The organism is Polaromonas sp. P1_F9, from assembly GCF_056405615.1.
The window spans coordinates 283123-340793 of record NZ_JBFUBT010000004.1 but is presented as its reverse complement, the minus strand read 5'-3'; the positions used below and the strand labels follow the sequence as shown (position 1 = coordinate 340793).

Genomic DNA, 57671 nt, shown 5'->3' with positions numbered 1-57671 from the left:
AATATGCCGCTGATGCCGGCTATGCGGCCGTTGAGCAGGACAAACATGGCCGCCGCCAGGCCGATCAGGCCACCGCCTGCCAGAGCCGTCCATGGCGTGAATGCATTCCAGTCGATGTGCATGGGTAGCTCTTTCTGCCAAACTTTCGGGCGACAGGTAATTCAAGACAGGGGTCCGCAGACCGCTGTCACCATTGTCCCGCAGAGCATTCAGGGTCGAAAGCTTGCGCAGGCATCGTGGCGGGGGCCCGGCATCGTGACGCCCCGCGCCTTGGCGCGTTCGGTCATCTGCTTGAGGTGTTCGTCGCGGATCTGGCGGCACTCCTCAGCCGATTTGGCGTTCAGCATCTGTTGCCGATGGGTATCGCGCTCAGCGCGGTCCATCATCATCCAGCCGGGAGTGAAGTCGCGGCCGATACTGGGGCCCATGCCGGCGCGAGGGCCGGGCCGCCGACGCGGCCTGTGCTGCGGGCGGTGCTGCCTGCTGCGCCACAGCGGTGCCAGCGGCCAGAAAAACCAGGCCAAAGGTGAGTAGGCGGGTCGGATTCATGCAGTTTCTCCTGTGGTAAGGGGCAAACCAACAATAAACCCCCGCGAGGTTCTGCAGTTTGCGCTAGATCAAATCGCCGCTGGGTCGAACCTGACTCACTAGTGCAGTAAGCTCCTCGGACTGGACCATGGGGTTCGTCAATCCGGAAAAATTTGAGAAAAAGTTTCGCCTGTGGCGCCGCTCAAATTCGCAGCCTTCAATGTTTACGACTTTAATTGCTCGGAATATCAGAATCACACCCATGACAACTCCCAAGCTGCTGATCGAGTCCGTGGACGGCATCATGACCGTGTCCCTGAACCGCCCCGACAAGCTCAATGCCATTGACAACGAGCTTGCGCGCGCACTTCTTGCTGCTATAGAGCTGGCCTCGCGCGACGATGCCGTCCGGGTGCTCCTTCTGCGCGGCAATGGCCGGGCATTCTGTGCGGGGAGGGACGTCAGTGTGCCACCCACTGAAGAGGACCTGGTCTTGGTGCAAGCCGTGTCCAAAGCGCTGGTGTCCCTGCCCAAGCCGGTGCTTGCTTCGGTTCATGGCTGGACTGTCGGCGCCGGCTTGGAGTGGATGCTCAATGCGGACATTGTGATCGCGGGGGAAAGCACCCGCTTCAAGTTGCCGGAGTCCTCCCTCGGGGTTTTTGTGACGGGTGGATTGACCGCCACCTTATCTGCCTATGCAGGCGTTGCGCGCGCCAAGGCGCTGATGCTCCTGGGCGAAGAGTTCTCACCCACGCAGGCGATGGCTTGGGGACTTGTCTGGAAAGTGGTCTCCGACCAGGAACTCGAATCAGCTTCCCGGCAAATCGGCGCCAGGCTGGCGTCGCTACAGCCGGCGGTGGCAGCCAGCTTCAAACGGGTTGTCAACGACATCGGCCTTCGCCATTTCGATGAGGCCATCGCGCTTGAAAACGATGCGCAGCGAACCTTGGGCGGTCGTGGGGTTCAACACTAGCAGGCTGAAAAACCGTGCTCGGCGACGTCAGTTTTCGACGGATTTCAAGAACCCGCTCTACTTGCAACTTCCTTGCCCGGCCGATCGGAAACACCACACCCGGCGGACTGCCGGCGGGCTGACCTTCCATCCTTGCCGCTTCCTCTACCGGCGCTCTTTCAGCGCCGTGTGAAGGTAGTCGTAGAACATCTTTGCCGGTGCGCGCAGCGTCGTGCCACGCAAGGTGGTGAGGCCCAGTACACGCGACACCGCCGGCGCGACGAGCGCAACGCCGACGATTGACGGATGCCGTTTCGGCAAGGCCAGGCGCGGTACGGCCGCAAGCCCGAGCCCTGCTTCGACCATGCCGAGCAGCGTCGCGATGTGGCTCACTTCGAGACGGTATGAAGGGTTGATGCCCGCCTTGGCCAGCGCGTCGTCCAGCAGTTGCCGATTCCCGCTGGTACGCGATACCGCGATCAGTCGCTCGGTTTCCAGGTTCTTCCAGGACAGCGTCTTGCGCCCGGCAAGTGCATGGCGGCGTGGCATGGCCACCACGAAGGGGTCGGTGTGGATCGGCTCGAAGTCCACGCCGGGCACCTGGTTGCCCATGAAGCTGATGCCGAAGTCCGACTCGCCCGACACCACGCTGGCCATCACCGCGCCGGCGGCTTCGTCAATCACACGGACGCGGATCAGCGGGTAGCGCTCAGAGAAAGAGCTCACGACCGTGGGCAGGAAATGGATGGCCGCGGAAGGCACGCAAGCCACCGTGACCCGGCCGGTCCGGCTGCCGGCGATGTCGGTGATGCCGAGCATGGCCGACTCGAGGTCGTCCAGCGCGGCGCGTGCGCGGTCCAGAAAAACCTGACCGAGGGGCGTCAGTTCGACCTCTCGTGTGGTGCGGTTGAAAAGCCGCGCGCCCAGGATGGTCTCAAGCTTGTCGATGCGCCGGCTTAAAGCGGGTGGCGAAAGATGGATGTGGTCGGCTGCTGCGCGAAAGCTCCCGCGCTCGGCCACCGCCACGAAGGCTTCGAGCTGCTGTAAATCGAAATTGATGCGTGCCATGCACCAATACTAGCAAAAGTTGCACTTCACGGATTCACTGCATTCGCCGAAGATCCAGTAACCAGAACATCCACAGGAGACAAACCATGCTGCCGAAACACCACGTCCGGACTTTGTTGATGCTGAGCTTGCTGCCGCTGGCAGCCGGCTTCTCCAAGGCGGCGACCACTCCAGCGACGCCCAAAAACTGGCCCGAAAAAGCGATCACCATCGTGGTGCCGACCTCCGCCGGCGGCGCCAATGACGCGATGGCGCGCGTCCTGGCCCAAGGACTCAGCGCACGGCTTGGCAAACCAGTCATCGTGGACAACCGGGCCGGGGCGAACGGCGCGATTGCCAGTGAGTTCGTGGCCCGTGCCGCACCGGACGGCTACACCTTGATGTTCGGCTACATCGCTACCCACGGCATCAACCCGGCCTTGCAAAAGCTGCGCTACGACCCGGTCGCCGATTTTGAGCCCATCGGCATGGTGGCGGCATCTCCGACGGTGCTGGTCGTCAGCCCGGAAGTGCCGGCCAAGACCGCCAAAGAACTGGTGCAGCTCATCAAGGCCAAACCCGACAGCTTCAGCTTCGCGACGGCGGGGAACGGCACCGCACCGCATATCGCAGGCGAGCTGTTCAAGCTGTCCGCAGGGGTGGACGTGATCGGAATTCCCCACAAAGGCTCAGCGCCCGCCGTGATGAGCACCATCTCCGGCATCACGCAATACATGTTTCCCAGCCTGTTCACCGCATACCCGCAAATCAAGGGCGGCAAGCTCAAGGCGCTCGGCATCGCCGGCGACAAGCGATCTCCCGTCTTGCCCGACGTTCCGACGCTGGCCGAGCAGGGAATTCCCAACGTCAGCATGTCGCAGTGGTACGCGATGTTCGCCCCCGCTAAAACCCCCAAGGTGGTGGTTGACCGGCTGAACCAGGAGATCAATCGCGTGCTGGCCGAAAAAACCGTACAGAAATTCATTGAAGACCAGGGGGCCGAGGTTGAAACCAGCACGCCTGCGCAACTCAAAACCCTGGTGCAAAAGGAGGTCACGCGCTGGAAGGGCGTTGTGGCGACCGCAAAAATCAAGCTCGACTGAGCCGCGCAAGTTTTACTGAAAGGAGGGTACGCGCATGAACTTGCAAGACTGGACAGGCCGCAGCGAAACAGTGGAAGACACCGCCACCGCCACGCCGTACGCAGCGCTGTCGGCCACGCTCGACCGCGCCGACACCTCGCGCCCCGCGCCCGGCACGCCGTTGCCCTACCTCTGGCACTGGCTGTATTTCCTGCCGATCCACGCGCAATCGGAGATCGGCCCGGATGGCCATGCGCGGCGCGGCGGCTTCCTGCCGCCCGTTCCGCTGCCGCGCCGCATGTGGGCCGGCAGCGATTTCGAGTTCCACGATCCGCTGTGTGTCGGCGACGCGCTCTCGCGCACCTCAACCATCGTTGATGTGACGGAAAAGAGCGGCCGCACCGGCAGCCTGGTTTTCGTGAAGGTGCGCCATGAACTTCGCCGCAACGGTTCTACAGGCGTGGCGCTGACCGAGCACCACAACATCGTCTATCGCGCGGCGCCGACGCCGGCCGACGTGGCTCCGCCGCCGCAGGCAGCGCCCGCCGAATTCGCGTGGGTGCGCCGCATCGTTGCCGACGACGTGCTGCTGTTCCGCTACTCGGCCCTCACGTTCAACGGGCACCGCATTCACTACGACCGCAAGTACGTCACGGAGGTCGAGGGTTACCCGGGCCTTATCGTGCACGGCCCCTTGATCGCCACGCTGCTCATGGACTTGTTGCGCCGGCACATGCCTGAGGCCATGGTGCGCAAATTTGAGTTCAAGGCGGTCCGGCCCACGTTCGACGTCAATCCGTTCTCGATCCACGGGCAGCCTTCGGCCGACGGCAAGAGCGTGCGGCTGTGGGGGCGTGACCACGAAGGCTGGCTCACGATGGACGCCACCGCCACGCTGGGCTGAGGAGACGCCATGCAACCACTCAAGGGAATCACCGTCGTCACGCTCGAACACGCCATCGCGGCGCCTTTCGCCACACGGCAGCTGGCCGACATGGGCGCGCGGGTCATCAAGGTTGAGCGCCCCGGTGTGGGCGATTTCGCGCGGGCCTACGACAGTCGCGTACGGGGCCTTGCATCGCATTTCGTCTGGACCAACCGATCCAAGGAAAGCCTGACGCTGGACGTCAAGCACGAGGAGGCGCAGAAGATCCTCATGCGCCTGATCATTGAAGAGGCCGACGTTGTGGTGCAAAACCTCGCGCCGGGTGCTGCAGCACGGCTCGGCTTGTCGTACGAAGCCTTGTCCAAACGCAAGCCCGGCATTATCGTGTGCGACATCTCCGGGTATGGCGACGACGGCCCTTACCGCGACAAAAAAGCCTATGACCTGCTGATCCAGAGCGAGGCCGGTTTCGTCTCGGTGACCGGCACACCCGACACGCCGTCCAAGGCCGGCCCGTCCATCGCCGACATCGCCGCCGGCATGTATGCCTACACCAACATCCTGGGCGCCCTCATGCACCGCCAGCAGACCGGCGAAGGCCAGCGCATCGACATCTCCATGCTTGAGTCGCTGTCGGAGTGGATGAGTTACCCGCTCTATTACGCCTTTGAAGGCGCGGCGCCGCCCCAGCGCACGGGTGCCAGCCACGCGACGATTTACCCCTATGGCCCGTTTCTGGCCGGTGACGGCAAAACTGTGATGATGGGGCTGCAGAACGAACGCGAGTGGAAGCTGTTTTGCGAAAAAGTGCTGCTGCAGCCCGCGCTCGCCAGCGACCCGCGTTTCGCCGGCAACGCACAGCGCAGCGCCGCCCGGGGCGAACTCTCGTCACTCATCGTTGAAACCTTCAGCACCCTGACCGCCGCGCAAGTCGTCGAGCGGCTGGAAGTCGCGGGTATCGCTAACGCGCAAGTCAACACCATGAGCGAGCTGTGGAAACATCCGCAACTCCAAGCCCGCGCGCGCTGGCGTGAAATCGATACACCGGCGGGCACCGTGCCCGCCATGTTGCCGCCCGGTTCCTGGCAACATGGCGCCCCGCGCATGGACGCCGTGCCCGCGCTCGGCCAACACACCGATGCGATCCTGAGCCACTTTGGCTACGGCGCCGAACAGATTGCCCAGTTGCGCGCGGTAGGTGCGGTATGAGCATGCCCCCCGCCGAGCCGCTGAGCTACCTGTTCGTGCCGGGCCACCGGCCCGAGCGATTCGCGAAGGCGCTGGCCTCTGGTGCGGACCGCGTCATCATCGACCTGGAAGACGCAGTCTCGCCCTCTGACAAGGCTGCCGCGCGCGAAGCCATCGCAGCGTGGATGCCCTCCGCCAACGAGGAGATTCGCGGCAAGCTGCTGATCCGTATCAATGACGCGAGCACGGGCTGGCACAAGGACGATCTGCAGCTCCTGCGGCAGGTGCGGGCGGTCTGCGTCATGCTTCCGAAATGCGAAAGCAGACGGCAGGTGGCTGACGTTCTTGGTTCGCTCGACGCGGGTACCACCGTGTTGCCGCTGGTCGAAACCGCGCGTGGCCTGCTGGCCGCCTTCGACCTTGCCACTGCACCGGGCATCGCACGCCTGGCCTTCGGTTCGCTCGACTACATGGCCGACCTTGACATTCCCGCCGACAGCCCGGCGTTGCAGCACGCCGCGATCCAGCTTGCCATTGCCTCACGTGCCGCCGGTTTACCCTCGCCCGTGGCTGGCGTCACGCCAGACATTGATGCGGACCAGGTTGGCGCCGACATGGCGCAGGCACGCTGCCTTGGCTTTGGCGCCAAGATGTGCATTCATCCCGCGCAGGTCGCCGCGGTGCATTGTGCGCTGCGGCCTGACGCCGAAGTGCTGGCCTGGGCACAACGCATCCTGAGCGCCTCGCGCGCCGCCGGCGGCGGCGCCATCAAGCTCGACGGGAAGATGGTCGATCGCCCGGTTGTCCTCAAAGCCGAGCGCATCGTGGCCCTGGCTGCACGCACCCCTGATTTTTCACAAGATACATAACCCAACGGAGAAGCTATGTCCGCAACCATCATCGACTCAAAAATTTTCGGCGACATGTTCAGCGATGCCGCCATGCGGCATGTCTGGTCGGACGAGAATCGCACCGCCAAATACCTGGACATCGAGCGCGCGCTCGCCAAGGTTCAGGGCGCCCTCGGCATCATTCCCAACGAGGCGGCTGAAGAGATCGTGAAGAACTGCGAGCCCAGCCAGATCGACTGGGTCAAGCTCAAGGCCAAGACCGAGCAGATCGGCTACCCGATCATCGCCGTGGTCAACCAGATCAACGCGCATTGCAAGGATGGCCTGGGCGAATACTGCCACTGGGGCGCCACCACGCAGGACATCACCGACACGGCCGCCGTGCTGCAGATACGCGAGGGCCTCGCACTGGTCGAGGCCGACCTCGCGGACATCTCGGCCTCGCTCGCCAAACTGGCGCGCGACCACCGCGACACGCCGATCATCGGCCGCAGCAACCTGCAGCAGGCGACGCCCATCACCTTCGGCTACAAGATGGCCAGCATCCTCGCAGGTATCGAGCGCCACCGCGAGCGCCTCACGCAGCTCAAGCCGCGTGTGCTGGTCGGTGAATTCGGCGGCGCGTCGGGCACGCTGTCCTCGCTTGAAAAAGGCGCAATGGAAACCCAGGCTGGCCTCATGAAGGAACTCGGCCTCGGGCAGCCCCTGATTTCCTGGCACACCGTGCGCGACAACTTCGCCGAAGTTGGCGCCTTCCTCGGCATCGTCGGTGGCTCGCTCGGCAAGATCGCGATGGATGTGAAGCTGCTGATGCAGACCGAAGTCGCCGAAGTGTTTGAGCCTTTCGCGCCCGGCCGGGGCTCCTCGTCAACCATGCCGCAAAAGCGCAACCCCATCTCCTGCCTCTACATCCACGCCAACATCTCCGTGGTGCGCCAGCTGGCCGCATCGCTGATGGACGCGATGGTCGCCGACCATGAACGCTCCACCGGCCCGTGGGAAATCGAATGGGTGGCGATGCCCGAGATTTTCTGCCTGATCTCGGGCGCGCTCAAGCAGACGAAGTTCATCCTCGCGGGCCTCGAAGTCGATGCCGCGCAGATGCGCCGCAACATCGACATGACCCACGGCCTCGTGATGTCGGAGGCCGTGATGATGGGCCTGGGCCCTTACATCGGTCGCGAATACGCGCATGACCTGGTCTACGACATCTGCCGTGACGCCCTCCGGCAAAAGCGGCCGCTGATCGATTTGCTGGCGGAGCACCCGAAGATCAAGAAGCACGTGACACGCGAACAGCTGGCCTCGTTCTGCGATCCGATGAATAACCTGGGCCAGGCAGGCGTGATGGTCGACCGCGTGCTGGCATCGGTCAAGGCGCCGGACTCGCAGCCCACAAGAGTGTCATAAGAAGAGGGCGGCTCAAGCTTCGTACCAAAGTTTTGTGTATGCGGTTGAAGGGTGCCGTCTCAACGTCTTAACGGAAGCTCCAGCGTCACGCAGGTTCCATGTGTGCCACTGGAAATGCGGACCTGGCCCGCCAGTTTTTGTGCGCGCATTCGCATCGCGGCCAGGCCGCGTTGGGTCTTACCGGGTGCGGGAACGGCGTGCGTGTCGAAGCCGCAGCCGTCATCTGTGACGGACAGTTCCACGGTGCTGGCGGTGTCACGTGCGCGAACGGTGATGGTTTTGGCCGCGCCATGGCGCACTGCATTGTTGATGGCCTCCTGGAGCGTGCGCAGGATGGAAAGGCCTGTCTCGGGTGTCAGGTAGTCCATCTCCGGCAACGGCCCCACTTGCCACTGCAAACCAACCCCGATGGCGTTGAGCCGCGGCTCCAGCCGATAACGCAAGTTGGCCAACAGGGGTAGCAGGTCGCTTTCCTCAAGGTCCAGCGAATCGATGATGAGCCGCATGTCTTCCAGGGAGTCCTCAATCACGCGCGCGACTTCCTCTCGCGGCACCTCGTCGCGGCGGGTCATCCGCAGCGCGGTGATCAGCTGGCTGCCCATGCCGTCGTGCAGGTCGTGCAGCAGCCGGGTACGCTCGGCGGCGATCACGGCCTGGCGCTCCTCGGCCTTGCGGCGGTCGAATTCCGCGCGCATTTCTTCCAGGGCCTGCCCGTGCGCTGTGCTGACGCCGGCGACCGCAAGGTTGATCTCTTCTTCGGCGCTGGCCCTGTGCAGCGCCAGGCCCTCGAGCGTGCGCGCGACCAGGGTGGCCAGCACCAGTAGTGCGGCCACTGGGGCCATGAAGAAGCTGTCGAAGGCGTTCAGGTCGGCGGGAATGGCCAGGTCCTGCAGCACCGCGGCCCACCAGAGGATCAGCGTCACGGCCAGGAACACTTCGTTGCGCCGGCGTGTGCGCCAAGCCCTGTGAACCTGGGCCAGCACCACGGCGATGGTCAGGGCGAAATACGGCCAGTGCAGCACGGCCGCGACGTTGGGCCGCATGTCGCCCTTCAGGTAGGCGGCGACGCCCGCTGCGAAAGACAGCGCGATGACCCCGTAGAGCACTTTGAGGTAGCGCTTCCAGGGCGGGCTGGTCCAGTGGCTGTACTCCAGCAGCAGCATGATCATGAGCGTGTTGGACACCAGGGTGCTGGCCAGCGCGAACAGCAGGGATTCGGGGCCGGGCGGCCCGGCTTCAGGCGCGAGCATCACCAGTGCCCGCGGCATCCAGCTCAGGCACAGCAGCACGAACAGCAGGTGGATGTAGCGGCGCGTCTTGAACCACAGCGGGATGGCGCCGAACAGGCAGATCGGCACCGCGAACATCAGCATTGTGGGGGCGATGCTTTGCAGGAAACGGCGCACCTGGAAGGCCGGCCCTACGGCCGCAGTGGTTCCCAGGCTCATGCGCGAAAGTCCGCCGCGGGTGTCGGCGCTGCCGCTGACGCGCACCTGCAGCAGGTTGCCCGAGGGCTTGAGTACGTGGCCTCCGAGGGGCACCCACAGCGCGCGGTTGCGGGTAAATCCGTTACCCGTGCCAAGGTCCAGCCGTTCGCCGTTGAGCCAGAACTCGCCCAGGTCAGCCACACGCGGCACGACGAGCACAAGTTCATGCTCCGGGCCGGTAGCGCCGGCGGCCTTCAGAGGGGCGTCGAGCGCGATCGAATACCAGGCGACGCCGTCAAAACCAGGGCGGCTGCGGCGCCAGTTGTCGGGCAGCGTGACGGGCGAAGCCTTGCTGAAATCGACTTCGGCGGGGCGCCCTGCGTCTTCAGTGATGACCACCGCCCGTTCCAGGGTGGCCGCCGTGGCGCTCCAGGACGGCGCCGCCAGCATCAGCGTGGCGCAGGCGCATAGCGCGGCCCATATGCCCTGCAATCGCATTCAGATCAGTCCCCGGGCACGCGCCTGGTTCACGGCTTCGACGCGCGAGTGCACGGCCAGCTTGCCGTAAATGCTCTTGATATGGGCGGCTACGGTAGACGGCGCGACGTCGAGGTGCCGCGCTGTTTCGGGCACCGAAAGGCCTTGCGAGATGGCCGTCAGCACGTCTTTTTCGCGAGGGGTCAGCGGCTCCATCAGCCAGCGCTGTGCCTCTGTCCGTGGTGCGGCGAAGTTGCGCAGGAGATAGCGCGCCACCTGCGGCGAAAGCGGGGCTGCGCCTTCGCTCACGGCGCGGATCGCACGGCCGAATTCCGCGGTCGGCGTGTCTTTGAGCAGGTAGCCGTGGGCGCCCGCCTGCAGGGCGCGCACTACGTGGGCCTCGTCACCGAAGATGGTCACCACCAGGATGCTGGTGTGGCGCGAGCGGCGGGCCAGGTCGGCGATTAGTTCGGTGCCGTCGCCGTCGGGCAGGCCCAAATCAATCAGCGCAACGTCCGGCTGGGCAAATGAAAAGCTGCGCCGTGCCTCAGCGCAGGAACCCACCGCCTCCAGCAGCCTGAGGCCAACATCTTCACGCACCATGCGCGCGAATTCCTCGCGAATTGGTGTGTCGTCTTCCACCAGGGTCACGGTCAGGATGGACATGGATGCGCTTGATTCTTTCAGTTGTTGTTGGGGCTGACGCCGCCGTGAATCTTAGCGGGTGCGCCTATTTGACCGCAAAAAAATTCGGACCGTCTCCCCGAATCAGGGGAGGCAATTGCCTTCCCGGCCCGACACCATACGCGGCATGCAAACCACTACCCGATCCACGACAGGCGCTTCGCTGCCGCTGCGTCAGGGCTTTTACGCCTCTCCCTGGCCCGTGCGCCGCGCCGCGGCGCTGTTGTGCGGAGCCGCGTGCCTGGCCGGGCTGGAGCCTGCAGCGGCGGCCAGCCCTCCCGATGCCGGCAATGTGTTGCAGCAACTCAGGCCTGCGGCTCCCGTGCCTCGCGAAGATGCGCCGGCTGTGCTGCCTGCAGCACCGGCCGCGGCATCCCCGATGCCACAGGCATCACCGGAGGATGCTGCAATCCAGGTGCGGGTGGCGCAGATAAAAATTTCGGGGGCCACCGCTTTTTCTGAAGCAGACCTGCTCACGGTGGTGCAGGACGCCATCGGCCGTGAGCTTGACTTCGCCGGTCTCGAGGAACTGGCGGTGCGCCTGAGCCGCTTTTATCGCCAGCACGGCTATACGGTGGCGCGCGCCTACCTGCCCCAGCAGGACATCCAGGATGGTGTGGTGAAAATCGCCGTCGTGGAGGGCCGTTATGGCGCCATCACCGTGAAGCCTCAGGGCGAGTTGCCCGCGCCGCTGCCACTGGCCGCGCTGGTGCCGGGCGAGCTGGTGAACGACGCAGCACTGGAGCGTTCGCTGCTGCTGGCAGCCGACGTGCCCGGCATCGCGGTGCGCTCGACCCTGCAGCCCGGCGCGTCGGTGGGCACCAGCGAACTGGTGGTGGACGTTGAGCGGGGGCCGGCTGTCACGGGCTTGCTGGAGGCCGACAATTTCGGCAGCCGCGCCACCGGCCGCGAACGGGTAGGCGCCAGCCTGTACTTCAACAACCCGGCCGGCCTGGGCGACCTGGTGTCCCTGCGCGCATTGACCGCCGGGAGCGATATGAACTACGCACGCCTGGGGTGGCAGTTACCGGTGGGCGGTAACGGCACGCGCGCGGGCGCTGCCGTCTCGGTGATGAGGTACCGCCTGGGCGGGGAGTTTGCAAACCTGGACGCACACGGCGACGCCTCCATAGCCACCCTGTTTGCCGCCCACCCGGTGCTGCGCTCACGCCTGCACAACCTGTACGCACAAGTCAGTGCCGAGCACAAGCGCCTGCGCGACCGCATCGACCTCGTCGGTTCGGCCGATGACAAGCATCTGAACCTGCTCAATCTTGGCCTTTCCGGTGACGCACGCGACGGCTGGGGTGGCGGTGGCGCCTGGGGGTTTTCGGCCACTTATACGCGCGGCCAACTGGCCATTAACAGTGCCGACGCATTGGCCATCGACGAGGCTACCGTGCGCAGCGCCGGCAGCTTCGGCAAGCTGGGTCTGCTGGCCATGCGCCGGCAAAGCGTCGGCAAGGCCAACTTGCTGGTCTCCTATACCGGCCAGTGGCCCAGCAAGAACCTGGACTCGTCCGAAAAGCTGCCGCTTGGCGGCGCTGGCGCCGTGCGCGCCTACCCGCAGGGCGAAGCGCCGTCAGACCGCGCCAGCCTGCTGACGCTGGAACTGCAATACCCGCTGGGCGCCGGCTGGCAGCTGGTCGGCTTTTACGACGCGGCCGTTGGCTACGGCAATGAGCAGCCGTTGTCCGGCGTTGGCGCGTCAAACCGGCGAAGCCTGTCGGGTGCCGGTCTGGGCCTGAACTGGGCGCATGCCGACGGCTGGAGCGCACGCTTCTTTTACGCACGCAAGCTGCACGGCGGCCCGGCCACCGCCGAGCCGGATCGCAGCAGCCGGCTGTGGCTGCAGGTGTCCAGGAGTTTTTGAGTGGCCAACGCACCGCCTATTTCGCGCTACATATTTGATAGCTGCTTGCGCACGTCCTGAAAGGGCTGCAGCCCGATTTGATTCACAACCGAAGGAAAAACCGCCATGAACCACACCTACCGCGTCATCTGGAACGAAGCCGGTGCCTGCTTTGAAGCCGTGGCCGAAACAGCCAGCGGCAAGGGCAAACGCAGCCTGGGCAAGCGTGAACGCAAGCTCCGCGCGTTGGCCCTTGCCGCCGGCTTGGCAGCGGCGCAGGCGCTGGCCGCTCCCACGGGTGGCCAGGTCAGCGCGGGCCAGGGTGGCGTCACGCAAAGCGGCAACACCACCACCATCACCCAGACCACACCCAAACTTGCCATCAACTGGCAGAGCTTCGGCGTTGCCGGCAACGAGAGCGTCAATTTCGTGCAGCCCGGATCGAATGCCGTTGCACTCAATCGCGTGCTGGGCACTGAGGCCAGCCAGATCCTGGGCCGGCTCAATGCCAACGGCCAGGTCTTCCTGCTCAACCCCAACGGCGTGTTGTTCGGCCAGAGCGCGCAGGTCAGCGTGGGCGGGCTGGTGGCCTCGACGCTGGGCATGAGCGATACCGACTTCATGGCCGGGCGTTATGTGTTGCGCGCCAGTGGCAGTGGCGCCAGCGTGCGCAACGAAGGCACGATACGTGCCGCCGACGGCGGCAGCATCGCGCTGATTGGCGGCCAGGTCAGCAACACCGGCACGCTGGTGGCCAACCTGGGTACGGTGGCCCTGGCCGCCGGCAAGCAGGTCACGCTCGACTTCGCAGGAGACGGCCTCCTGAAACTCGCGGTCGACGAAGGCGCTGTCAACGCACTGGCGCACAACGGCGGACTGATACAGGCAGACGGTGGCACCGCGCTGCTCACCGCCAAAGCCGCCGACGCGCTGGCCGGCACCGTGGTCAACAACACCGGCGTCATCCAGGCGCGCACGCTGGAAAACCGCGGCGGTGTCATCAAGCTGCTGGGCGGCTTCAACGGCGGCACGGTGCAGGTGGGCGGCACGCTGGACGCTTCCGCGCCCACCGGCGGCGACGGCGGCTTTGTCGACACCTCGGGCGCGCATGTCAAAGTGGCTGAAGGCACACGCGTCAGCACGCGCGCCGCGCAGGGCAAAACCGGCACCTGGTTGATCGACCCGGCGGACTTCACCATCGCCGCCAGCGGCGGCGACATCAGCGGCGCCACGCTCTCCGCCAACCTGGCCAACAGCGACGTCACCATCCTGTCCAGCAGCGGCAGCAACGCGGCGGGCAACGGCGACATCCACGTCAACGACAACGTGAGCTGGGCCGCCAACACGCTGACGCTGACCGCTGCGCGCGACATCAACATCCGCGCCGTGATGGACGCCACCGGCACTTCGGCCCTGGTCATGAACACCGGCACCGCCAACGGCACCGATGCGGGCGTCGCGGGCGGCAAGGTGAAGGTGCCGGTGGACCCGGTGACAGGCTTCGCCGGCCGCGTGAATTTCGATCGGGCGGGCACGGGCTTCCTGACGATCAACGGCGAGGGCTACATCGTCATCAACACCCTTGGCACCGAAGGCTCGACTACGGGCCTGCAGTCCATCAACCTAAACGGCGGCCTGCGTTATGCGCTGGGGTCCGACATCGACGCCAGCGCGACCGCGGGCTGGAACGGCAACAAGGGTGCCTCGCCGCTGACGGGGCTGGGCGGCGTGATGGACGGTCTGGGCCACGCCATCAGCAACCTGAAGCTCTGGGTGCCGACGAGCATGACGGGCTTGTTCTCGGTGATCGGCGGAACGGTCAGGAACCTGGACCTCGTCAACGTGACGGGCAATGCTTTTACGGGTGCAGGCGCACTGGCCAGCGACGCCAACAATGCCACGCTGCACAACCTGCGTGCCTCAGGCACGCTGGCAGGTCCCGGGTCGAGCGTCGGTGGACTGGTGGGCTACATGAATGGCGGAACCTTGCAGGATGCGCACGCCCAGGTGGCCATCAACATGACCAGCAGCGGTGACATGGTGATTGGCGGCCTGGTGGGCGAGGCCATCAACGGGGCCACGCTGCGTGACGTGTCGGCCTCCGGCGCGGTCAACGGGGGCAACAACTACGACTATGTGGGCGGGCTGGTGGGCCGCCTCAGCGGCGGCGCCACCGTGCAGAATGCGCGGGCTTCGGGCGCGGTCACGGGCCGCGCCCACGTGGGCGGGCTGCTGGGCGCGAACGGCAACGCCGACGCGCTCACCGCGGGCACCACCCTGACCAACGTCAGCGCCAGCGGCACCGTCAACGGCATCGGCAGGCTCGGCGGCCAGGGCGTGAACGGAGCGGCCCGCAACGTGGGTGGCCTCGTGGGCTGGAATTTCGGCAACATCTCCCAGGCGAGCGCGACCGGAGCGGTGGTGGCCGACGGCGGCGCGACCACCACCTATACCGGGGTTGGCGGCCTCGTCGGCCAGAACTACTCGGGGGACATCACCAATTCGTATGCCACCGGCTCCGTCACGGCCACGGGACTCACCGGCGTCACGCAGTACGTCGGCGGGCTGGTCGGGCACAGTACTGGCGCGCTGTCGAATGTCTATGCGACCGGCAACGTGAGCGCCACCGGGGACTACACGGGCGGCCTGGTGGGACGCAACACCGGTGCGGTGACGGACGCGCGCTCCGACGCCGTGACCGTGCAGGGACCCGGCAATTACACCGGCGGACTGATCGGCGACCACAGCGGCGGCGCCATCCAGAACGCCCGCGCCACCGCGAACGTCACCAGCCAGCGGCAGTACAGCGGGGGGCTGATCGGCAGATCGACGGGAGCCGACCTCAGAAACGTCACCGCCACCGGCTCCGTCACCAACACAGGCAACGCCGTGGGCAATGCCGGCGCGAACGTCGGCGGCCTGGTGGGGCGGGTCGCCGGCGGGACGATCGACCAGGGGGAAGCGACGGGTGACGTGAGCGGCTATTCATTTGTTGGCGGCCTGGTCGGCAACTTCGAAGGGACCTCGCTGACGCGGTCGAGTTCGACCGGCGCGGTCGCGGGCGACAGCCTCGTCTCCGGCGCGAACGTCGGCGGCCTGGCGGGGTACGCCGGCGGCACGGTCTCCGACGTCCGGGCCACCGGCAACGTCACGGGCCGCAGGTCGGTCGGGGGCCTGATCGGCAACGCCGACGCACAGCTTTCCAACGCGGTGGCGACCGGCAACGTGCAAGGCCTCACGAACGTCGGCGGACTGCTCGGGCAAACCATGGGCGTCATCAGCAACGTGCACGCCGAAGGCTCCGTGCGGGCGACCGACACGGGCAACAGCGATGTCGGCGGCCTGATCGGATCGGCTGAGGCGACGCTCAGCAATGCCTACGCCACCGGCCGGGTGGAGGGTGCCGGCAGCCGGGTGGGCGGCCTGATCGGGCATAGCGTCAACACCGGGGGTGTTCCCACCTCGAACGTCTATGCCACGGGAGAGGTGGTCGGTGCCGGCGGCGTGGGCGGCCTGATCGGGGTCACCGGCGCTGCCAGCGTGATTCGCGGCGCCTACGCGTCGGGGGCCGTCACCGGCACCGGCACCGCGGTGGGCGGCCTGATCGGGAGCAACAGCGGCGCGCTCAGCGACGCCTATGCGAGCGGCAGCGTGAGCGGTGGCAGCCAGGTCGGCGGCTTGATCGGCGATGTGGTGGCCGGCACGGTGGACAAGACCTACGCCACCGGCGCCGTCAGCGGCACCAGCGCCCTGGGCGGGCTGGCCGGCTCGGCCTCCGGCACGGTCACCAACAGCTACTGGGACACCGCCACGAGCGGGCAGGCCGCCAGCGCTGCCGGTACCGGCCGCACGACCGCGCAGATGCGCCAGCAGGCCACCTTTGCCGGATGGGACGTGGGTGCCACAGGCGGCGCGTCCACCGTTTGGCGCATCTACGAAGGCATGACCAGCCCGCTGCTGCGCAACTTTTTGGTGGCGCAAAACGTGGCCAATGTGAACACGGTTTACAACGCGGCGACGCAGGCCGGCAGCGTGGTGGCTCCCTCGGGCACGCGCACCGGCACCGCCGCCAGCGGCCGCAACGTCGGCAGCTACACCGCGTTTTCCGACCAGCAGGGGTTGGACATCGTCGGCGGCCTGCTAACTATCACCCCGGCGGCCCTTACCGTGAGCGGCGTGACGGCGAGCGACAAGGTCTACGACGGCAACACTATCGCCGCGTTGAATACCGGGGCGGCAACGTTGTCTGGCGTGCTGGGCAGCGATAACGTTGCCGTCAATTTGAGCAGCGCTTCCGGCAACTTTGCCGATAAAAATGTAGGCAATGCCAAAGCAGTAACAGTAAGCGGCGTGGGCTTGTTGTCTGGCACTGATGCGGGCAACTACAGCGTGAGCAGCCCGACTGCGGTGGTCGCCACCATCACGCCCAAGGTCCTGACGGTCAGCGGCCTTACTGCGGACAACAAGGTGTACGACGGCAATACCACCGCTACGCTGAACACCGGTGTGGCAGCGTTAGCAGGTGTGATCTCCGGTGACACTGTGAACCTGGGCCTGAGCGGAGTGACGGGCAGCTTCGCAGATAAAAATGTCGGCAATGCCAAGGCGGTGAACCTGAGCGGGAGCGGCCTGTTGTCTGGCGCCGATGCCGGTAACTACAGCGTCAGCAACCCGGCTGGGCTGGTGGCTGACATTACGCCGAAAGCGCTTACCGTCAGCGGCATCACGGCTAGCGATAAGGTCTACGACGGCAACACGACCGCTACCGTTAATAGCGGCGGCGCCATATATACAGGCTTGGTCACTGGCGATGTACTCAGCGTCAGTGCTACCGGGACTTTCGCCGACAAGAATGTAGCCAACGGCAAAACCGTCACGCTAGTTAGCAGTTATGGCGGTGCCGATGTTGGCAATTATGCGATCACTGGCCAGGCCATGACAACCGCCAGCATTACGCCAAAAGCACTTACCGTCAGCGGCATCACGGCCAGCGATAAGGTTTATGACGGTACCGCTGTCGCTACCGTCAACACGGCGGGCGCAAATTACGCGGGATTGGTGAGCGGCGATGTATTCGCAGTCAATGCCACCGGCAGCTTCGGCGACAAAAACGTAGCCAACGGAAAAGCCGTGACGCTGGCCAGTAGCTACAGCGGCGCCGACGTTGGCAACTACAGCATCACCGGCCAGAGCACGGCGACGGCCGGCATTACGCCTAAAGCACTGACAGTCAGCGGCATTGCAGCAAGCGACAAGGTCTATGACGGCAACACTGCTGCTACGGTTAACACCGGCAGCGCAAGCTACGCGGGATTGGTGGGCGGCGACGCCTTGACAGTCAGCGCCACCGGCAGCTTCGGCGACAAAAACGTGGCCAATGGCAAAACCGTGACGCTGGCCAGCAGTTACGGCGGCGCCGATGTCGGCAACTACAGCATCACGGACCAGGCCACCACCGCCGCCAACATCACACCCAAGGCCTTGACGGTCAGTGGCATCACGGTTGCCGACAAGGTCTACGACGGAAACACGACCGCCACCGTCAATACGACCGGCGCAAATTACGTGGGATTAGTGGGCGGCGATGTACTCAGCGTTAGTGCTACCGGGACTTTCGCCGACAAGAATGTAGCCAACGGCAAAACCGTCACGCTCGCTAGCAGCTACAGCGGCGCCGATGTTGGCAACTACAGCATCACAGGCCAAGCCACGACGACCGCCAGCATTACGCCAAAAGCACTTGCCGTCAGCGGCATTACAGCGGGCGACAAGGTCTATGACGGCAACAACGCCGCTATCGTCAACGCCAGCGGCGCGAACTACGCGGGATTGGTGAGCGGGGATTCCTTGACAGTCAGTGCCACCGGCAGCTTCGGCGACAAAAACGTAGCCAACGGTAAAACCGTCACGCTGGCCAGCAGCTACAGCGGGGTCGACGTTGGCAACTACGCCATCACCGGCCAAAGCACGACCACGGCCAGCATTACGCCCAAAGCGCTTACCGTCAGTGGCATTACAGCAAGCGACAAGGTTTATGACGGCACCGCTGTAGCCACACTCAACACCACGGGTGCGAGCTACGCCGGCCTGATTGGCGGTGATGATGTCACGGTTGCTGCCACCGGCGCCTTTGCAAACAAACATGTAGGTAATGGAAAAACCGTGGCGCTTAGCAGCAGCTATAGCGGCGCCGATACGGGCAACTACGCTATTACTAACCAGACCGCGGCCAGCGCCAGCATTACGCCCGCTGCGCTGAACGTGACTGCGCAGGCCGACAACCGCGTCTACGACGGCACTACCGCGTCGGCAGCAGCGCCTGTCATCACCGGCGCGCTGTACGACACAGTTGCCAGCGCGGCCACGCAGACCTTTGACAACAAAAATGCCGGAAGCGGCAAGACACTGACTGCCGCCGGACTGGTGATGAACGACGGTAATGGCGGCAACAACTACAGCGTCAGCTATGCCGCGAACAACAGCGGTGTCATTACGCCAGCGTCTCTGTCGGTCGTGGCGGACAGCCAGGCCAAACAGGTCTATACGCCAGACCCTTTGCTGACATACAGCACCGGACCGTTTGCCACCGGCGACAGCGCGGCCTCTGTACTGAGCGGTGCGTTGCAGCGCGTGGCGGGCGAGCAGCCCGGCAATTACGCGATCAACCAGGGTTTGCTGGCGGCCAATGGCAACTACACGATCAACTACACGCCCGGCAGCTTGTTGATCACGGCCGGACTACTGCCTGGTCAGGCTGCAGGGTCGACCGGCGGCACACCCTACCAGCAGGCAAAAGCGCAAACGCCGCTGCCAGCGCCTGAGTTCAGGCAGCTGTCTGCGTGTACCCCGCTGGCGGGTCGCGGCAACTGTGGCGGTGAACTGCCGCTAACGATTGTGGATGAGGGCATGCGCATGCCGGCGCTCGCTCAAAGCACCAACTGAAGGACTTTATTCATGCAACCCAGCTGACGGATGATTGGCCTCACGCGTTTTCCGAACTTGATGTAGAGCTCAACCGCTCGAATCCTGTCTTGGAACGAATACGTGAACTACCTCCTGATAGTCCAAATTTTGTCTGCATCCCCTCTTGGGCAGGTTATGGGGAATCAAAACAAACCTTAAGCGCAGCATTCCAGGTGCTGGAATTCAAGGCCGGCCCCCGCTAGGTGCAAGTCATGGCCCACTGCCGGCGGGCGGCGGCCTGAAGGAAGTCGATCACAGCCCGTACGCGCGCCGCGTTACGCAGGTTGGGCAAGGACACTGCGAACATCGTGTGGGTAACACCGGAAGCGTAAGGCGACAAGACCTCCTTCAAAAGGCCCTTGGCCACGTCCCCCGCAGCCAATGGAACCGACAACATGCCGATGCCCGCCCCGGCCACCAGGGCGTGATGCACCAAGGCCGTGGTATTCGTTGCGAGCTGTGACCTGACAGTGACTTCGACCGACCGTCCGGCCTTGCGGAACGCCCATGTCACAGCGGGCCCCTGCGCAGTATGGGTTACCGTCTGATGCCTGCCAAGCTCCTCCGGGTTGGCGGGTTCTCCATGTTGGCGCAAATATTCAGGCGAGGCGTACAGGCGGCGTTCAAAGGAGCCAAGGGCACGGGCGACCACAGCCTCGCTATTGCCTACTGTGGTGCGCAGGGCCACATCGATCCCGTCCGTCACGAGATCGGCAACCCGGTCATCGGCCACCACCTCGATGCGCAACTCTGGGTATCGCGCGCGCAGCGCGCCCAGCTGCGGCACAACCAGTTCCTCGCAAATCTCCTGGCTTGAGGCCAGTCGCAGCGCGCCTGCCACGCGATTTCGCTGTTTCGACACCGCGGCAGAGATGTCCTCCATCCGCGCCAGCAGTTCACGTGCTTCCTGCGCCAACTCAAGGCCTTCGGCGGTTGCTGACAGCCCATGCGTGGACCGGCGCAACAAAGTGACCCCATACCCCGTTTCGAGCCGGTTGACTCCCCGGGTAACGACTGAGACTGCCACATCCAACTCTCGAGCGGCCGCAGAGAACGAATTGAGGTCGAGTGAGCGAACCAGCCACCGCAAGTCCGCAGGGTCCGGCAGGAAGTGTTTCATCGGGGTTGCCTTTGCGTTTCGAGCAAAACCGATTATGCGGGATGGTGGTTTCCGGTTGTAGTGGCTCGCCCTAAAGTGGCGGCACCAACCCAAAAAAAGGAAACAACCATGCCCATTCTCAATGTCAAGATCTCGGCGAACCGTACGCCAGAACTCTCGCAACTCGTCACCGACACGCTGCTGGACCTTTCCAGCCGCTTGCTCGGAAAGCGACGTGACCTCACCGCAGTGGTGATCGACTATGTCGATCCGCGCGACTGGTTTGTCGCCGGAAAATCGCTGGCCGACCTGAAGATGACCAGCTTCTACTTCGACATCAAGGTGGTGGACGAAACCAACACCAAGGCCGAAAAGGCCCGGTTTGTCGCCGAATCATTTGAAGCGTTCAGGCGCATCCTGGGAGACCTGCACCCAGAAAGCTACGTGTACGTGCAAGATGTCCGCGGCAGCGCGTACGGCTATGGCGGGCGCACCCAGGAATACCGCCATCAACATCCAGACCAATGAGAGGCAGAGCCATGGAACTAGCAAACACTATCGTCGCCGCGGCCATGCGCCGGGCCGGACTTGACTCCTGGATTCCGGAAGGGGAAGGGAAGTGGTCACTTCCGATCCAGTTCCTGCCAGACGGCTCGGGCTGGGTCGAGTTGATGCGGCTCAAGCCGGGCACACGGCTGGGTTTACACCGGCACACTGGCGAGGTTCACGCCCTGACCTTGGTTGGCGAGCGTCGCCTGAACGACGGTCGCATGGTGGGCGTCGGGGACTACATTCACGAGCCTGCCGGCAATGTGGACTGGTGGGAAGCTGTAGGGGACGAGGATCTGCTGGTGCACGTCGTCGTCAAGGGCAGTGTCGAATACCTCGGAGCGCACCACAGCGTACTGCAGCAAATAACCGCCGCCGACCGGATCTCGGACTACCACCGGCATTGCGCGGCAGTCGGTGTGCAGCCTCGCGCACTGGATTAGCTGGGCGATTCACGAACTGCCTGTGGTCATGCCTTGCTTTAAATCGTCTGCACGTACCCGGCATTCGGTGGATTCAACTCACTCAGCGATGCGGAAGGAAACACCTTGCCTCCTGTTCGTGTTCTCGCGTGCCGACATCATTTTGGCGCAACAGGAATGCCGGGGCGGTTGCGGCCAGGCCCCCGCAATGGAGCCTTGCCGGCAGAGAGGAAAATCCGGTCAACCCTGGCGCCTGATTTCATTCTCGATGACACTCAGCCGCATATCGAACTCGGGCATCACCCAGCGTCGCAGCGCTTCCCCGGGGCCTTGCCAGCGCTCATTGCCCTGCGCGCCTGGCGTATTGCCAATGCGCACCCAAGCCCAGCTGAGCAGTGCCAGCGCCACAGCGCGCAAGTAATCGCCTGCGATCCGATAGGGCAACTGGGGCGCCGTGCCCGCGGCCTCGATCAATGAAGCGGTCGTCGTTTCCATGCGGGCGAAATAGCTCAACACGGCCTTATTGATCGCGCGGCTGTCGTCCAGATCCTCTCTCAGCGTCTGAAGCATCATCCGCAGCGCGGCGCCACCGTCCGGTATCACCTTGCGGATCAGCAGGTCGATGGCCTGGATCTCGTTGGTGCCCTCGTAGATCATGCTCACGCGTGAATCGCGCACGGTCTGTTCGATCCCCCATTCGCGAATGTAGCCATGGCCGCCGAAAACCTGCAGGCATTCGCTGGCGCCGTGGAAAGCCTGGTCGGTGAAGGCGGCCTTCAGCACGGGCGTGAGCAGGCCGCACCATTGCTGCGCCTTCTCACGACGGGTCGGGTTGGGGTGGTGCCTGGCGATGTCGAGTTCGAGCCCAGTCTGGTATGCCAGCAGGCGGCCACCGTCGATCCAGGCCCGTTGCGTGTCCAGCAGGCGGCGCATCGCCGGATGGCCGATGATGAAGTCGGCCGGTTCGGTACTGGTGCGTGGCCCCGGCACGCGCATCTGCCTGCGCTCGCGCGCATAGGCATCGGCTTGTTGCCATGCGGCGTCGAGCAGGCCGATACCCTGCAGCGCCACGTGCAGCCGTGCCGCGTTCATCATCACGAACATAGCGTTCAGGCCCTGGCCCGGCTGGCCGATCAGCCAGGCTGTCGCATCATCGAAGCGCATGGCACAGGTGGGACTGCCGTGCAGGCCCATCTTTTCTTCGATGCGATCGCAGTAGACATGGTTGCGGCTGCCGTCCACCAGTAGCTTGGGGGCGAGAAACAGCGACAGGCCTTTGGGGCCGGCAGGTGCATCCGGCAGGCGCGCGAGGACGAGATGCAGGATGTTGCCGGTGAGATCGTGATCACCACCGGAAATGAAGAGCTTGCTGCCGTTGACACGGTAGCTGCCGTCCGGCTTCGGCGTTGCGCGGGTGCGCACCAGACCGAGATCACTGCCGGCATGCGCTTCGGTAAGGCACATCGTGGCCAGCCATTCGCCAGAGACAAGTTTCTCCAGGTAAGTCGCCTTCAATTCATCGCTGCCATGATGGGCCAGGCACTCACAGGCTCCGTGCAGCAGGCCGGGCGCCATGGTCCAGCCATGGTTGGCGGCGCTGAGCCATTCGTATAGCGCACCTTCCAGCACCCAGGGCAAGCCCTGCCCGCCGTGTTCGGGAGCACATGAAAGCGCGGGCCAGCCCGCCTGCCAGAACGCCTGGTAGGCCTGTGCGAAACCTGGAGGCGTCACGACCGCGCCGGCATCGAAGCGGCACCCCGGGTTGTCGCCCGCCGCATTCAGCGGCGCCACAACCTCCGCGACGAACCTGGCCGCTTCTTCGAGGATCTGCCGCTGCAGGTCACAGTCGGCATCGGCGAAGCGCTCGAGTGGCCGTAACTGGCTGCTCGCGTCCAGCACGTCGAAAAGGATGAATTGCGTGTCTTGCACGACGGGTTGATACGTCATACGCCCTTCCTGTTGGCTGCCATGGAGTTGCAAAATTGATTATTCATAATAACCAATTTTGCGCAAGAAAGTCCTGGCAATGCCGCGAGCAGGCTGTTACGGTCGATGTGCCAAACCGCGAGAGGGATACGGTTGTACTGCGCTCCGTGCGCATCCAGTTCAGCGCTTGTGCCTTCGTACCCTTCAGGCTGCGCAATCAAACGTTGGGCTTCCTGCTTTGTCCGGGTGCGAAACGTTGACTTCGGCAATCACACCACGCCTTGGTCACATGGAACTGCGTGCCTTGCTGGGTGGGTGGCCGATCACACGCTTGAACGCCCGGCTGAACGAGGCCTCGGAGTCGAAGCCCAGCTTGTCGGCGGCCGTGGTGACACGCATGCCGTCCTGCGCGATCCAGCTGCGGGCCTGGAACATGCGAATGCGGGCCACGTACCTGGCCGGGCTCTCGCCCACCGAATCCTTGAATGCCTGGGCAAACCGTGATCGCGATGCACCCATGATGTTCGCCATCTCCGGCACGCTCCAGTCCTGCTCCGGCGTCGCGTGAATGGCGGCAAGCACCTTGCCCACGCCGGGCGAGCGCAGCGCTGCGATCCAGCCCGTCGAGTTGCTGCAAGCGCATTCCACCCAGGCACGGATGATGCTCGCGGCGAGCACATCGGCCATGCGGGCCAGGATGCCGCAGGCGCCGATGCGGTTGAGCGAGGCTTCGCGCTCCATCGCATCGAGCAGCATGGGTACACCCGGGTCGCGTTGGGCCAGGTCGCCGGCGCGTATCACCTCCGGCATCATGGCCAGCAAGGGGTGCAGCGGGTCGAGGTTGAAGGTCATGCTGCCGCAGAACATGACGTGGGAGGGTGCTTGCGCCACAGAAGCTCCATCCCGCAACAAATAGATGTCGTCTGCGACCCGCTCGCGATCGAAAGCCGCGAGGTCCACCGGCGGCACTTCTGGTGAGCTGGCCACGGTGTGGGCCGTGCTGCGGGGCAGCAGCACTGCGTCACCGGCCTTCAGTTCGATCCACCCGGACTGTTGCGTATGCATCCAGCAATCTCCGCTGGCAACGAAATGAAAACGTGCGGCAGCTTGCGCGGCAAAGGAAATCGCCCACGGCGCATGCATCAGGCAGCGGCCGTACTCGACGCCGTCCAGGCGCAGGCCCAGCAGGACTTTGGTGAGGGGGTCGGGGCCTGCGGCAGGAAGACCCCCGCCTTCGTGAGGAGGCTGAATGACAGGCGTGAAAGTTCTGGAGGAATCGTCAAGCATTTCGGCTCTTTCGCCATGGAAAGGTGTCGATGCTAGGCCTAAGCTGGCAACCCTGTCCTCAACAAGGCTTCACATCTCATGTCCTCAACTTCCTGTTCTGCCTGTCTCGATCCGCTGGCCGCTGGTGTAACGCCTGTCAATGATCCGCCCGGTGAGGCCGCCGCGCTCTGGGCGGCGGTCGCTTCACTGTCCCTGGGCGTGTTTGGCCTGGTCACGGCCGAATTCCTGCCGGCCAGCCTGCTGACCGCCATGGCGGCCGATCTCCACGTCACGGCAGGCGCTGCAGGCCAGGCCGTCACGGCCACCGCGCTGGTCGGTGCGGTGGCCGCGCCGAGCATCCCCTTGCTGACGGCGCGCTTCGATCGCAAGCGGGTGCTCTTGACGCTCACAGTCCTTCTGTTCGTATCCAACCTGTTGGCGGCGACGGCTGCCTCGCTCGCGGTGCTATTGGTCGCGCGCGTGGTGCTCGGTATTGCGCTCGGTGGATTCTGGTCCATGGCGGCGGCACTGGCCATGCGCCTGGTGCCGGAGCGGCTTTTCCCGCGCGCGATGTCGCTCGTGTTGACGGGCGTGTCCATTGCCACCGTCTGCGCTGCGCCCGTTGGCGCATGGATGGGAAATGTGTGGGGATGGCGTAGCGCTTTTGTCGCGGCAGGTGCTGTCGGTTTGCTGGCTTTCGCTGTGCAGCTGGTCGCGTTGCCGGCACTGCCGCCGCGTGACAAAGCCAGCTTGAAAGGCCTGCGCGATCTGCTCACGCGGGGACCGGTACGAATTGCGCTGCTGGCTGTGTTGCTTGTGATATCCGGCCACTTCGCGGGCTTCACCTACATCCGGCCCGTGCTTGAAGACGTGACCAAGCTGTCGGTGTCGGCGATTTCCGCTGTGCTGCTGGGCTACGGCATCGGCGGTTTCTTCGGGAACTTTGCAGGGGGGTGGCTGGCGGGGCGCGGTGAGCGATACGCGATCGTCGCAGGCAGCGGGATGATCGCCTTGCTTGCGGCTGCGCTGCTCATTGGCGGCAGCTCCACCGTGGTCACCGCTGTGGCGGTGACGCTGTGGGGGTTCGCATTCGGCGCATTTCCGGTCGGCTTCCAGACCTGGATCGTGCGCGCCGCACCCGACCAGGCGGAGGCCGCGGGCGGCTTGCTGGTGGCAGCGTTCCAGATCGCCATCGCCACGGGCGCCATCGCGGGCGGCCTCATCGTTGACTGGACTGGAGCGCTCGGCGCCCCTGCATTTGCCATGGTGGCTGTAGCCCTGGGCGGCCTGCTGGCATGGCAGCACGGCCCAGGCCCCGCAGCGACCGATGCGCGGAGGCAGTCATGACAAAGTCAAGACCAGACCCCAGCATCAATCGGCGCATTACCTTGGCGGCGCACCCGCGCGGCCTGCCCGTTGCGTCTGACTTCAATCTTGTGACCGAGCCTGTGCCGCACGTGGGCGAAAGCCAGGTGCTCTTGCAAACGCAGTTCCTTTCGCTGGACCCGTACATGCGCAACCTGATGGACAAAGTCGGCCCGGGGTACGCGCCTCCTGTTCCGCTAGGCGGTACCATGCCGGGCGGCACAGTCAGCCGCATCGTCGACTCCAGGCATCCCAAATATCGCGTTGGTGATCTCGTGTTAGCCAACGCTGGCTGGCAGGACTACGCTCTGAGCGATGGGAGTGACCTGCAGGTCATTGGTGACATGTTCCGGCCGTCTCTTGCGCTTGGCGCGCTCGGAATGCCGGGCTTCACAGCCCACGTCGGATTGCTGGACATCGGCCAGCCAAAAGCTGGTGAAACTGTTGTGGTTGCAGCGGCGACCGGTGCGGTGGGCGCCATGGTCGGCCAGATCGCGAAACTCAAGGGCGCCCGCGTGGTAGGCATCGCCGGCGGTGCTGAAAAGTGCCGCCAGGCCGTCGACGATCTGGGCCTTGATGCCTGCGTCGACAGGCACGGGCCATTGTTTAGGGAACAGCTTGCTGCCGCATGCCCGGCGGGCATTGACGTGTACTTTGAAAACGTCGGAGGCGACGTATTGGCGGCGGTCCTTCCGCTGCTCAATCCTGGCGCCCGTATGCCTGTGTGCGGCTTTGTCGCACATTACAACGACTCGGCAGGTTTGCCCGGCACCAATCAGCTACCGCAGTTCCTGGCCGCCATTTTGCAGAAGCGGGTGCGGGTGCAGGGGTTCATCATTCTTGACCACTATGGCGCGCGCTTTGACGTGTTCCGCAGTGAAATGGACGAATGGGTCAACAGTGGACAGGTCAAGGCGTTGGAGCACGTTGTGGATGGTCTTCTGCAAGCTCCCGCCGCCCTGTCAGACCTGTTGCAGGGCCGGCACTCCGGCAAGGTCGTCGTACGTCTGGAGGTGTAGCTGGCATAGGTACGGCGTCCGATGCTTGGCTTGGGCTCTTGCAAGGGGGACTTTATTCATGGCAATCAGCGCCGGGTTGCAATGAATAAAGTCCGCCGATCGAAGCTGCGTATCCCCTTGGAAACCTTGCGATATCTGGGCATTTTTACGACTCCAGTGCTTCGAGTTGCGCCAGCACGCGCCGTGTGGCGGAAAGGGCTCGGCGTGCGCGATCGGTGGCGCCGACGGCGAGTGCCAGCGTGTGCGTTGGCACTTCGAGGCTGAGCGGGATGTTGCGCGGCGCGGCGCGCAGGAGACCGAGGAGGTCCACTTCGCCATCGCCAGGAAACAGGCGCTCAGAGCGGGCTTCGGCGAGGATCGCGTCCATCGTCTGTGGAATGGCTGCGGGCACGTCACAAAACTGCATGAAGCGCATGCGCGACGGCGGAATTTCGGCAATATCCTTGGTGCAGCTGTGTGAGCGACTCAAATGGAAGGGGTCGATCAGCACACCGGCGTTGCTGCGGCCGGTGCGCTCAACGATGCGCGCAGCCTGGGTCAAATCCTTCGCGTCGGTCCAGGGCATGAATTCCAGGGCGGCCGCCAGTCCGTAGCTGTCGGCGAGGTCGCAGAATGCGGCGAAGGTATCGGTGAGCCGGGCCTCGTCTGGATCGTTTCCGGCCACAAGCAACTCGCTCGCACCGAGCCGGGCGGCGGTGGCAATCGCGGCTTCGTAGCCGCCGACCAGGGTATCGGGCTTGATGCGAAAGATTTCGACATCAAGCACCTTGATGCCGGTGTCCGCCAGGCGATGTTCGACTTCGCGCAGCATCTGCGTGTCTCCCACAATGTCGTACTGCGGCTCGGTCGGCGTTGCCGGCAGCAAGCGGATGCCGACATGGCTGAAGCCGGCATCAAAGGCGCACGTCACCATTTCAGGCGGTGTCAGTTCCAGCACGGTCAAGGCGGCGAGTGAAACGGGTCGGGTCATATTCCTGGCTCCGGGCTCACGCCGATGAGGGCAACTGAGACCCCTTTTTCATCATCCAGAGTTCCTGGGTGTCCAGCGCGAGACGTTCTATCACTCCGTCGCTCTCGAGTCTTTCCAGCGCCTCCAGTGTTGTAGCTTCCGGAGGGACGGGCTCTTCCCAATTGATCCAGAAAGAGTGGATTCCCCTGGCCGTATCGACCGAGTGCGGGGCACTCTCGAGCTTTCTGCGGATACAGAGGACGGCGAAATCGACCAGTTGTTTGTTCATCAAGCAAGCTTGTTTTGTGGAGATGCCGCTGCGTGTCATTGAGCGTGCGCGTGCGAGGCACTACTGCATGCCGCAATGTCTTCGAAGCGCCTGTTCTGCAGTTTCTTCGCAATGGATGACTTCATTATTGTCCCCGCCAGCTCGAAACCAGTCATTTTCTTTGGAAACTAACTATTCGCAATAGTGGCATTCCATTCTTTGGAAAGTTTCCGCGGTTTTCAAAGTGGCGGGACGTATCTGCACCAGAGCATGGATATTTTTGTCCTGCCGGTTTCACAGGCACAGACAGATGTCGAGAGCCTTCGACCGGTACGCTTTTTCCGGTATGCAATGCCTTCGCTCAACTGAAAAAAGAGCAGTGCAAATTAGTCCCCCTCACGTTCAGAGGTGAAAAAAATAGTCATACAAATCAATGTGTTAAATGATTTTTGAGGTTGGCATGCCGCTTGCAAAAACAGTGCGGGAAAAATTCCGCCCGCGGCCCTCGTGGCTTGGCGACGTTTCTGCAAGTGCGTGCGGTTTGACTATGAGAGGCTAAAAATGGCTGAAAGTGTTCAAAAATGGCTGGAGCGTAATCGTCCGCCCCGGGTGAAGATCACCTACGAGGTGGAGACTGGCGGCGCCATCGAAAAGCAGGAGCTCCCCTTCATTGTTGGAGTGTTCGCCGACCTGGCCGGCGATCGCGATCCCGACGTGGAATTCCCGCCGTACAAGCAACGGCAAATGGTGCCTATTGACCGGGACCTCTTCAACGACGTCATGAAGACGCAGTTGCCGCGTGTGGCTCTGGGCCACGTTCCGCGTATCCCGTCACCACCCGGTGCAATGCAGATCGGAGCCGTCGAATCGGCCAATCTGTCCGGCGACATTACTTTCAGTTCGCTGGATGCGTTCGACCCGATCGCCGTCGTGCGCGCCATTCCTGACCTCAACAAGCTCTATCGGGTACGCAGCAATATCCGCATGCTGCAGTCGCGGGCGGAGTCGAGCGACCGGCTCAACGACCAGCTGAATCTGTTGATCACCAAAACGCCGGACGGCCAGGCCATGCGCGCACAACTTCAGGTGCTGGCCGGGCCGGACTACCGCAACAGTGTCGTCAAAGCAGACGTGGACAAGGCGCCTGGCGAACTCAAAAAGGCCACATCTTCTTTGTACGACCTGGCCATGGTGATGGGCAAGGCCGATCAGGCGCCCAAGCTCAAGGCTGCCACCGACTGGGGATATGAGACCGTCAACGGCGTGGGCGCGGACGGCAAGCCAGTGGTTGACCCCGATGCAACCCTGGCGCCGCTGCGCAGGCTGCTGGGGGTGTTTGCGACCCCCGACACGCCGGAGAACCTGCAGACAGTGTCGGCCCAGCTGCAGCAACTTACGCAGTGGGATGCCGGCCTGTCCTCCAAAATCCAGCTGGAACGGAATGCGATTGCCAGCAATCTCGGCGCCGACCCCACTGCGACCGCGACGCAGACCAAGCTCGCTGCAGACGCCACAGCGCTATTGGCAGCGCTCGCACCCAAAGACGGCCAGATCGATGCCGACGCGAAAAGGGCTGCTCTGGCTGTGCTCGGCATGCAGCAGACCGATGACAGCGATTCGATTGCGATGCCGGCCGACGCCGCACAAGTGCGCACAGTGGCCGAACAGAAGCATGACGCGGTCAATCGCAGGGTGGCCAACAATATGCTGCTGGTTCTCAGCGGCGCTACCGACACGCCTGACCCGAAAGCAAAGCCGGTGCCTCCGACAAAAAAACAAGCCAGGCAGAACATTGATACGGTCTTCGCTCTCATGGATGCGGCTGGCCTGAAAACCGACGAGGACAGGCAGAAATTCCTCGGCCCGATCGGTTTCTTTGCGACGGATGTGCTGGCGCGGCTCGATGCTCCAGGTTCCACCTATGCGCCGGTGGCTGCGATAACTGCGATTGACTCGCACATTTCCGACATCGACGGCTGGTTGAGCAGGCAATTGAGCGTGATCATGCATGCGCCGAAGTTCCAGGAGGTCGAAGCGACCTGGCGCGGCTTGCACTATTTCGTGTCAAACACCGAAACCGGCAAGATGCTCAAGCTCAGTGTCTTCAACGCCACCAGGGACGAGCTGCTGGACGATATGGAGAAGGCGGTCGACAAGGACCAAAGCAAACTCTTCAAAATGATCTACGAAGACCAGTACGGCACCTTCGGTGGTTTGCCCTACAGTCTTCTGATCGGCGGCTACGAGGTGGGGCGCAGCGCCAAGGATATCGAATTCCTGCGCAAGATCGCGGAAGTTGCGGCCTCCGCCCATGCGCCATACATCACCGCGGCCTCGGCGTCGCTGTTCGGGCTCGACAGCTTTCGCGACCTCGCCAAGCCCCGTGACCTGGAAAAAATCTTTGAAAGCATTGAGCTGGCCGGCTGGCAGGAGTTCCGCGAAAGCGAGGACTCCCGCTATGTGACGCTGGTGATGCCGCATGTGCTGCTGCGCCTGCCTTACGGCAAGAACAGCTGGCCGGTTGACGGCATGGATTTCGAGGAGACCGTCGGGCCTTCCAGCAGTTCACCCGATAGCGGCAGCTTCCTCTGGGGCAATGCGGCCTACATGCTGGCGCAGCGCGTGACCAACGCGTTCTCCAGGTACAACTGGACGGCAGCGATACGCGGGGTCGAAGGTGGTGGACTGGTTGAGGACCTGCCGACCTACAGCTACCGCACCGATTCCGGGGCCGAGGAGCTGTTTTGCCCGACTGAAGTGTCCATCACCGACCGGCGCGAAAAGGAGCTCAACGATCTGGGCTTCATCTCGCTATGCCATTGCAAGGGCAAGGGACAAGCTGCTTTCTTTGGCGGGCAGACCAGCAACCAGCCGAAGAAGTATTTTTCCGACAGCGCCAATGCCAACGCACAGATTTCCGCGCTGCTGCCCTACATGCTCGCGGCCTCGCGCTTCGCGCATTACATCAAGGTCATCATGCGCGCCAAGATAGGCAGCTTCCTGACGCGCGGCAATGTAGAGGCCTACCTCAACACCTGGATATCGAACTACGTGTTGCTCGATGAGAACGCCTCTCAGGATGCCAAGGCGAGTTTTCCCCTGAGCCAGGCGAACGTGATCGTGAAGGACGTGCCGGGCGCCGTGGGTTCCTACAACGCGGTGGTCTTCCTCAGGCCGCACTTCCAGCTTGAGGAATTGACGACTTCGATCCGCCTTGTGGCGAATCTGCCGAAGTGACGCATTCACTTCCCACCCAACATAGACCAACGAAAGACAAGCCATGGATCTGATACTGCTACAACCCGGCGACACTTCTGTGTTCCCCACAACAAGCAATGACTGGGCCACGGGCGGCAGCCTGATTTCGACCGGTGCCGACTGGACCGCCAACGAGGAGCTCAAGCTCGGCCAATGCATCGAACTGGTGTCAGTGCACCAGGGTATGAAGCAGCAGGTGACGACGGACGTCAGCAATTCGGCACGCACCTCTGGCAGGCCGGTGATCACGGAGTTCACCTGCGTCAAATATGTCGACAAGACTTCGGTCAAGCTCTACGACTTCTGTTTGCGCGCGAAATCGCTGGGCGACAAAGCCAAACCCTCGTACATCTACATCCTGCGCAACTCGGGCGACAAGGTCGGCAACATCATTACCTTCATGCTGCGCGACGCGCTCATCAGCGAAATTCAATTCCAGTCACATCCTGACGACATGCCGACCGAGCAGTTCAAGCTCAACTTCACAGAGATCGTCTGGACCTACGCAGTGCAGACACCGGACATGCAGGTCAAGGGGAACGTCACTGCCGGCTGGAGCCTGGCGCAGAACAGGCCTTTGACGGCGTTCACTTGAGCCTCGTTGCGGCCCTGCGGGGGACGTGACTTTCGTTGTTTTTTGAGATGGCGTGCCGTTATTGCGGCGCGCCGGCCCAAGGGGATAAACATGCAGTTCTTGCTTGAGCGCCTGGAGTTTGCAGGTGCGGTGCCGGCGCAAAGCGGCCAGAGCTTCAATCTGCGCGATGCCGTGCGGCTGCAGATTCAGCGTCTGGTCAGCTCGCACGTGTGGGCTGGTTCGACCGGTCTGGAGCTCATGCGCGTCGGCCTGCCTTCCCTGACCGGCGCCGGTTATGCCCAGAAAGATGACATACAGCGCTATTCGCTGGGCATCCGCGACATGATCGTGCGTCACGAACCCCGGCTGACGGGCGTACGTGTGACTGTTGAAGAAACGCGCAGTTCCGTCATGCCTTTCCAGGTAGTCGTCACCGGCAAGCTCGCCGACCAGCCGCTGACAGAGACCTTCAGCTTCGGGTTGCCGCGCCGCTAGGCGCTTCCAGGCCATGCAAGTCTACGGAACTCAACTCAAGGACTACTACCGGCGTGAACTGGCAGGGCTGCGCAACGACGCTGCCTCATTTGCGCAGGCCTATCCGACAGAGGCGCAGGCACTCAAACTCGATCGCACCGGCTCGCACGATCCTCACGTGGAAATGCTGCTGCAGTCCTTTGCTTTTCTGACCGGCCGTGTGCAATATGAGTCCGAAGTCAGCAAGGCGCTGATCCCGAACGTACTCCTCGGTTATCTTTATCCGCACCTGGCGGCACCCGTGCCGTCCATGTTGATTGCTCAGGTCCGCGTCAAGCCGGACGACGCGGCCGGCGCGGTTCTGGAGCGTGGGCGGCAGGCCAGTGTGACGGCCGAGGACGCCCGGGGCCGGAAAAGCGTCTGCCGCTTTACGACAACCTGCGACTTGCCTTTGGTGCCGCTGGGCGTTGTCGAGATTGACATGCTGCAGGCGGGAGATTTTCCGGTCGGGTTGAGTGACGAACGTTGCCTGTCGGTGCTGCGTGTGCGGGTGCGCAGCCTGGGTATCGACCCGGTGAAGGCGCTCAAGAAAACCCGGTTGCGCTTTTACATCGACACCAGCCAAAAAGACGCCTGGTATTTGCAGGAGATGCTGGGCCTGCACCTGCACGCCGTTGACATCTCACAGATTGGTGGTGAACCACTGCCCGGCGCAAGCCAGAGCGCCGTGCACTGGCTCGGGTTTGAGGACGAAGAGGCCGCTCTTCCGGTCCGAAGCAACATGCATCCCGGACACCGGCTTCTTCAGGAATATTTCTCCTTTCCGGAAAAATTCATGTTTTTCGAAACCGGCGAGTTTGACCTCGCTCCGTTTGAGAATGGTTTTGACCTGTTGTTCCAGTTTGACGTGGCTTCCCATAAGGATCGCCAGCTCTCGTCACGTTCGCTCAAGCTCAACTGCGTCCCGATGGTGAACCTCTATCGTCAGCGCATGGAGCCCCTGGCGCTTGACCACACGCAGTACGAATATCAGCTAACCGCAGACGTGCAGAACCGCCAAAACTGCGAAATTTACAGCATTGAGGAGCTGGTTTCCATTAGCGCCGACGGCAGCCAACGCAAGCTGGCGCCGTACTTCGAACTTGGAAACGCGCAGACGCGTGGCACCGATGACTATTTCTATGTCATGCGGCGCGAAGAAAACCAGCTTGGCGGTATTGCCGGTACCGAGGTGTTCATATCTTTTCTGGACGTCCGGCAGCAGATGGCACTGCCGCCGGCAGAAGTTGTTGGCGGGCGGGTGCTTTGCACCAATCGCAAGCTGGCAGAACAGCTGCTGGTCAAGCAACCCCTGCAGCTCGAAGGGGCGGGGCCGATCACGGTACTCGAAGTGATAAGCCGGCCTTCGCGTCACATCACCCCGGCACTGATTGGGCGACGTCCCTGGTCGCTGGTGTCCCAGCTCGGCATGAGCCACTTGTCGATGGCAGAGGGGCCGCAGGCGCTCGCTGCATTCAAAAGCATGCTGCGCGACCACATCGACCCTCTGCAGACGCAGGCTTTCCGCAGCATTGAAGGAATTCAGGCGCTGCAATGTCGGCCCGGCATGCGCTACACGATACGCGATGGAGTGCGGGGCTATGTGCAATGCCTCTATATCACCCTCACGCTGAATCGAAAACAGTTCGAGTCGACCAGCATGCTGCTATTTGCGTCGGTGCTGCGCTATTTTCTTGCGCTCTACTCGACAGTCAACAACATGGTCTGCGTAAGCCTGGAAACCACTGACGAGAAAGGAGTACTCAAAAGATGGCCGCCAATGGTTGGGGCCCAGATCGTTCTTTGAGCCGCCGGCTCGAGCAGCGTTTTGGGGAGTTCAATTTCCTGCAGATGATCCGTCTGTGGCTGCGCCAGCCGGATGATCGTGCCGGCGAGTCAGGCCAGACCGTGCGTTTCGAGGCTGACCTTGATGCGGGCTTTCCCGCGCGCGCGGCGAGCGCCGTGCGCGTGCAGGCCATTGCATCCGGGTCGTCTGCGGTTCCGGCGTTGATCGAAGCTGAAGGCGATCTGCATGACCGGCCCCAAATGCTGGCGATCACCACCCCGGACTTCTGTGTTGGCAGTGCGCTCGGTCCCTTGCCCGAACCTTTTCTCGAGTGGATGCGCGAGCTGGATCGTGCAGGAAAATCCGCGACACGCGCATTTCTCGACATTTTCAATAACCGGCTAAATCTGCTGCGTTATGAAACCCGAGCCGGCTTTGAGCCTGGGCTGAACAACGAGCTGCCAGAGCGCAGCCAGCTCGCCGAATACCTTGGCGCGCTGATGGGGGTGGACAACGCCGAGCAGGCCGGGCAAATCCCGATGCCCCAGCGCCAGTGGCTCGGCATCGGGGACTTGCTGGCGAACGGCCGGCGGTCGGCAGCCGGGCTGGTTCAGGTGCTCTCGGTGCAGCTTGGGTTTCCTGTGAGGTTGCAGCCGCTGGTAGGCGCATGGCGTGCAATCGATCCGGACGATCAGCACCGTTTGGGCCGCAGTGGCCACCGGCTTGGCGTTGACATGCTGCTTGGTCGCAGCACTTGGGATCAGCAGTCGCGCATCCGGCTGACCGCGGGCCCTGTCTCTTATTCCCAACTGGAGGCACTGCTGCCACCGCTGAAAAAAGACACAGAGCCAAAGCGTTCGCTGCGTCAATGGCAACGCCTGCAGCGCCAGGTCGATATCGGCAGTGAAGCGGCTGCCGTGCGCAACTCGTATGAGGAACTGCAAGGCTTGCTACGGCTGATGCTTGACCGTCGCCACGATGCCGAGATCGAACTTTCGGTGCTTGCAGCAGAGGTGCCGCTGGCGCGGCTGGTATCGACTCAGGCCTCCGGCTTCTCCGGTATGCGCCTGGGCTTTAACGCATGGCTGAAGTCGCGGCCGACGGATAGCGCCGCTGGCATTTCGGGTGTTTGCGTTGCGCGCTTTCTGGTGCCTGCCTATGAGTCGGGAGCCATGACATGAACGACCGCGTCACTGGTATGACGACCGCGCTGGCCCTGCTGTCGCCGGCGCCTGTCGTCTACTTGCATGTCGCGCTGTTCCTGGAGACGGGCGTCATCCTGGGTGACGGTAGCTTTCGGCTGGTCAGCTTTAAAGGGCAGGAAAGCATTTCTGACCATTTTGAGTACGAACTGGAGTTGCACGGAAACTCGGACCCCGAGAGTGGCCTTGAGCTGGCCTTTGATGACCTGCTCGGGCGGCCGGTCACTGTGGGGGTTCACTACCCGGTATTGGACGGCCAGCAGCAGCCGACGCGCGAAGAAGCCAACGAGTGGTTTGACCAGGCCGTACACGGCCAGGACGAAGGCGTGCGGTTGTCCCTGTTCAATGGCATCGTCGCATCCTTCTCAATGGAGCAGCCAGGCGTCTATCGCGCGACCATGCGGCCGGCCCTTTGGAAGCTTACGCTTACGAACAACTACTGCATCCATCGCCAGCTGAATGTGCGTGATGCAATTGCGGGCGTCCTGCGCAAGCACAACATTGATTTTTCGGTCGCGGCGCTGGTTGGCTCAGGCAATCTGGCAGTCGCGAGGCAGCAGGACTGGCTGCAGGCCGGTGAAACCGACTACGAGTTCGTGCGGCGGCTCATGTCGAAAGCGCATATTTATTATTTCTACGTGACCACCGGCACAAGCCACACAGTGGTGTTCGCCAACCGGCCTGTTTACCCGGAAGCCCTGCCTGATGGCAAGCCGCTACGCTACTGCGGCACCCAGGAAGATACTCTCGGCCTGGTGCAGCCCGACATGATCGGTGACTACCGGTTTCAGCAGAGCCTGGCCAGCAGCGCGGTGACCTCGGTGTTCACGCGCGAGGAGGCGGCCTGGGAGTCGGACGCAGTGGCCGGGTTCCAGAGCTTTCATGCACAGACCAAGCCGGCGCCTGGCGCCTTGCCATTCAACCAATACCAGATATACCAGTACGGCTGCAGCGACATTGAGGTCGATCACTATGCCCATGCAACGCAGGACACCCTGGATACGGGTAGCCGGCAATTCAGCGGTTCGAGCTATTGCCCCTACCTGCATTGCGGCCACCGATTCTCGGTGACGCAGGAAGTTCGGTCAGGGCAATGGCCGTTGCAGGTCAGACCTCAGCTGGAGGGAAGGAGCTTTGTCGCGACGCAGGTTCAGCATGAGGCAACGCTCGACGGCAGCTACAGCAACAAGTTCCAGGCGACAGACGCCCAGGGACTGGTCACGCCATTCTCCATCCAGGAAACCCAGCAAGGCAGCGTGCTCGCCAGTGTCGTTTCGGGTGGGAACCAGGGTGTCGCGCCGGTGGGTTGGCGCTATATGCAGAAGGACAACTTTGACCCGGAGACCAGCCGCATTGTCGACAGCGAGGGCATTTCTCCGGTGCTTGAGGCGCAGGGTGTCTATGTGCGGTTCTCGACAGGCCAGGATATCTTTTCACCGGATGGTGCCGACCCGGCGGAGCCGGTCTGGGTCAAACTGGCGGCGCACATGCAGACCGTGCCGGAGATCGGTACGACCGTCATCATTACGCGCGCGCAGGATCAATCCGAGCTGCCTGAAATCCAGAGCATCATCCAGGCTAATGGCACCAAGGTCATCATGCCGTCAGGCTGGACGGCCAATACCAACGTTGGCAGCAGCTATTCGACGGCCTACGGCGACGGCAAGAGCATCCGTTTCGGTTTGCACTCCGATGCCGACCTGGACAACGCGGTTGCCATCGTTAGCCAGCAATACGACAGTGGAAAGTTCCGCGAATCGTCGTATTCGCAGGGTGCCAGCTATGGCTATTCGACCTCCGAAGACGGCGCGAACGGTCTGTTGAGCCAGTCAGACTCCTTCGGTTCGACCTACAGCACGCATAAGGGAGCGGAAAGCTGGAGCAGCACCGAGTTTGGTACGACCACCAACCACTCGCTTGTGACCGGCGACGCCACCAACACCAGTACAAATCAGGGCACGATCAGTAACACGACGTCGCAAAACGTCGTGTTCAATACAACCACCACCGCGAGCCAAACCAGCGAGTCGTTCACGGTCAGCAGCGTCAACCTCGACGTAACCGGCCAGCACATCTCGACCTCGGCGGTCGGCATGGCTGTCAGCGCAAGCGCGACCGGGGTGCGGCTGTCGGGCTCGATGGAGGGAATGAGCAGCAGCAGCAGCATGGTTGGTCTCAGCGACAGTGACTCGGTTGTTGGCATGAGCATGCAGACCAGCGCGACGGGTTCGAGCAGCAACGTTGCGGTGACGCTTGCTTCGGATCATGTCTCGATGACGCTGGTCGATACGGGCACCAATCTGGTTGGCGTCAGCAGCAGCACATCTCTGACCGGTGCCAGTACGGCGATGAACCTGGTTGGCGCTCACAACGAGGTCAGCCTGACCGGCCTGTCCAGCCGGGTCAGCCTCACGGGCCAGAGCAACAGTGTTTCAGTTCTGGGGTCGAGTACTGACATCTCGCTGTCGGGCGACACCACGGCGATCTCGATGAAAGGCGCATCAACCTCGATTGAAATGACCGGGGCCGGCATCCTGGTGCAGCTCACCGCGTTGCAGGCGACGATGCAGATCACGGGCCTGAGCCTGACGATCACCGAGCTGAAAATCTATCTCTAGGCCGCCATGAAGATCATCAAGCCCTTGAGCCTAGGCCTGCTCTACAAGACATACCGGCAATCCGGCATAAACCGCCTGGTGGTGACGGCGCTGGGTTTTTTTCCGCTGGGTGAAGTCAGGCCGCAGCGCTTTCTCATGGAGGGCCCGCAATGGGCACGGGTACTGGCCGCATTGCCGGCGGGACAGGCGCTGGACGAGGCGATGCCCAAGACCGGGGCTGAAGCCCTGGTGCTGGGTCGCGCTTGCGCACCGGGAAATCGTCCGGTGAAACGTATGGAAGCGCGGCTGCAAGTCGGTCCTATCAACAAGCGTCTGGCGGTTTTTGGCGACAGGCAATGGCGCTATGGCGTCTTGCCGCTCTTTGGCATCTCGCAGCCTGCGGAATTTGTACACATGCCGCTTGATTTCGCACATGCCTTCGGTGGTCCGGGCTGCGAAGACAATCCGGTTGGCTGTGGCCATGACGGCAACCGGTTCGCCGCAATAGCCGGTGCGAACGAAGGGGTCATGCCGAACGTCGAGTACGCCGCCCAGCCCGTCGACTGCCATGGGCGTCGCTATCCCCCTGCCGGACTTGGACCCATGCCTATCGATTGGGCGCCTCGCAAGCGCTATGCCGGCACTTACGATGAACGCTGGCTGCGCGAGGATTATCCCGGCTTGCCGCGAGATCTTGACTGGCGGCTTTATAACCAGGCAGCGGCCGACCAGCGCATCGCGAATCCTTTCGCGGGCGGCGAAGCCTACCTGTTACAGGGGATGCATCCACAGATTGAGGCCATCCGGGGCGCACTGCCTGAGCAGCGCGTCAAGGCTTTCGCGCTCAAAAAAGACGCTTCTCCCGCTTCGCTGGCTGAAATCGGGCTGCGCATGGACACGGTCTGGTTCCTCCCCGAGCAGCAACTCGGTGTTGCGGCCTGGCGAGGCGAGATTCAGGTCGCTGACAGCGATGCACTGGACATTGGGGTATTGATGCTGGCTTACGAAGGCGCGACCGAGGCGCCGCGTACCTTGAACCATTACGCGGAAGTGCTCACGCTGCGCCTGGACCCCAAGACTGCACCGTTGCATGCACTCAACGAGTCGCAGCTCGCGCCGCGGCTCGATCCTGCCGATCCCGCGCTGGCTGCCACCGAAGCCGAGGCGGCACTGAAAAAACGCCAGGACGTGCTTGACGAAGTGACGCGCGAATTTTGGCAGCAAAGCGGCATGAAGCCGCCCGCGGGCTACGAGCCGCCAAAAGCCGGGCCGCCCCTGCTCCAGACACCGTCGGCGAAGGCCCTGGCCGATGGCGACATGGACTTGACCGGCCTGATGCACAGCGTCGAAAAGCTGGTGGCCAGCACCCGCGAAAACGCGGCCGCACAGCAGGCAGCATTTACTCACCAGCTAGCAGAGCTGCAGGTGTTGACGGGGCAGACGGATGCTCCCGCCGGGGAGCATGGAAATGCCCCGGAGTCCGCGCCGCTCTGGACGGAAGTGTTGCAGCGCGCCGATGGTACGGCGACGCGAGAGGCCCTGGCGCCGCTCGCGCTGGCCGCGACGCCATCCCAACATGCCGACCTTATGGCTGCCGCGCAACTCAAGAGCAAAGCCCGCCATGCGTCTCCCGTCCCGCTGTCGCCCGCGCAGGCGCTGTCGCCCGCTGTCGCGTCGCTATTGGGGGCGCAAGTGCTGACCTGGGCGAAGGCCGGAGAAAAGCTTGCCGGCCGCGACCTTGCCGGCGCGGACCTGCGCGGTGCTGCACTTGCGGGCCTTGACCTTGGCGGATGCATGCTGGAGTACGCCGACCTCAGCGGTGCGGACCTGCGCGGCTGCAACCTGCGCCGCGCTGTGCTGACTCAGGCGCGGCTCGATGGCGCACTACTTGATGAGGCCGACCTTGATGAGGCCAATCTCTGCAGCAGCCATGCATGCGGGGCGAGTTTTCGCGGGGCGAGTCTTTGTTCGGTCCGTGCTTCCAAGGCGAACTGGATGCAAGCTGACGGCCGCGATTGCGACCTGTCAGCTGGTCAACTCGACGATGCAGATCTTTGCGGCGCAAACTTTGATCGCGCGACGCTGGATACAACAATTCTCAACCAGGCCAAATTGGCTGGAAGTAGCTGGTGCGGTGCCTCGTTCAACAAATGCGTTGCCTGGAAGCTGCAGGCCCAGGGGGCCGATTTTTCGGGGTCGCAATGGCAGAGAAGCGCACTGATCGGCTCTGATTTGTCGGCCAGTAAGTGGAGGAAGGCCCGGCTGGTTCAGGTCCAGGGGAATGACAGCGACTGGCGTGGCGCCGACCTGTCCGGACTGCGCGCTGAACGCGGAAGCTGGACGCAAAGCCAGTTGCAGGGTGCACGGCTCGACGGCGCTTTCATCATGGCGTGCGACATGAGTCGGGCTGACCTCAGCGGTGCCAGCCTTGACGGTGCCTGCCTGCCGCGTACTCTCATGATGAAGGCTCAACTGCCCGGTGCGAGTGCCGCGGGCACGGACTTTTACCAGGCGTTGTTGCGAAAAGCTGACTTTGGAAAAGCCGATCTGCGCGACGCCAGCCTGTATGAAGCCGAACTCACTGAGATCTGCCTGGTTGATGCGGACACACGCGGTGTACGCCTGGATGCGCGCAGGAGGCTCGCATGAGCAGAACTTACAGCCAGACCTCCGCCCAGGATTGGGCCGAGATTCAGCGCTTGGTGCGGCTTGGTCGCCCGGTGCGCGGTCAGATGCTGGCCGGGCTTGATGCAAGCGGCCACGACTTCACCGGTGCGGTTTTCAGCGGCTGCCAGCTGGCGGGTTCGCATTGGGCCGGCGCCCAGCTCGAAGGAGCGTCCTTTATAGATTGCGAACTCGGCGCGGCCGACTTTTGCGGTGCCGGGTTGCGCCGGACCGCTTTTTGCCAGAGCCGCCTGGCTGGCAGCGATTGGCGTGGTACGGCCGGCACCATGCTGGCCTTCAGTCAGTGTGACCTCCGCCAAAGTCGTTGGGATGGCGCGAGCCTTGAGAAATCCATGCTGACGAAGTGCGATATCGGCGGCTCTTTCTGGATTGAGGCGCGCTTGCTGCGCAGCGCATTTGCAGATTGCCAGTGGGTCGGCAGCGATTGGCAAGGTGCCGAATTGCAGCAGGTAAGCCTGAACGAAGCACAACTGCAGGAAGCCAGGCTCGCTGGCATGCGAGCCAGCACCAGCCTGTTTATCAAAGCCAACTTCGCCGGGCAGAAACTGGCAGGTGCCAGCTTGTTGCGTTGCACTTTGCAGGGTGCCGATTTTTCAGGTGCCGATCTGAGCCGCGCCAGCATCCGTGAATCGAATTGTGCCGAAGCCCGCTTCAGTGCAACGCTGATGAATGGCATTGACGCGACGCGCTGCCAGTTCGTAAAAGCGAAGTTTGACCGGGTAAATCTTGACGGCGCCCAACTCGAGGGCGCGGTATTGCAAAAAGCCCAACTCAACGGAGTTTCGCTGCGCGGAGCCGGATTGGTGAAAACGATCTGGGATCACAGCAGGCTTGACAGCGTCGTTTTCGCGGGATCGAACTTGCAGTTTGCCCAGTTCGCACATGCGAATGGCCGGGCAATGGATTTCCGGTACTGCAAGCTCGACCGTACGAGTTTTCATTGCGCGGTCTGGACCGGTGCCGATTTCACCGGTGCCAACGTAGCCGCCGCCCTGGGCACCCAGGAGGCGCGTGCTGCTGCCGAAAAACGCTCACTTGAAATGGAAGCCGCATGAAACAGGCAACACAACTGGTCGATCTCCCCGCACGCCACGAAACCATGCAGGGTTGGGGAGAGGCGAGCATAGGCCGGTCGCTCGGACAAGCGCAATGGCGGCTGGCGGACGGCCGGCTTGCGCTGCAAGCGGTTTCCTGCCTGCTCACGCCCCTGCCTGGTGACACGGTGGCCGTGCTGCAAAGTGCTTCAGGCTTGTTCGTGACGCATATTTTGCTGCGCCCGCAGGCGGCAGCGGACACGCCGGGCGCAGGCCGTGCCGAGCTTTCCGTGCCGGGCGCGGAGCTTATGGCGATCACCCAGCCAGCTTTTGAGCTGGCCTGCACCCGTCAAATCGCACTGCGTTGTCTTGGTGACGTCGAACTGACGTCGGCCAGCGGCTCCGTGAGCGTCAATGCAAGGGATTTCCTGGCATCCGTCAGTGAGACCATGGTGCAGTCGGCACGGCATCTCGTAACGCGTGTCGAGCACGGGATCATGCAGGCCTCGGCGCTGCTGCGGCTCCATGGACGGCAGGCGTTGGTCACGGCCGAAGAAGACATCAAGCTCGATGCTGAACGCATCAGCCTGGGATGAGTCATGTTCGCCAACACGAATCTCTGCGTCATCAATTTCGCGTTTCCCGACGTCTGTCTGGTGCCTACGCCGGTGGGGCCGGTGCCCATTCCGTTTCCCAATATCGTCATCACGATCTCGCACATTCCTTCACAAGCCTGCGTGATCATCGGCGGCGGACTCGCTGAAAACCTGGTGACGCAGGGCACGTTGAGCAACGGTGACGAGCCTGGCGTCAACCTGGGCGTGGTTTCGGGCATGGAAATTGGGCCGGACCGATACCTCATGGGTAGCTTCAAGGTCGCGATGGGCGGTGTGTTTGCGACACGGCTGACCAGTGTGGTCGGGCAGAACGGCATGATAGGCAACGCGATCGGCATGTCGATCACACCTTCGCAGGTATGCGTGATGGTGCTGGGATGATCATGCGCATCGCCAACGCTTTTCTCGGCACAGCGGCATTGCTGGCTGTTTCCGGCTGCGGTTTTATCAACTACGCGCTGGGCTACAGCCCTACTACGCCGCTAAAGACGCTGAACATCGTCGCCGAACTCGATGCCAATCAGAATATGGGAACCGAGGTCGACCTGGTGTTTGTCTTCGACAAGAACGCGGCGGCCGTCTTGCCGAAGACCTCACCCGACTGGTTTGCCAATCGCGACGCGCTGCAAGCCGGTCTGGCCAGCGGCATCGCAGTGCTTGGTGTGCAGGTTGTCCCTGGCAGCACGGTCACCAACCAGCCCCTGCCCATTGGTTATGGCAAGGCCGTCTATGTCTACAGCTACGCAAGCTATGTGAGCGCCGGCGGTCAGGCTGTCGCCAACATCACTGCCTACAAATGCGCATTGATCACCCTGCGTAGCACGCAGATCAGCTATACGAGCTGCCTTTCATGATTGGAGACCCCATGCCCGAAACCATTTCAGCGCCTAAAGCCGCCCAGCCCGCAGCGAAGCTGTTCTCAGCTGCGGCCGGTCCGGCCTTGCCCGACAGTGTCCAGTGGATCGAAGGGATGTTGCTGTCACCCCAGCATTTCCAGCAGAGCGATGTTTACTGGCAGGAGCAGTTGAGGTACCGGCTGTCGTGCGTCGCGCCGGATTTCTGGGGGTTGAGCCTGCTGCAGCTGGATATGGTGAAGCTCAAGGCCGGTATCGTCGCAATCAAACGGCTTGAATGCATCATGCCCGACGGCACGCCGGTGGTGTTTCCCGGCTCTTACACCGGAAAAGCGCTCGAACTTGATGTCACCGGGCAGTTGCAGCGCACGCCGGATGGGGTGCGGTTGTCGCTGATCATGCCCGTGCGGGGCAACGCCTCCAATCACTGGAATACGACACCCGCACGCAATGAGGTTGTGCACGGCCTGGTATCACTTGACGAGAACACCCTGACCGGATCGGTGCCGGTCGACCGCCTGCGGCCGGCGATCTCGCTGTCAGCCGAAGTCGCAGCCCCGGCCGGCTACGAGGTGTGCCCCTTGTTCGAGCTGTTCCGGCGCGAAGAAAACAGGCATGTCGAATTCAAGCCCTACCACCCACCCATGCTGTGCTGGCAGGCCGGCGATTTTCTCAAGGCAACCGGCTTGCGGCACCGGCTCCAGCTGCTCAATGAAGCGCTGTGGTTCAAGCTGCGCGAATTGGGCGCCAACCGGGAAAGCGACGGCCCCGAGGACGATGAATTGCAGGGCGCCCATGTCCGCAAGCACCTGGAGATGGCCCGGCGGCTGGCTGCCGTGCTGCCGCAGTTCAGCCTCATCGTGCAGCGCCCCGAGTCGAGCCCGCGCGCGGTCTACGACAGCCTGGCGCTCCTGCTTGGCACGATGGCATCCTTCGGCGCCAATCCCATCCCGCCTGTGCTGGACGCCTATCAGCACGATGACTGTTCGCCGCAGTTCCGGCGTGCGCTGGACTATGTGGTGCGCAAGCTCAGCTATATCAATACCAGTTTCGAGCTGCAGCCGTTTGAACGCCATGCCGACGGCACTTTTACACATGTGTTGCCTCCTGACGCGGGTGAACAACTGCTTGTCGAGCTCAGGCCGCAAGGCGGCCAGGGCCTGGGGGCCGATGGCCGTGCGTCAATGGAGCGCTGGCTGCTTGACGCCTGCATCGCGAGCGAGGCGTTGCTGCCTGCCGCAGCCCGGCTGCGCGTGACTGCAAGGCCACGCCTTTTGACCGCAGAGGAACTTGCGAAGCGCAACCTTCGCTCGGGGGCCGCCTTGTTTGCAGTCGACAACCAGGTGCTGCAGCTCAAGGAGGGCGAGACCAGACTGTTCAGCCCGGGACAAAACCTCGTCATTAGCGGTGACAAGAAGTCGCCAGGAACTCCACCCGCGATGATTCTGCTTTATCGTGCGCGCGCCGCAGGCACGCGGACCTGAAAGACGCAGCCATGCAGCCTGCCGCTTTGCCCGAAATGCCGCTCCTGAGCTGCTTTGCGCAGTTCTATGAGGAGGTTGCGCGCGTGCGGCAGGAAAGCGAACGTGGGTCGCTGCAAGCCTACCTGGGGGTCTCCGGTGCGGCACCGGTCGAGCCGGCCGAACTCGCGGGCCGTGTGAGCCTGCGCCTGGCCGACCTTCTGGCTGGCCAGGCACGCGATATGCGGGCTACCGCGAGTGAGGCGCAGCAACGCGCCTATACGGCAGCCAGCTATGTGATGGTGGTGCTGGCTGACGAGATTTTCATCCTTGAACTCTCGTGGCCGGCACAGGACGCCTGGCTCGAGGTTTTGCTTGAGCACCGGCAGTTCGGTTCGCGCCAGGCTGGGCGACGTTTCTTCGACATGGCGGAGCAGGTGCTGGCTGTGGTGTCCCGATCCAATTTGCATCGCGATCTTGCTGCCTGCTTTCTGCTCGCGCTGCAGCTTGGGTTCAAGGGAATGCACCGGGGGTCGCAGGGCCAGCTGTTCCTGGACACGCTGCGCCAGCGACTGTACCGTTTTGTCAATGGCCGACCGGCAGAGCCTGACGGCAGGCTGTTTGTGCAAGCCTATGAACACACGGTCAAGTCGACTGCCGATGCACGGGTCGCGCCCCTTCGCCCGTGGTGGCGTCTGGCGATGGGTTATGCATTTTGCTTTGTGCTGGTGTCGTCGGCGCTCTGGCTATGGCTGATCCAGCCGCTGGTCAAGGTTGCGGGTGTCTGAGATGAGCAGCATGAGCAGCAGTACCTGGTTTGGCGTGCTTGCTGCGGTCGCGGCAGTATTCGGCATTCTGGTGTTGTGGCTGATCGTGCGCTCGCGCCAGGCCAAATTGATCGTGGCCACCGGCGCCATCAAGCCGGTTTTGGCGGCGAGTTTCTGGCGAACGCGCTGGCAGTCGTTCCAGGCCTGGTTGCGCGGGTTGCGTACCGTGCTATCCAGAACCGCACGGGAGCGCTACCGGCAAACCTGGGTCATCTTGATCGGGCAGGCCGGCGCTGGTAAAAGCAGCTTGATCGCTTCGTTGCGCCAGGTCCAGCAACGGCCAGACGCCCAGGCGGCGACGATCGCCGGCGTGCCCCACACAGCCTGGCACAGCCTGGCACAGGGTGAACTCATAGACCCGCAAGGCAAGCTCAGTGCTGCCGGTCAAACCGGGCCCGACGCGGCAGATTGGCAAACCGTGCTGCGCGGACTCGTCCACCTGCGCCCCGAACGTGCACTTGACGGGGCGCTATTGATGGTTTCCTCCCGTAACTTGCTGGGCACGGGCCGTGAGAGTGTGCTTCAACTCGCGCTCGATGCCCGGCGGCAGCTCGACGACCTGCGCTCCGCCACCAGCCTTGCCTTGCCGGTCTACGTGATCGTCAGCCAGTGCGACGCGGTCGATGGATTTGCTCCGTACTGGCGTCTGCAGGGGCGCTCGCAGAGGGAAGGCATGTTTGGCTGGTCGGCGCGCGACGGCCTGTTGCAGTCTGGCCCGGTCCAGTGGATTGATGAGGCGTTTGTTGGCATCGGTGAACGACTCAAGGAAATCCAGGTGGAGGCCGCTGCGGCCCAGGAGCAGATTGCCGACGCTGATGCGTTTTTTCTGTTTCCCAGGCATTTCGAGCGTTTGCATGCGCCCTTGCGCGATTACCTGGCCGAGGTCTTTCACGACACGGCGACGACGCGGCCTGCATTGTGCCGAGGTGTCTATTTCACGGGCTGCACCGAAGATACCGGCGCGCCAGCTGGCATGCCGCGTGCCGATATCTCGTTTGCCGAAGACGTCCTGACGCAAAAGGCGTTGGGGGAATGCGGGCTGGCGCGCGCCACGCTGGCGTCATTCTGGTCGCGTGAGCCGGGGCTGCTGCGGCTTCAGCAAGCCTGCATCGTGCTGGCCGGGTTGCTGCTGCTGGCACTGGTGTTATCGGGCTGGCGGCTGCAGCGCCAGGTTGATGGTCTGGGTCGCAGCATCGCCGCGCTCTACCAGTCGCAGTCGCTGGCAGGTGCACAGGAGAGCTGCGCCGGCCGTCCATTGATTGACGATGCGCTGTCCCGGGCCTCGGCCCTCGATATCGACCTGGTGTTCGCGACGATGCCGCTGTCCTGGGTCGATCGGCGTGCCAGCAACAATGCGGTGCAGGCCGTCTCCAGTACCGTGATGGCGCGCACGGTGTTTCCGGCACTGGCTTGCGGCCTGCAGGCGCGGGTCGCACGGCTCGACGCTGGTCTGGTCGCGGCGTCCGAGCCGACGCTTGCCGGTATCACCGTCAACAACTCGGCGTATGCCAAAACCCGCGCCAACCTGAAGGTGCTTGCGCTGGAGGTGAACAACCTGGAAGACAAGCTCCAGCGTTTCGCACGCCTGACTGCCATACCCGCCGAATCCACCGTCCGCAAGCTGGATGATCTCAACCTGATTTATCTCTACGTCTACGGAGCGGGCTTGCCCCTTGCTGCGGCGCGGCCCGGCGGCGTGGTTGCCGCTTCGCTCGAGCAAGTGCCTTACAGCGGCGTGGTGAATGTGCCCGAGCGTTCGCGCGGCAACTGGGCGCGCCAGCTGGCGAATTCCAGCCGGCAACTGCATGTCGATTTGCTTGCCGAGGCCTCGATGGGCCCCAGCCTCCTGGCCAAGGTTGATCCGGCAAAAGGGCTGCTTGTTGAGAACACCAGGCGGTTCACCTCATGGCTGGTCTGGGTCGCCAAATCATGGGTGCCATCGGACCCGAACAACAACCCCTGCGCCGATGACGCGAAGGAACTGCGGCAACTGCTGTCGCCCCTCGTGACGCAGTACAGCTATCCGAAAGACCTGTTGGCAGGTGACGGCGGTTTTGATGAAGCAAGGTGCTACAACCCGGCCATGCAGGTGCTGCGCGGCATGCAGCTTTCGCCCTACGGGCCCCTGCTCATCGCACAGGGCCAGAGTCTCGTCATGAATCCGGCACTGTCGGCAGAGGTACGCGGCCTCGAAGGCCTGCTACAGCAGACTTTCATGCAGGTCCGGAACCCGCAGGCCTTCGCCTGCGTGAGTTCAGCGCCGGGCTGGCGCCTGGCAGACCTCGGCCGGTCCATGAATTACGCTGCTGATTACCAGCGATTCGCAGCAGGCCAGGGACTGCCGCCTCTCGGTGCGCCGGCAACCAGCAAGCCGCTGTTCGACCGGCTTGCGAGGGCGCAGCTTGAGCAGGTCATGAATGACGCGATGCGCTCGGCGCAGTCGGCTGCAACTGAGTTGTTCGTGCTTCAGGGACTTGACGCGGTCTCGGCGGCAGACCAGCAGCTTTTGCAGCAGAGTGGTGATTTTTCGCGCGCACTGGATCCGCTGATCGGCAACCTGCGGCTCTATACCCAGTTCGGCTTTACAGCGAGCGCAGGACGCGTTTCGCAGTGCGCGCGGGACTTTTCGTCAGATGCTCTGGGCCGCGTCTCGGGCCTTGTAAGTGGCAGCCGGCTTTATGACCCCGAGGCCGGTCCTGCCGACGGCCTGCTCGTGAATCTGGGCACCACACCGGTGATACGCGACTACCTCGCGCGGCAGGTTGCGCGTGCGCAGGTACTCGCTGGCTACGCTGATCCTTTCGTGAATCTGTTGCGCAACACTGACGGCGTCAACGATGCGCAGCGCGACAACGCGCAAACCTTGCCGTACTGGAGTAATACGATCAATGAGGTCACCAGTTACGTGCAGTTCAAGGACCCGGGCAAGCAAGTCGGCGCTCTCGACACGCTTTTCCTCAAGACCATTGCCGATCTCACGTATGCGAACTGCGGCAAGGTGCTGGCGGCCTACCAGCCAGCCGACTACGGCAACGACATGTTCTCGGAGAGGCGGCGCGACCTGATTGCGCAACTGAACCTGCGCTGTGTCGACCGTCGTACCGAACAGGCAACCACTGCCTACGATGTCCTGGCCAAACGCTTCAACAGCCGGCTCAAGGGGCGGTTCCCGTTCGGCGAGACCAGCAGTCCGGACGCCTCGCTGGCGGAGGTGCAGACCTTCTTCAGCGACTACGCCGCGCAACGCGAATCGCTGCAACAGTCGCTGTCCGGCCTGAGCACCCCTGGCTGGGTCGTTTCGGCACGCGGCTTCCTCAGTGAACTCGATGCAGCTGATCAGTTTCTGCGGCCAGGCTTGGGTATAGGCGCAGCACCGCAGCCTCTAAAGCTCGACATCACTTTCCGTGCGCTACCCCAGGAGTCGCCTGGCAGTGAACAGGTGGTGAGCTGGGTTGTGAGCTCAGGTTCACGGGTGGCGAGCTATCCGGGTGGAAAGCCGCCGACCGTGGACTGGAGCTACGGCCAGGTGCTCGCGCTTGATCTGAATTGGGCCGAGCTGTCTGTTTGGCGACCGGCCGCTTACCCGGTGCAAAGCGGCTACCGGGTCGAAGGCAGCACCGCTTCGTTTACTGAAAGCGGAAACTGGGCGTTGCTGCGCATGCTGCAGCGCTACCAGCCTGCGCCGGCACGACCGACCGATCCCCTCAAGCCGGGCAAGGCATTGCTCGAATTCAGCGTACCGATACAGCGCACGACCCAGGCGACACCCACAACAGCCCCGGCAGTCACGACGGGCCAGGCCACGTTCTACCTCGGCTTGGCCCTGTCTGGCACCGATCCGAAATCCCAGGCCAGTACCAGTCTGGCCTGGCCGGGACCTTTTCCCAAGTCTGCACCGCAGCGGCAAGATGTTTCCACGCAAAAGCGAGCAAAACCATGAACACTGATTTGATGACCCGATCACAGCGTTACTTCGGCGAACGGCTTGGATGTTCGCTCGAGACCCTGCTCGACCCGATCGACGCGGGCAATCCCGCCGGTTATTCGGTCAAAGGCAATGGTGTCTACAACACCATCCAGAACGCCAGACGCGAGGACGATGCGAGTTTGCCGTTGGGCCCGTGGGAGCACAAGCTCAAGCGAGCGGACTGGCCAGTGGTGAGCCGTGTCGCCACCGAGGCCCTTTGTTCCAAATCCAAGGACCTGCAGGTCGCTGCCTGGCTGCTTGAGGCCGAAGTGAACCAGCATGGGTTTTCCGCGATAGCTCCAGGCCTTGTGCTGCTTGATGGCTTGTTGCGTGATTACTGGGACGATCTCTACCCCCAGGACGCTGACTCCGGCGGCGAACACCGAGCCAATATCCTGCGTTCGCTCAACAACCGTTTGCCGTTTGTGCTCAAGCAGCTCGCCATGACTTCAACAGGCATGCATCGCAATTACAACCTCGCCGATTGGGAAGTTGCCATGCACCGCGAACGACTGGCCCCGGCCGCCGCGGCCGCAGCTAACAGCGCTGATGAGGAGGAACATGCCAGCACGGAAACGATCACTGCAGCGATGGCCGCGACGCCCCTGACCTGGTATCAGGCGCTGCACCAGCAGTTGAATGATGCGCTCGGAGCGATGCAACTGCTCAGGGACAGCATCGACCGCCACTTCGCGGTGGACGGACCGAGTCTGTCGGCACTGGCCGGCTTGCTGGCTCAACTGCACGCATTGGCCGAATCCGAGCTGCAGCGGCGCGGGATAAGTCTGGCGACGGCGAGTGAGGAATCCGAGCCGGGGCCTGGCACCGTTGCGGAGTCAGATGAGACGGCCATTGTGGGTGACCAGACGTGGGCCATCGATGACCGGCGCCAGGTCTATGCAATGTTGGAGCAACTGGTGGAGGCGCTGCTCAAGATGGATCCGCACAGCCCGGCGCCCTACCTGATACGCCGCGCGATCGAATGGGGAAGGCTCAACACGGCCGAGCTCTACCAGGAGGTGTTTATTCGTCTTGGCGGCCAACTCAATATCTTCGAATTGGTAGGGCTTGAAACACCCCCAGCGCGGGAGGAAACATGATCGCATCATCTGAACCCCAAGGGCTTCTCGTACCGGTCTCCCTGGGCACTGATCCGTCGCCCCCGTCAGTGGCGATGGATATCGCCGCTTCGGTCTGGAAAAACCTTTGCGAACTGCCGTCCCTTCTGTTTAAGGAGCGTTCGGGCATTGCTGCCGCCCTGACCAGCCCGCGCCTGGGGCGCGCCTGGGCGCATGCCGTAGTTATGTACTGGAGCAGGCTTGAACGCCTGGGTGGCCTGGATTTGTCCCAACCACTCTACATCCTGAACATGGGCCCGGATGACGGCGCCCTGGCTGCGGTGGTGTTGACCACTTTGCGCGATGAGATGCATGCCTGCGGCATGCTCGGCTGGCCCGTCCGGTATGTGCTGTGCCCGCTGGCCGGCGAAGAACCGGCACTGGCGCTGCTCAAACAGCCGGCACTTCAGCCTTTTGTCGCGCGCGGCTGGCTTGACCAGGCAAGCTGGCAGGCTCGGCGCGGCCACCCGCTTTTGCTCGGTGCGAACCGCTTTGCCCTGTTCGGGTCACGCAACCCGGTGGTCGCGATGACGGCAGGCGGGTTCTCCGCATTGCCGGCAGAACTGTACGGTGTGCACTACGGCGAACTATTGCAGGCGCGGGTACAGGCGCAGCCAGGCAGCGAAGGCCGTTTTGCGCTGGCTTCTGAATGGCAGGCTTTGGCGGAGGATGAGCTTGCCTCAGCCGCTTCCGCGCTGCTGGGCCATTACCGCGCCAGCCTGATCAGTGCCAGTGTTCTGCTTTCAAACGCCGCACTGTCCCTGCTGGATGCGCTTGCCGATTTTTCTGCTGGACGCTATTTGCTGCTGGCGGCGGACCAGGGAATTGCCGATGAACGGCAAATCAGGCTTAACTGCATGGCGCTTCCTGAACAACTCGCTCCTGGTGAACTGGGACTGCCGGTCAATTTCCATGCGCTTGGCATGCATCAGGAAAGCGCCGGTGCACATGTTGCGCATCTGGAGTGGGGTGCATCGGGATGCATTCAGCATATGGCCTGCCGCGACGATGCCATCGGCATGGATGCTGCAAGCTGGAGCAGTCTGGTCGATGCGTTAGATGAAGACCATCCAGCGGAGCGCTGGTGGCACGGGGCTCCCCACAGTCCCGTGGAGAGCGTTGACGAAATCAATTTTCGCCTGCGCTGCTCGGGTCATGATCCCTGGGCTCTCCAATCCATCCTCGATAGCCTTGATCTTCGCCTGCTGGACGCTGCGGACGAAAGTGCACTGCAAACACTGCACCGCAGCCTGGCACGCACGTGGCAGCAGATGACACAGCGTCAACGTTGTGATGCCGGGACAGACCTGGCGGGCTTGCTTGTGCATGTGGGTCAGTGGGCGCTGGCGCGTGATGTGCTCGCCGAAACTCCCGACAGCGATTCGCCGACGGCTTCTCGCACCGATCGGCTACTGCTGCGTGCGCGGCTGGAGGCGGAAACCGGGCGCAGCGCCACCGCATTGCGCATCGTACGGGAATGTCTGCGCATGGATGCCGGTCATCTTGAGGCGCAAGGCATGCATGAGCTGCTGGAGCGCCGGCTGGCCAATTGGCAGGCCAGCAACTGGTATGAAGCCGACGCGATGCGTGACGATGAGCTATCGCTCGAGCCACTTGATGTCTTGCATATTCCGGCGTGGCTGCATCAATACCGGGACCCGAACATCGCCGTGGTGGCCGGATTGCCGCCAATTACCTGTGAAGCGGAGGCGCAAACCTATCTTGCCTATGTAGCCGGCCGCGAGGGGACCGAATATGCAGTGGTTCACCGGAATTTTGGTCTTGTAGGTGCCATTGGTTTGCGACGCGAGGCTGATATGGCGCATATTCATTTCTGGATAGGTGTCGATCACCAAGGCACTGGTTTGGGTGCGCGTGCGGTGCGGTTGCTTACGGCAAGCCTCGCCGGCGGACCGGTGTGGCACCTGTTCACCTCGGTGCATGAGGGCAACACGCGCTCGCACCGGCTGCTCGAGAAAGCCGGGTTTGACACGCTCGGGCACGAGTCGCGCGGCGACGATGTGGGTTACCGCTTCATGCACCTCGCGCTGCCTGGCGCGCTTGCCTGCACTCACGACGAACTCGAGCGCCGGCTCGCGGCCGTGTGCGAATGCATCGGGGAGCCGCTGGTGCGTTGACGCTGTTTTCAACGAAGGAGAAGAAACCATGGAATGCAAAAGAAGGGTTGGAGAGATCGGCAAAAGCAAGCTCGAACCGGCGCGGAGCTGTCACCCAAAAGTCAAGCAGCCCAAGCTCGAGATCGGTAGCCATGCGCGGCAATTGACCTGCAAGAAGGCGTCATCGGGCGCATTGGTGGAGGTCGACCATATGAACCCCGACTCGTTGCATCAGCCAATCGGTTACTCCATGAAGAGCGGCGCCGCCGCCTGGACCTTCCTGAAGCGTTTTCAACCCTAACTGGAGATCGACCATGGCAGCCAGCCGCAAACGCAAAGCCGACCAGATCAGCAAAGACCTGCTTGGTCCTGCTCCTAGCAACTTCCCGCCGATCAAACGCGCGAAGCAGGAGCTCGGCACGTACACGCAGCAGTCGACTTATAAAAAAACACCGTCAAAAGCGTCGGTCGAGGTCGACCATATGAGTCCCGACTCGCTGCACCAGGCCCTTGGCAGCTCGCGCAAGAGCGGTGGCGGTGCATCTCTGAGCAAGCGGCTGCCGGCCGCTGCGATGAACAAGACCCAGCACAGGCGCAAGCTCACAACCGGTAGCGGCAAGGCGGTCGAGGCGCATCGGGCCTATCTGCTCAACGCGCATCACGGGCAGGTACCGTTCGCCGGCCCCATGAACACAACCCAGGACCACTACGCGGCGGTGCTTGAGGTCGAGTTCCGTTCGACCGCGACGCCGCCCACCTTGTTCGGTCAATCGACGATTCACGATCCGCGGCCGTTCGATAAGCCGTCGCAGCAGGGAGTGGTGTCGAAACTCGATGCCGAATGGGGTATGGACCGGCAGCTCGACATGGTCAAGCGCATCAAGAACACCGGGCACATCACGGGCGAGCACGAACAGCACCTGATGGATGTGGTGACCGAGCAGCGTAGTGAACTGGCTGATCTCTATAAAACGCACGGCTTTTGACACGTGGCGTGGATAAACCCGCGTTTTTTCTTAACCCACCAGGAGTTTGACCATGGCATCGAGACGGTACACGGCGGACCAGACCGCCAAGGACAGGCTGGGCCCGGCGCCCAGCAATTATGGGCCGATACGCGGCCCCAAAAAAGTCATCGGCACGCACGCGCAGCAGTCGGTCTACAAAAAGACCCCATCGAAGGCACCGGTTGAGGTCGACCACATGAGTCCCGACTCCCTGCACCAGGCCGCCGGCAGTTCGAGGAAAAGCGGCGCCGGTGCTTCTCTGAGCAAACGCCTGCCGGCTTCGGCGATGAATAAAACGCAACACCGGCGCAAGCTCACGACCGGAAGCGGTGCAGTGGTCGAGCACCACCGAGCCTACCTGCTGAACGCTCATCATGGCCAGGTACCATTCGCCGGCCCGATGGGCACGACGCAGGACCACTACGCGGCAACGCTTGAGGTCGAGTTCCGGTCAACAGCCACGCCCGCGACGCTCTTCGGCAAACCGACGATTCACGATGCCCGTCCCTTCGATAACCCTTCGCAGCAGGGCGTGGTGCCTAAAAAGGACGCAGAGTGGGGTATGGACCGCCAGCTTGAGATGCTCACGCGCATCCGGAGCACCGGACATATCGATGCCACGCATGAAAACCATCTGAAGGACGTTGTCACCGAACAGCGCGCCGGCCTCGCCGACATGTACAAGCAGGCGGGAAAATGAGAGCGCGCATCGCGCCGGGCAGGTAAAGCATGGCATGGGCCAGGACGGCGCGTCGCGCCAATTTTGCGAGGGACGCCGCCTTCAAGCCGTCGACACGTCGCTATCTCGGCTCGCTGCATGCTGCCGCCGTTGGCGCTGGCGCGGCGCGACTCCCCGGCTTGACCTCAGCAGCCTGCGCGAAATGGCCAATGACATGACCCTGACCGAACCACCGCTGAGCCCTGTCCGGTGGGTGACTGGCCCGGGCTTCGCATTCTGAACCTGAAAGGAAACATCATGCTACTCAGAAAGAAAAATGCCTCTGCGCAAAACCCGGGTCCGCAGCAGGGCGTGGGCGTGGCGCCAGCCGTGAAACCACCGACAAAGACCCAGCTGGCGGTCAAGCAGCGAGCGGCGCAGGGCCGAGCGCCGCTCGACCATTGGGACATGTTTGCCAACGTTATGGCCACGCGCAATGCGTTGCCGAAATCACATCCGAGCCACCTGTCGCTACGTGCGGTTACAAAAGCCACCGCGACTGAAGTCCATCGGGCCACTGACGGCACACTGCCGATGCCCGACAAGGTCAAGGTGAGGGATGAGGCCGGTCATGCTTCGACCGGTGGCGGCTACAGCGCCAGGAAGGACAGGACCAAGCCAATCACGCTGACGATGAAAAAAAATTACGGAAAACGTGCGCTGGAAGAGATCACTCGTGACGAGAACACGGACAGCTTTCGCAAGCTCGTTCGCACTGTTGGTCATGAGATGGCACACGTCGCGCAGCGTAAAAGCCCCGCAGTCATGAAGGCCACGACCAGCCCGCAACGGGAAATGGAGGCCTACGGGTCGGAGATATTGAGTCATCCGCGGCTGCCTGCACTGCAGGGCCCACAGTTGCAGTCCACTGCCAAAAAATTCAGGAAGCAGGCAGCTGAAGTAACTGATCCAGGTGGCCATCTGTCTGCGGTTGAAGAAGACCGGCGCCGCCTTGTTGCGGCACAACTCGACACCGGCCGCGGCGTCGGCATGTAGATGGCGGGGAGAAACGGGGATTCAGGCCGTCTCAAACACAGCGCAACCGGCACGCTGGCCGTGCGGGCGGCTGCGCGGCCGTTGCGCTGTAGGGCACGAGCCCGGCATGCGGCAATTTTCGCAGTCCGGAGCCAGGTTACAGATACCGGTCGTGTCACCCGGGAAAAAATATGCACGTTTTCAGAGGGAATAAGCCATGGCATCCAAACGACAACCCCAGTCTCCGGCGCTGTCCAAGCCGGTCACAGCGCAGTCAGGCCCGAAGACGACGCGTACGGCATCGCCTTCCACCGCTGCTCCACCGCGAGACCTCGTGCATGCGACGATGACGGTCACAGCGCCTGGCGGAGGGCGCCTGACGGGCGGTGATGCTTCGCTGTCTGTGACCGGAAAAAACACCGCCTGGGCCAAAACACCGGTCCCGGACGGAGGCGCCGGCGTACCGAAATACCAGGCCCGTGTGGCCTATATGAAGGCCAACCACGCGGCCCATCCGCTTGCACAAAAACTCATGGACCGGCATGTCCAGCAGACTCCGGCTGAGGACAAACGCGGGCTTTCCTGCGCCGAAGGGCACAGCCTCATCGCCGCACACCAGGAACTGAACCAGCGCGGCAACACCCATGCGGCAGCACACCTCGACGCGTTCACGGCCGGGCTGGTACCAGCCGTACCGGCTTATGTGCCGGCAGCTGCACCGACCTTCGGCGCCAACACCAAAAATGCGCGCAAGAACCTGCTCATGAGCAAGTACCAGGCGGCCGAGGCAACCCGCATTGCGGAACATGGCACGCTCGTGCAGCAACGCCAGGCTACGCTCGACGGCCTTGCCAAAAGCATGACCGGCATGGACAGCTGGCATGACTACGCGGCGAAGGAGTCTTCGTTCATGGCCTGGAACGACATCCAGCAGCACGGTGCGCTGACCAATGTGCACCACCACGCCACCAGCGAGGTCAGTGCGGGTCACGCGATGGAGTATTGTGTGAAGTGCCGTGCCGAAGTCGCAGGCGGTCTGAAACACAAATGACCCCGATCCGGCAGGCCGCGCACCGGCGACGGCAGGTGAGCCCCGACAGCAAAGGAATCCATGCCCCGAATCTATGAATCCCCCACGATGGGTGACGCCGACATCCGTGTCGCGCTCGTCAGTGACCTCGGCCAGGCCGACCTGCTCGTGCACCGGGTTGGCAGCTGGGGGCTGGCCACGCGTCCGTGGCTTTGGTACATGGCCCCGAAGCAGGATGCGAACCTGTACGTCTACTTTTGCTCGCTTGGAATGGCGCAGCTCGCGGTCTGCTATGTCGACACCTACGGCCAGGCTGGTTGGGTCAACAAACAGCAGCGGCATCCGGTAGCGCATTTGCTGCGCTGAGTTGCTATTTGGGTGGGGGCGGCAGTGTGATGGTGCCCATATTGGGTGGCAGCCCGAGCTTGAGCGATAGGTAGTTGCGTTGGGACAGTGCTTCGTCCGCGCTGCCAAAACGCCCGACGGTGACCACTGACCATGAACCGCCCTCGGGCTCGCCCATCAGCACGACCGTGCTGGTGACACCTTGTGCCTGTATTGACGAAGCCAGCTGGCTGGCGGGCTGCGCCGTCGAAAACTGCGCCGCCTGCAGCGCGAAGCTGGGAGAAGCCGTGGCCACTGTCGGCAATATCAGGCTGGCCGCAGGCAGGGGTGACGATGCCGCGGGGGCCGGCGCGCTTGCCGGGGCCGCAGCGGCTGTAGAAGCGGTTGCAGAAGCGGCAGTGGTGGCCGGTGTGCTGCCAGATGCTGCGGTTGGTGTGGAAGCCGCCGTCGTGCCTGGAGCGGCCCGGCCCGGGATTTTCGCTCCGATTTGTTGCGCTGTTTTTGTCACCCCTTCCTTGAATGAGGAAGGCGCAAGCAACCCGGCGGCGAAGGCCACCATGCCGAATACCAGGGTCAACAGGACAATGCCGTACTTCGCAAGCACGCTCGGCCTCAGGCTTCACCGGCGCGGGCAGCGGTGGTGGTCTGGGCCCGGCTGGGGCTCAGGCTGTGTTTGCGCACCAGCCGTCCGAAAGCGCTGCGATCCTGTCCCGCGATCAGTGCCGCCTGAGTCAGGTTGCCGTTGGTTTGCATCAGCAAGCGGCTCACATACAGCCG

General features: G+C 63.0%; 46 protein-coding genes (2 of these 46 only partly in view). 34 read left to right on the top strand and 12 right to left on the bottom strand.

Features of this window, described 5'->3' with window-relative positions; translation table 11 throughout:
• Nucleotides 1-122: the start of a YeeE/YedE family protein gene (locus AC1DYR_RS13055; RefSeq protein ID WP_477705469.1), read on the bottom strand. The gene continues 310 nt to the left of window position 1, outside the view; 122 of the gene's 432 nt are visible here — the first part of the coding sequence; its start codon is at nucleotides 120-122; the stop codon falls past the left edge of the window.
• An 87-nt stretch (nucleotides 123-209) separates the two neighbouring features.
• The gene (locus tag AC1DYR_RS13050; RefSeq protein WP_477705468.1) at nucleotides 210-428 is read right to left on the bottom strand and encodes a hypothetical protein; all 219 of its coding nucleotides are present in this window, start codon (nucleotides 426-428) and stop codon (nucleotides 210-212) included.
• A 362-nt stretch (nucleotides 429-790) separates the two neighbouring features.
• Here AC1DYR_RS13050 and AC1DYR_RS13045 point away from each other — a divergent pair, with 362 nt between their 5' ends.
• Nucleotides 791-1501 (top strand): enoyl-CoA hydratase/isomerase family protein, encoded by a 711-nt coding sequence (locus AC1DYR_RS13045; RefSeq protein ID WP_477705467.1) that lies wholly within the window; start codon nucleotides 791-793, stop codon nucleotides 1499-1501.
• Nucleotides 1502-1645: 144 nt separating this feature from the next.
• Here AC1DYR_RS13045 and AC1DYR_RS13040 read toward each other — a convergent pair whose 3' ends face one another.
• Nucleotides 1646-2548, bottom strand: coding sequence for a LysR substrate-binding domain-containing protein (locus AC1DYR_RS13040; RefSeq protein ID WP_477705466.1), 903 nt, complete (start codon nucleotides 2546-2548; stop codon nucleotides 1646-1648).
• Nucleotides 2549-2634: 86 nt separating this feature from the next.
• On the opposite strand from AC1DYR_RS13040, the gene AC1DYR_RS13035 reads away from it, so the two are divergent.
• From AC1DYR_RS13035 to AC1DYR_RS13015, 5 genes are read left to right on the top strand one after another with little or no spacing between them, the layout of a single operon-like run.
• Nucleotides 2635-3630 (top strand): Bug family tripartite tricarboxylate transporter substrate binding protein, encoded by a 996-nt coding sequence (locus AC1DYR_RS13035; protein WP_477705465.1) that lies wholly within the window; start codon nucleotides 2635-2637, stop codon nucleotides 3628-3630.
• Between the two features lie 34 nt (nucleotides 3631-3664).
• Nucleotides 3665-4513 carry an HTD2 family dehydratase gene (locus tag AC1DYR_RS13030; RefSeq protein ID WP_477705464.1) on the top strand — a complete coding sequence of 283 codons (849 nt, stop codon included), beginning with the start codon at nucleotides 3665-3667 and terminating at the stop codon, nucleotides 4511-4513.
• Between the two features lie 9 nt (nucleotides 4514-4522).
• Nucleotides 4523-5704: a CaiB/BaiF CoA transferase family protein gene (locus tag AC1DYR_RS13025; protein WP_477705463.1), complete on the top strand. Its 1182-nt coding sequence runs from the start codon at nucleotides 4523-4525 to the stop codon at nucleotides 5702-5704.
• A complete protein-coding gene (locus AC1DYR_RS13020) occupies nucleotides 5701-6552 on the top strand; it encodes an HpcH/HpaI aldolase/citrate lyase family protein (RefSeq protein ID WP_477705462.1) in 852 nt (283 codons plus the stop codon). Before AC1DYR_RS13025 ends, AC1DYR_RS13020 begins: the two co-directional genes overlap by 4 nt.
• 15 nt (nucleotides 6553-6567) lie before the next feature.
• A complete protein-coding gene (locus tag AC1DYR_RS13015; RefSeq protein ID WP_477705461.1) occupies nucleotides 6568-7944 on the top strand; it encodes a class-II fumarase/aspartase family protein in 1377 nt (458 codons plus the stop codon).
• Nucleotides 7945-8003: 59 nt separating this feature from the next.
• Here the strand turns inward: AC1DYR_RS13015 and AC1DYR_RS13010 are convergent, their stop codons facing one another.
• Nucleotides 8004-9869, bottom strand: coding sequence for a sensor histidine kinase (locus tag AC1DYR_RS13010; RefSeq protein ID WP_477705460.1), 1866 nt, complete (start codon nucleotides 9867-9869; stop codon nucleotides 8004-8006).
• Complete coding sequence (locus AC1DYR_RS13005) at nucleotides 9870-10514, bottom strand: response regulator (protein WP_477705459.1); 645 nt, start codon at nucleotides 10512-10514, stop codon at nucleotides 9870-9872.
• Between the two features lie 145 nt (nucleotides 10515-10659).
• Between AC1DYR_RS13005 and AC1DYR_RS13000 the strand changes: the two genes are divergently transcribed.
• Together AC1DYR_RS13000 and AC1DYR_RS12995 are read left to right on the top strand one after the other, a co-directional pair.
• Complete coding sequence (locus tag AC1DYR_RS13000) at nucleotides 10660-12405, top strand: ShlB/FhaC/HecB family hemolysin secretion/activation protein (RefSeq protein WP_477705458.1); 1746 nt, start codon at nucleotides 10660-10662, stop codon at nucleotides 12403-12405.
• 105 nt (nucleotides 12406-12510) lie between these two features.
• Complete coding sequence (locus tag AC1DYR_RS12995) at nucleotides 12511-19326, top strand: YDG domain-containing protein (protein ID WP_477705457.1); 6816 nt, start codon at nucleotides 12511-12513, stop codon at nucleotides 19324-19326.
• Between the two features lie 220 nt (nucleotides 19327-19546).
• Here AC1DYR_RS12995 and AC1DYR_RS12990 read toward each other — a convergent pair whose 3' ends face one another.
• Nucleotides 19547-20467 carry a LysR family transcriptional regulator gene (locus tag AC1DYR_RS12990; RefSeq protein ID WP_477705456.1) on the bottom strand — a complete coding sequence of 307 codons (921 nt, stop codon included), beginning with the start codon at nucleotides 20465-20467 and terminating at the stop codon, nucleotides 19547-19549.
• Nucleotides 20468-20575: 108 nt separating this feature from the next.
• Between AC1DYR_RS12990 and AC1DYR_RS12985 the strand changes: the two genes are divergently transcribed.
• The gene (locus AC1DYR_RS12985; protein WP_477705455.1) at nucleotides 20576-20974 is read left to right on the top strand and encodes a tautomerase family protein; all 399 of its coding nucleotides are present in this window, start codon (nucleotides 20576-20578) and stop codon (nucleotides 20972-20974) included.
• A complete protein-coding gene (locus AC1DYR_RS12980) occupies nucleotides 20971-21438 on the top strand; it encodes a cupin domain-containing protein (protein WP_477705454.1) in 468 nt (155 codons plus the stop codon). Before AC1DYR_RS12985 ends, AC1DYR_RS12980 begins: the two co-directional genes overlap by 4 nt.
• Before the next feature lie 219 nt (nucleotides 21439-21657).
• Here AC1DYR_RS12980 and AC1DYR_RS12975 read toward each other — a convergent pair whose 3' ends face one another.
• The gene (locus AC1DYR_RS12975; RefSeq protein WP_477705453.1) at nucleotides 21658-23364 is read right to left on the bottom strand and encodes an acyl-CoA dehydrogenase family protein; all 1707 of its coding nucleotides are present in this window, start codon (nucleotides 23362-23364) and stop codon (nucleotides 21658-21660) included.
• Between the two features lie 264 nt (nucleotides 23365-23628).
• Nucleotides 23629-24630 carry an AraC family transcriptional regulator gene (locus tag AC1DYR_RS12970; protein ID WP_477705452.1) on the bottom strand — a complete coding sequence of 334 codons (1002 nt, stop codon included), beginning with the start codon at nucleotides 24628-24630 and terminating at the stop codon, nucleotides 23629-23631.
• A 78-nt stretch (nucleotides 24631-24708) separates the two neighbouring features.
• Here AC1DYR_RS12970 and AC1DYR_RS12965 point away from each other — a divergent pair, with 78 nt between their 5' ends.
• Together AC1DYR_RS12965 and AC1DYR_RS12960 are read left to right on the top strand one after the other, a co-directional pair.
• Nucleotides 24709-25956: an MFS transporter gene (locus tag AC1DYR_RS12965; RefSeq protein ID WP_477705451.1), complete on the top strand. Its 1248-nt coding sequence runs from the start codon at nucleotides 24709-24711 to the stop codon at nucleotides 25954-25956.
• The gene (locus AC1DYR_RS12960; RefSeq protein ID WP_477705450.1) at nucleotides 25953-26993 is read left to right on the top strand and encodes an NADP-dependent oxidoreductase; all 1041 of its coding nucleotides are present in this window, start codon (nucleotides 25953-25955) and stop codon (nucleotides 26991-26993) included. Before AC1DYR_RS12965 ends, AC1DYR_RS12960 begins: the two co-directional genes overlap by 4 nt.
• 145 nt (nucleotides 26994-27138) lie before the next feature.
• Here the strand turns inward: AC1DYR_RS12960 and AC1DYR_RS12955 are convergent, their stop codons facing one another.
• Together AC1DYR_RS12955 and AC1DYR_RS12950 are read right to left on the bottom strand one after the other, a co-directional pair.
• On the bottom strand, nucleotides 27139-27963 hold the full coding sequence (locus tag AC1DYR_RS12955; RefSeq protein WP_477705449.1) for a sugar phosphate isomerase/epimerase family protein: 825 nt from the start codon (nucleotides 27961-27963) through the stop codon (nucleotides 27139-27141).
• 16 nt (nucleotides 27964-27979) lie between these two features.
• A complete protein-coding gene (locus tag AC1DYR_RS12950) occupies nucleotides 27980-28231 on the bottom strand; it encodes a hypothetical protein (protein ID WP_477705448.1) in 252 nt (83 codons plus the stop codon).
• Between the two features lie 540 nt (nucleotides 28232-28771).
• Here AC1DYR_RS12950 and tssC point away from each other — a divergent pair.
• The 22 genes from tssC (at nucleotide 28772) to AC1DYR_RS12840 (ending at nucleotide 56915) form a co-directional block, all read left to right on the top strand.
• Nucleotides 28772-31447: a type VI secretion system contractile sheath large subunit gene (tssC, locus tag AC1DYR_RS12945; RefSeq protein WP_477705447.1), complete on the top strand. Its 2676-nt coding sequence runs from the start codon at nucleotides 28772-28774 to the stop codon at nucleotides 31445-31447.
• 43 nt (nucleotides 31448-31490) lie between these two features.
• Nucleotides 31491-32063, top strand: a complete 573-nt coding sequence (locus AC1DYR_RS12940) for an Hcp family type VI secretion system effector (RefSeq protein WP_348049164.1) — start codon at nucleotides 31491-31493, stop codon at nucleotides 32061-32063.
• Nucleotides 32064-32153: 90 nt separating this feature from the next.
• Nucleotides 32154-32537 carry a GPW/gp25 family protein gene (locus AC1DYR_RS12935; protein WP_477705446.1) on the top strand — a complete coding sequence of 128 codons (384 nt, stop codon included), beginning with the start codon at nucleotides 32154-32156 and terminating at the stop codon, nucleotides 32535-32537.
• Nucleotides 32538-32550: 13 nt separating this feature from the next.
• Nucleotides 32551-34362, top strand: a complete 1812-nt coding sequence (gene tssF / locus AC1DYR_RS12930; protein ID WP_477705445.1) for a type VI secretion system baseplate subunit TssF — start codon at nucleotides 32551-32553, stop codon at nucleotides 34360-34362.
• Nucleotides 34326-35522: a type VI secretion system baseplate subunit TssG gene (gene tssG, locus AC1DYR_RS12925; RefSeq protein WP_477705444.1), complete on the top strand. Its 1197-nt coding sequence runs from the start codon at nucleotides 34326-34328 to the stop codon at nucleotides 35520-35522. The genes tssF and tssG overlap by 37 nt, the downstream gene beginning before the upstream one ends.
• The gene (locus tag AC1DYR_RS12920; protein ID WP_477705443.1) at nucleotides 35519-38161 is read left to right on the top strand and encodes a contractile injection system protein, VgrG/Pvc8 family; all 2643 of its coding nucleotides are present in this window, start codon (nucleotides 35519-35521) and stop codon (nucleotides 38159-38161) included. Before tssG ends, AC1DYR_RS12920 begins: the two co-directional genes overlap by 4 nt.
• Before the next feature lie 6 nt (nucleotides 38162-38167).
• On the top strand, nucleotides 38168-40789 hold the full coding sequence (locus AC1DYR_RS12915) for a DUF2169 family type VI secretion system accessory protein (protein ID WP_477705442.1): 2622 nt from the start codon (nucleotides 38168-38170) through the stop codon (nucleotides 40787-40789).
• Between the two features lie 83 nt (nucleotides 40790-40872).
• Nucleotides 40873-41880 (top strand): pentapeptide repeat-containing protein, encoded by a 1008-nt coding sequence (locus AC1DYR_RS12910; RefSeq protein ID WP_477705441.1) that lies wholly within the window; start codon nucleotides 40873-40875, stop codon nucleotides 41878-41880.
• The gene (locus AC1DYR_RS12905; RefSeq protein WP_477705440.1) at nucleotides 41877-42455 is read left to right on the top strand and encodes a DUF3540 domain-containing protein; all 579 of its coding nucleotides are present in this window, start codon (nucleotides 41877-41879) and stop codon (nucleotides 42453-42455) included. Before AC1DYR_RS12910 ends, AC1DYR_RS12905 begins: the two co-directional genes overlap by 4 nt.
• A 3-nt stretch (nucleotides 42456-42458) precedes the next feature.
• Nucleotides 42459-42857: a DUF4150 domain-containing protein gene (locus AC1DYR_RS12900; RefSeq protein ID WP_348049148.1), complete on the top strand. Its 399-nt coding sequence runs from the start codon at nucleotides 42459-42461 to the stop codon at nucleotides 42855-42857.
• 2 nt (nucleotides 42858-42859) lie between these two features.
• Entirely contained in the window at nucleotides 42860-43330 is a 471-nt protein-coding gene (locus tag AC1DYR_RS12895; RefSeq protein ID WP_477705439.1) for a hypothetical protein, read from the top strand.
• A gap of 11 nt (nucleotides 43331-43341) precedes the next feature.
• Nucleotides 43342-44814 carry a type VI secretion system baseplate subunit TssK gene (gene tssK / locus AC1DYR_RS12890; RefSeq protein WP_477705438.1) on the top strand — a complete coding sequence of 491 codons (1473 nt, stop codon included), beginning with the start codon at nucleotides 43342-43344 and terminating at the stop codon, nucleotides 44812-44814.
• An 11-nt stretch (nucleotides 44815-44825) separates the two neighbouring features.
• Nucleotides 44826-45578, top strand: coding sequence for a DotU family type IV/VI secretion system protein (locus tag AC1DYR_RS12885; protein ID WP_477705437.1), 753 nt, complete (start codon nucleotides 44826-44828; stop codon nucleotides 45576-45578).
• A gap of 10 nt (nucleotides 45579-45588) precedes the next feature.
• Nucleotides 45589-49557, top strand: a complete 3969-nt coding sequence (locus tag AC1DYR_RS12880) for a type VI secretion protein IcmF/TssM N-terminal domain-containing protein (protein WP_477705436.1) — start codon at nucleotides 45589-45591, stop codon at nucleotides 49555-49557.
• Entirely contained in the window at nucleotides 49554-50684 is a 1131-nt protein-coding gene (gene tssA / locus AC1DYR_RS12875; RefSeq protein WP_477705435.1) for a type VI secretion system protein TssA, read from the top strand. The genes AC1DYR_RS12880 and tssA overlap by 4 nt, the downstream gene beginning before the upstream one ends.
• Before the next feature lie 305 nt (nucleotides 50685-50989).
• Nucleotides 50990-52840: a GNAT family N-acetyltransferase gene (locus tag AC1DYR_RS12870; protein WP_477705434.1), complete on the top strand. Its 1851-nt coding sequence runs from the start codon at nucleotides 50990-50992 to the stop codon at nucleotides 52838-52840.
• Between the two features lie 28 nt (nucleotides 52841-52868).
• Nucleotides 52869-53120: a hypothetical protein gene (locus tag AC1DYR_RS12865; RefSeq protein WP_477705433.1), complete on the top strand. Its 252-nt coding sequence runs from the start codon at nucleotides 52869-52871 to the stop codon at nucleotides 53118-53120.
• A 13-nt stretch (nucleotides 53121-53133) separates the two neighbouring features.
• A complete protein-coding gene (locus tag AC1DYR_RS12860; protein WP_477705432.1) occupies nucleotides 53134-53805 on the top strand; it encodes a hypothetical protein in 672 nt (223 codons plus the stop codon).
• Between the two features lie 52 nt (nucleotides 53806-53857).
• On the top strand, nucleotides 53858-54526 hold the full coding sequence (locus AC1DYR_RS12855; RefSeq protein WP_477669969.1) for a hypothetical protein: 669 nt from the start codon (nucleotides 53858-53860) through the stop codon (nucleotides 54524-54526).
• Between the two features lie 276 nt (nucleotides 54527-54802).
• Nucleotides 54803-55540, top strand: a complete 738-nt coding sequence (locus AC1DYR_RS12850; protein ID WP_477705431.1) for a hypothetical protein — start codon at nucleotides 54803-54805, stop codon at nucleotides 55538-55540.
• Between the two features lie 196 nt (nucleotides 55541-55736).
• A complete protein-coding gene (locus AC1DYR_RS12845; RefSeq protein WP_477705430.1) occupies nucleotides 55737-56570 on the top strand; it encodes a hypothetical protein in 834 nt (277 codons plus the stop codon).
• 60 nt (nucleotides 56571-56630) lie between these two features.
• On the top strand, nucleotides 56631-56915 hold the full coding sequence (locus AC1DYR_RS12840) for a 7(1) septoil knot domain-containing protein (RefSeq protein ID WP_477669966.1): 285 nt from the start codon (nucleotides 56631-56633) through the stop codon (nucleotides 56913-56915).
• 4 nt (nucleotides 56916-56919) lie between these two features.
• Here the strand turns inward: AC1DYR_RS12840 and AC1DYR_RS12835 are convergent, their stop codons facing one another.
• Nucleotides 56920-57498 (bottom strand): SPOR domain-containing protein, encoded by a 579-nt coding sequence (locus tag AC1DYR_RS12835; protein ID WP_477705429.1) that lies wholly within the window; start codon nucleotides 57496-57498, stop codon nucleotides 56920-56922.
• An 8-nt stretch (nucleotides 57499-57506) separates the two neighbouring features.
• Nucleotides 57507-57671 carry the 3' portion of a sigma 54-interacting transcriptional regulator gene (locus tag AC1DYR_RS12830; protein ID WP_477705428.1) on the bottom strand. It continues 927 nt past the right edge of the window, so the window shows 165 of its 1092 coding nt (coding positions 928-1092); its start codon lies off the right edge, out of view; the stop codon is at nucleotides 57507-57509.

Coding starts and splice junctions, on each gene's coding strand:
- AC1DYR_RS13050 (WP_477705468.1), bottom strand. CDS start 428: ATGGGCCCCAGTATCGGCCGCGACTTCACTCCCGGCTGGATGATGATG.
- AC1DYR_RS13045 (WP_477705467.1), top strand. CDS start 791: ATGACAACTCCCAAGCTGCTGATCGAGTCCGTGGACGGCATCATGACC.
- AC1DYR_RS13040 (WP_477705466.1), bottom strand. CDS start 2,548: ATGGCACGCATCAATTTCGATTTACAGCAGCTCGAAGCCTTCGTGGCG.
- AC1DYR_RS13035 (WP_477705465.1), top strand. CDS start 2,635: ATGCTGCCGAAACACCACGTCCGGACTTTGTTGATGCTGAGCTTGCTG.
- AC1DYR_RS13030 (WP_477705464.1), top strand. CDS start 3,665: ATGAACTTGCAAGACTGGACAGGCCGCAGCGAAACAGTGGAAGACACC.
- AC1DYR_RS13025 (WP_477705463.1), top strand. CDS start 4,523: ATGCAACCACTCAAGGGAATCACCGTCGTCACGCTCGAACACGCCATC.
- AC1DYR_RS13020 (WP_477705462.1), top strand. CDS start 5,701: ATGAGCATGCCCCCCGCCGAGCCGCTGAGCTACCTGTTCGTGCCGGGC.
- AC1DYR_RS13015 (WP_477705461.1), top strand. CDS start 6,568: ATGTCCGCAACCATCATCGACTCAAAAATTTTCGGCGACATGTTCAGC.
- AC1DYR_RS13010 (WP_477705460.1), bottom strand. CDS start 9,869: ATGCGATTGCAGGGCATATGGGCCGCGCTATGCGCCTGCGCCACGCTG.
- AC1DYR_RS13005 (WP_477705459.1), bottom strand. CDS start 10,514: ATGTCCATCCTGACCGTGACCCTGGTGGAAGACGACACACCAATTCGC.
- AC1DYR_RS13000 (WP_477705458.1), top strand. CDS start 10,660: ATGCAAACCACTACCCGATCCACGACAGGCGCTTCGCTGCCGCTGCGT.
- AC1DYR_RS12995 (WP_477705457.1), top strand. CDS start 12,511: ATGAACCACACCTACCGCGTCATCTGGAACGAAGCCGGTGCCTGCTTT.
- AC1DYR_RS12990 (WP_477705456.1), bottom strand. CDS start 20,467: ATGAAACACTTCCTGCCGGACCCTGCGGACTTGCGGTGGCTGGTTCGC.
- AC1DYR_RS12985 (WP_477705455.1), top strand. CDS start 20,576: ATGCCCATTCTCAATGTCAAGATCTCGGCGAACCGTACGCCAGAACTC.
- AC1DYR_RS12980 (WP_477705454.1), top strand. CDS start 20,971: ATGAGAGGCAGAGCCATGGAACTAGCAAACACTATCGTCGCCGCGGCC.
- AC1DYR_RS12975 (WP_477705453.1), bottom strand. CDS start 23,364: ATGACGTATCAACCCGTCGTGCAAGACACGCAATTCATCCTTTTCGAC.
- AC1DYR_RS12970 (WP_477705452.1), bottom strand. CDS start 24,630: ATGCTTGACGATTCCTCCAGAACTTTCACGCCTGTCATTCAGCCTCCT.
- AC1DYR_RS12965 (WP_477705451.1), top strand. CDS start 24,709: ATGTCCTCAACTTCCTGTTCTGCCTGTCTCGATCCGCTGGCCGCTGGT.
- AC1DYR_RS12960 (WP_477705450.1), top strand. CDS start 25,953: ATGACAAAGTCAAGACCAGACCCCAGCATCAATCGGCGCATTACCTTG.
- AC1DYR_RS12955 (WP_477705449.1), bottom strand. CDS start 27,963: ATGACCCGACCCGTTTCACTCGCCGCCTTGACCGTGCTGGAACTGACA.
- AC1DYR_RS12950 (WP_477705448.1), bottom strand. CDS start 28,231: ATGAACAAACAACTGGTCGATTTCGCCGTCCTCTGTATCCGCAGAAAG.
- tssC (WP_477705447.1), top strand. CDS start 28,772: ATGGCTGAAAGTGTTCAAAAATGGCTGGAGCGTAATCGTCCGCCCCGG.
- AC1DYR_RS12940 (WP_348049164.1), top strand. CDS start 31,491: ATGGATCTGATACTGCTACAACCCGGCGACACTTCTGTGTTCCCCACA.
- AC1DYR_RS12935 (WP_477705446.1), top strand. CDS start 32,154: ATGCAGTTCTTGCTTGAGCGCCTGGAGTTTGCAGGTGCGGTGCCGGCG.
- tssF (WP_477705445.1), top strand. CDS start 32,551: ATGCAAGTCTACGGAACTCAACTCAAGGACTACTACCGGCGTGAACTG.
- tssG (WP_477705444.1), top strand. CDS start 34,326: ATGGCCGCCAATGGTTGGGGCCCAGATCGTTCTTTGAGCCGCCGGCTC.
- AC1DYR_RS12920 (WP_477705443.1), top strand. CDS start 35,519: ATGAACGACCGCGTCACTGGTATGACGACCGCGCTGGCCCTGCTGTCG.
- AC1DYR_RS12915 (WP_477705442.1), top strand. CDS start 38,168: ATGAAGATCATCAAGCCCTTGAGCCTAGGCCTGCTCTACAAGACATAC.
- AC1DYR_RS12910 (WP_477705441.1), top strand. CDS start 40,873: ATGCTGGCCGGGCTTGATGCAAGCGGCCACGACTTCACCGGTGCGGTT.
- AC1DYR_RS12905 (WP_477705440.1), top strand. CDS start 41,877: ATGAAACAGGCAACACAACTGGTCGATCTCCCCGCACGCCACGAAACC.
- AC1DYR_RS12900 (WP_348049148.1), top strand. CDS start 42,459: ATGTTCGCCAACACGAATCTCTGCGTCATCAATTTCGCGTTTCCCGAC.
- AC1DYR_RS12895 (WP_477705439.1), top strand. CDS start 42,860: ATGCGCATCGCCAACGCTTTTCTCGGCACAGCGGCATTGCTGGCTGTT.
- tssK (WP_477705438.1), top strand. CDS start 43,342: ATGCCCGAAACCATTTCAGCGCCTAAAGCCGCCCAGCCCGCAGCGAAG.
- AC1DYR_RS12885 (WP_477705437.1), top strand. CDS start 44,826: ATGCAGCCTGCCGCTTTGCCCGAAATGCCGCTCCTGAGCTGCTTTGCG.
- AC1DYR_RS12880 (WP_477705436.1), top strand. CDS start 45,589: ATGAGCAGCAGTACCTGGTTTGGCGTGCTTGCTGCGGTCGCGGCAGTA.
- tssA (WP_477705435.1), top strand. CDS start 49,554: ATGAACACTGATTTGATGACCCGATCACAGCGTTACTTCGGCGAACGG.
- AC1DYR_RS12865 (WP_477705433.1), top strand. CDS start 52,869: ATGGAATGCAAAAGAAGGGTTGGAGAGATCGGCAAAAGCAAGCTCGAA.
- AC1DYR_RS12860 (WP_477705432.1), top strand. CDS start 53,134: ATGGCAGCCAGCCGCAAACGCAAAGCCGACCAGATCAGCAAAGACCTG.
- AC1DYR_RS12855 (WP_477669969.1), top strand. CDS start 53,858: ATGGCATCGAGACGGTACACGGCGGACCAGACCGCCAAGGACAGGCTG.
- AC1DYR_RS12850 (WP_477705431.1), top strand. CDS start 54,803: ATGCTACTCAGAAAGAAAAATGCCTCTGCGCAAAACCCGGGTCCGCAG.
- AC1DYR_RS12845 (WP_477705430.1), top strand. CDS start 55,737: ATGGCATCCAAACGACAACCCCAGTCTCCGGCGCTGTCCAAGCCGGTC.
- AC1DYR_RS12840 (WP_477669966.1), top strand. CDS start 56,631: ATGCCCCGAATCTATGAATCCCCCACGATGGGTGACGCCGACATCCGT.